The organism is Novosphingobium meiothermophilum, from assembly GCF_003171715.1.
Lineage (GTDB): Bacteria > Pseudomonadota > Alphaproteobacteria > Sphingomonadales > Sphingomonadaceae > Novosphingobium > Novosphingobium meiothermophilum.
Map to the genome: position 1 here is coordinate 1 of NZ_QGHL01000012.1, position 57,671 is coordinate 57,671.

Genomic DNA, 57,671 nt, shown 5'->3' on the forward strand with positions numbered 1-57,671 from the left:
GCAGTTTCAACAGGCTGGGACTCTGGACCCTCTATATGAAGGAGGTCAGACGCTTCTTCAAGGTCCAGACACAAACCATCTGGGCCCCTGCCGTCTCATGAAGGCGGCAAACAGTTGAGGCCATTGCCCCGCTGGTGCGTTTGAAGGCCCGATGCCAAAGCCGTGGCCTCCTTCCTCGAAGAGGTGAAGCTCCACCGGTCGCTCGGCCTGTCGCATGGCATCGAGAAACAGCAGGGAGTTCTGATAAGGCACCGGTTCATCGTCGAGCGCATGCACCAGGAATGCAGGGGGTGTTTCCGGCCCGACATGCCGCGCGGGTGAGCGCTTTGCGATTGCTTTCGCTGAAGGGGACGGGCCGAGCAGCATGGTGGCCGACTGCTGGTGTGTGAACGGCGGCTGTGCGCTGATGACCGGATAGATCAGCGCCGAACAGAAAGGCATTGGATCGATCCGGTCCGCTTCATCGCGGGGCTTGTAGGTCTGCTCGCGGCCTCCGGTGATCAGCGATGCAGCAAGATGTCCGCCAGCGGAAAAGCCGATCACGGCAACATTGGCGGGGTTGATGCCGAATTCACTGGCACGGCTCTTGATGAGGCGCATTGCGCGCTGGGCATCCTGAAGGGGCACATCCGCGCGATTTTCCCAGCCCTCGCCGGGCAGGCGATAGACCAGAACGAACACGGTATAGCCCAGATCGGTAAAGACGCGCGCAACATCGGTGCCTTCGTTGCGTATCGACACAAAGGTATAGGCCCCGCCCGGAATGGCGAGGATGGCCTGCCCGTTCCCCTTTACCGGACGGAAGACGCGGATTTCGGGATGGATGACGCCGGTGATGAAGGTGGGGTCGAGAGCGGCAGATGGCTTGGGCACAATGCCGGTCGCGCCCGGTGGCGGGTCATTCCATAGCGCGATAGCCGGGGCATTCGTCCATTCGGCGGGCAACGGTCCGTTGCCCTGCGGAATCTTCAGCGCTTCGCGCGCGGCATTGACGGACGAACCCATGAACAGCAATCCACTCCCTTGAAGCATCTGCCTGCGATTGATCGGCATTCGCATCACCTTACCTCGCAACCTGCGCACGATCCGGCATGTCGCGCCATGCCAAGCCGGCATTCCTCAAACTTCGGCTTTCCCGCCAACCCGGTTGCCTCTGTGCTTCTCTTAGAGGAACGAGTGTCAAACTTCATCACAAAAGACATGATTGCGTAATCGATTGCACTGGGCTACCAACCCTCAACGGAGATCACCTGCACGCTTGGGACTGGCTGTCATAATCACCGATTTTATTGGAGAACCTGAGTCTGACCTTCTGCTCCGGGATGGTCTTGTGCACCGTCCCAGACCGCAAGCAGGTGCTTCTTTAGTGAACGATTGCACGCATAGGCGGAGCGCCGTGCAACAAGAGGATGACCAAGGATGGTGACGATCGCTTCCGGCAACGAAGAATGCGCAGATGATCGTCATCGCTCCGTGCCAACGCAGTGGTCCGCCCCGGATCTTGAAGCACTGGTTCTGTCGGAAGATAATACGATCCCGGCGTTTTCTCTCGATCGTCGGCTACGGCTCGGCACGTTTGATCTGTGGGACATGTGGCCCGTGGAGCGGGCTGATGGAACCTTGCCGCGCTTTGACGGGGCTGCACTCTGGATGGTGCTGACAGCGCCTGCGTCCGATGATCCCGATGACCGCCATGCCCTGGCACGTATCCGTCTGCTGAGCGAGAGGAATGGCAGCTGGAGCCTGCACCAGCCGGTCTTTCCCGATGGCTTTACGCCAGGCAGCCGGGAATGGTCGGGTTCTGCCGTGCTGGATGAGAGCGCAGAGACACTGACTGTTTATTTCACGGCGGCCGGAAGACGCCAATCTGCGGCCGTGACGCTGGAGCAGCGGCTGTTTCAGGCACAGTGCCGCTTCTCGGCAAGGCAGGAGGAGATCACGCTCTCGGAATGGTCGGCACCGGTCGAATCCGTCATCGCCGATGGCATCGATTATGCAGTGGCCAACCAGACTGCCGGGACGGGCGGCGAGATCCTCGGATTTCGCGATCCGGGCTTCTTCTGCGATCCGGCAACCGGGCATTCCTTCCTGTTCTTTACCGGATCCTGCGCACGATCCCCGGCGCGCTGGAGCGGAGTTATCGGCGTTGCCGAAGCCGACAAGAGCGCGCCATCAGGCTGGAGGCTCCTGCCTCCGATCCTGACCGCTGCGGGCTTCAACAACGAGCTTGAACGCCCGCACATGCGCATGGTTGACGGGCGCTATTACCTGTTCTGGTCAACCCAGCGAAAGGTCTTTGCCGCTGGCGGTCCTTCCGGTCCGACCGGCCTTTATGGTGCGGTGGGCGACAGCCCGCTTGGCCCGTTTGCCTTGCTCAACGAGAGCGGCCTTGTTGCCGCGAATCCTGCCCAAGCCCCGGCTCAGGAATACAGCTGGTGGGTATTGGATGACCTTCAGGTCATTGGTTTTGCCGACTTCCCCGGTGTTGAACACCCCGCCGCGATCGGAACCGCTGGCCAGCGGCGTAGCGCATTTGCCGGATACCCTGCGCCCTTCTTCCGCATCGCGCTCGATGGCCGATGCTCCCGCGTGATCAGGTAGATCCGCGAACGATGACATGCGGTTCGATCTGGCGCGATGGCGTTGCCTCGCCGCCAATCCGGCGAAGGAGCGTTTCGGTCAGCAACTGCGCGCCGTGGCGAAGCTGCTGGTCGATGGTGCTGAGCGGCGGGCTCATGTGTTCGCCGATCGGCAATCCGTCGTAACCGATCACGCGAACGTCATCCGGCACGCGCTTGCCCATGTCGCGCAGTGCACGGATGACGCTGATCGCGGTAACGTCCGAACCGGCAACTATGCCATCGGGCATGTCGGGCAGACTCTGCAGCTTCTCGCGCACATCGGCATAGGCGGCATCGGGTTCGAAATGCGTGGGCAGCTCTAGCAGGGGCGCTCCTCCTGCTTCGAGCACGGCCAGTCGCGCCCCGTCGACACGTTCGCCAAACTCGGAACCTTCGAGCGGTCCGGCATAGGCAATCCTGCGGCAGCCCCGCTCGATCAGATGCTTTGCAGCCAGCCTTCCGCCCAGGCGGTTGTCCGATCCGATCGAGCAATGGTGCTGACCGGGTGAATGGCCGCCCCAAACCACCATCGGTTCATAGCGGCGCGATACCGTCTCTATGACATGGAACTGGTCCGACTGGCCAACCACGACGATGCCATCCACCCGGCCACTGCCGATGAAACGGTCCATCCAGCGATCGTTGCGCGGCAGGATGCGCGACAGCAGCATGTCGTATCCGTTCTCGGCAAAGGCATCGGCAAGGAAGCCGGTCATTGTGTTGAAGAACGGGTCCGAAAGGTGTTGCAGCGCTTCGTGACCAAGCGGCACGAGAACGCCGATCGTCATCGTGCGCTGGGTGCGCAGATTGCGGGCAGCGATATTGGGTTGGTATCCAAGCTTTTCGGCAAGGGCCGCAATGCGCTTGCGGGTATCGTCGCTCACACGGCCTGAACCGGTCAATGCGCGCGATGCGGTTGCGGTGGAAACACCCGCCAGTTCCGCAAACTCCTTGAGATTCCTGACACTGACCATGGACGATGAAACTGCTGCTGCCTTCGTTCAGAGGTTGCTTCAATCCTGACCTGCGCCATCCCCACACCACGATGCGCGCGACGCAAACCCGTTCCGCCAGATCACGCCAGTGTGGCGCGCTCGGCTGCATCGGTTTCGCCGATCATCACAGCTTCCCGGCCGAGTTGCAACGATGCCATATCGTCCTTGGAGACCGCGCGCCAGACCGGCAAGCCGCTGGCCATGGGAACGCCGCTGGCGGCGAAGGCCAGAAGCGCCTTGCTCATCCTTGCGGAAAGCGCCGTTGCCTCCGGGCCGCCTCCGGTCATCGATGCGCATTGCGCCGCATTGCCGAACCAGAATGGAATATCGAGGCAGTGGAAGGCTTTCGGCCGTCCATCAAGCACTGGTGTCTGCCAGGTGAACCAGAACAGGTAAGTGGGCGCGGCGCCGCTTTCCAGCCTTCGCCTTGCCTGATCGATCACCGACTGGCGTATCGGCGCCGTGGCAATGCGTGACCACAGGTCGAACGGGCGCGCATGAGGAGCGGCTGTCCGGAATCCACCAAGCACGGCGGCGGCCCTTTCCGGAGCGAAGCGCCCGACCGCATCAAGCAGTTCTGCCTCGGTCATGGCGTCCGCATCGGGCTTGTTGATACCGGTTACGAACTCGTTGAGCGTCGAGCCTATGATAAGCGGCACTTGCGGATCGCAGCGCGGATGATCGGGGTGCTGCGGGTCGGCAAGAATTACCCGCCCGTCGAGCGAAGGGGCAAAGTTCGTCATCGCGGGAATGCGTCGGACATCGACGAAGCCGTCGAATGCGGGGTTGATCCGCGCCAGAACCTTTTCGGCTGCGGCCTGCATTGTCGCGTAGGGCAGGGCCTGCAAGGCCGCGATATCACCCCGTGCAACGCCAAGTTCTTCCAGCAGCAGGGCCGACAGGCGTCGCGACCGGTCCGGCCGGTTGAACATTGCGAACGATCCGCTCAGGACCATTGCGCGGTGGTAGAGGCCCTTCGCGGCCGGCATGGCCATCAGTGCCGTCACCTTGGCGCCGCCACCCGATTGGCCGAAGATGGTCACGCGCGAAGGATCGCCGCCGAACCGGACGATATTTTCCGCAACCCAGCGAAGCGCGGCCACGATATCGAGCATGCCATGGCTGGCGGACGCGGCAAAGTCTGCACCCCAGTCGGAAAGATCGAGAAAGCCGAGCAGATTCAGACGGTGATTGAGCGTGACCACCACCGCATCGCCGGTCGCGGCAAGGTTGGTCCCGTCGAATGCGGGAATATCATGGCCGGACCCTGCTGCGAAGCCGCCACCGTGGAGCCACACGAGAACGGGACGGCGCTTGTCATCGAGCGCAGGAGTCCAGATATTGAGTCTCAGGCAATCCTCGTTCTCGACCGCATCGTTCCAGCGGAAGATGAAGGCTTCCTCGTCATTGAGGCGGCCGGTTCCCTTGTCTTGCGGCGCAATCGGGCCGTAGTGTAGGCACGAGCGGACACCCCGCCAGGGCTGGACCGGTTGGGGTGGGCGAAAGCGGTTTGTCCCGCCGGTCGGCGCTCCATAGGGAACGCCCTTGAACATGAGGACCGGACCCTGCCGATAGCCGCGCACCAGCCCGGCCGTCGTTTCTGCCATGGTGCGCTGCGGATCGGTCTCGATCGCGGCGTCGCAGGGCGCGTGATGCATGGTCTTCTCCGGCGCAGCGAGGGCCGATGATGATACTGCCACGCCAGCACCCGAAACGAGCACAGCCTTGATCATGCTGCGGCGATCGGTCTGGCTGGTGGATCGACAGGTCGCCGACCGGCATTTCTCGGCTTCCGGCATTGGCCGTGCTCCCTTCGGTCTGGCTGGCGATGCCCCTGGTGTGCGGGGCATCGCCGTCAGGAGCCTAGTTGGTGTTGAGGCGGAAGGTTATGCCGACGGTGCGCGGGCGCGGACCTGCCAGCAGGGTTGGCCCATTGGCCGCCGTTGGACCGCGCAGATCGGAAAGGTTGTCGCCGAACAGGCGCACCTCGTAGCGATCGAACCGCACGCCGATGCTCGCCTGATAGAGCTCGTAGGGGTTGATCTCGTTGACCGTGGCATCGCCTAGGCGGGAGCGGCCCACGAAGGTTGCCGAACTGGTGGCGAACAGCGTGGCGTTGCCGATCGGCCGTTCGTAGCTGGCATCGAAGCGGAAATTGTGCGTCGGGGTGTTCAGCAGACGCAGACCATTCGATACGCGCGGATCCGCGCCTGAGAAGGCGGGACGGACCTTGGTGAACTTTGAATCGTTCACGTTCCCGATGGCATTGAGCGTCAGGCCCTTGAGCGGTGTGCGCCATGTCATCTCAAGGTCGATACCCTGCGCCTTGCCATCGCCAAGGTTCGCGAATGCGGCAAGTCCGATCGATGTGTTGAAGGCGCTCTGGATGTTCGTGTACTTGATGTCGTAAAGGCTCATCGCCACGCGCAGGTCGCCGTTGAACAGCGAACCCTTCATCCCGATTTCGAGGTTGCGCAGCTTGTCGGGCGTAAGCGAAATATCGCTGGGCACCCCATCCGCAATCACGGCGTCGGCCTGCGCTTGCGATTGCAGGATGCCGCTGCGGAAGCCGGTGCCGGCATTGAAGAACAGCATCCAGTTGGGCGAGGGATTGATCGCAAGGTTGGCGCGCCAGGTCAGCGCTTCGGGTGTTGCCTTGCTTTGCACCGCGACGCCGTTCGAGATCGAGTCCGAATTGCGGCTGTCCTTGAAATAGCGCAGCCCCACCAGTGGCACGACCTTGCCATCGAACAGTTCATAGCTGGCTTCCGAGAAGATCGCCGCGTTCTCGGTCTTGGTGATGGTCTGGCCGCTGAGCGCGAAGGCAGGGAAGGTCAGGTTGAAGGTGTAGAGGCTGCGCGCATTCTGGTAGAACACGCCCGCAACGCCCTTGAACGGTCCGGCGTCGTTTGTCGCAAGGCGAAACTCGTTGACGAAGTTGCGCGCATCGCCGCCGTTGATCAGGACGCCTGTGCCAAGCGGCGCGCCGAGGTTGAGGCCGACCTGAAAGCCGCCCGGCAACGACTTCTGGTAGGAGGTCGCATTGGTGAGCGTCACCCCGCCGAACTCGCGCTCGATCGTATTGGACGCATACCAGGCGCGGCGCCGGTCAAAGCCCACCACATCGCCCTGAAACGCCGCAAACGGCGGATCTAGCGAGTTGATGACATTGAGATACTTCTGGTCCATGCTGAAATACCAGAAGCGGGTGCGAACCGAGGTCAGGTCATCCGGCTTCCACAGCAACACGGCCTGAATGTCCTTGGAGGTGACGTGGTTGGCGTCCTTCTCGCGCGGGGTGCCGGTGGGTGCGTCAGAATAGATGTCTGCAACGCCCGCTCGCCGGTCGTATCCGCCGCTCACGCGCAGGGCGAGCTTTCCGGGCACGAGCGGCAGAGAGATCGCGGCCGCCCCCCTGTAGTTCGGATCGCTTGCCTCGACGGTCTTCGAAAGTTCAAGCTCGCCAGCAGAGGTCACGCGCTCAAGGTCGGGGTTCTTCGTGTGATAGATGATCGTTCCCGCCGATGAACCAAGCCCGTAGAGCGTGCCTTGCGGGCCGCGCAAGACTTCGACCCGCTCGATGTCGAAGTATTGAACCGGCGGTGCAGCCTGATTGTTGGGAACACCGAATGGTGTGTCGTCGAGATAGTATCCGATCAGCCCATCGCCGATAGGGCCGCCTGCGCCCGACCCGCGGAACGAGAAGATGCGATAGCCCGCCCCGATTTCCTGCGCCTGCGAAGCACCGGGGATGAGCTGGATCAGGTCCGCACCATCGCGGACATTGCGCTGCTTGAGCAGATCGCCGTTGAACGCCTGAATCGCCAGCGGAACCTTGTCGAGCCGCACCGAGCCGGACTTCAGCGCGGTAACGACGATTTCGCCCGCATTGGCAGGTTCATTCGCGGTTTCGTCAGCCACGTCCTGCGCAAAGGCCGGCGCTGCCAGAGCAGTTCCGAGCAGCGCGGATGCGCACAAGTTACGCCGCAGCGCGCGAATCTTGTTATGAGCCTTCATGCTTGTCCTCCCATGTTCTGCAGGATGAGTAAACGATTACGCAAATTGTGGTCAAGACGGTTCCGGAGTTCTGTTCCACGCTTCCTTGCTCTCAGGCGGCGGTCTTCGAGAATGCGGCGCGCAGCCTGCGCTTCCAGGCGGCAACGAATGCCTGCGAGACAGTTGCTTCCGGCACCACGAAATCAAAGCCGTGGAAGGCACCGGGCGTGACCAGCAGTTCTGTCGACACGCCTGCCTGAATCAGTCGCTGCGCATAGGCGATGTTCTCTTCGACGAAGAGGTCTATCGAGCCGACACCAATGAAGGTGGGGGGCAGTCCGGCAAGATCTGCCACGCGTGCGGGCACGGCTCCTGCCGGAACTGTCCGCCGTCCCGCAGGCTGTCCCAGAAGGCTGCTCCAGCCAACCACGTTCCCGGCCTCGTTCCAGCCGATCGTGCCAATGAACGATGGCACCCGCCGGGTGCTGCCGGTGCGGTCGTCAAGCATTGGATAGATGAGAATCTGGCAGCACAATGGCACGCTGCGCCGGTCGCGTGCGGCGATGGCCAGCATTGCCGCCAGCCCGCCTCCGGCGCTTTCCCCCATGATCGCGATGCGAGATCGATCAACGCCCAGCGCATCGGCATTGGCATGGAGCCAGACCAGCGCGGCATGGCAATCTTCCAGCGGTCCCGGAAAGCGCGTCTCAGGCGAGAGGCGGTAATCGACCTCGACCACGACGCAGTCCATTTCTTCTGACAGGCGCTGTGATGCCGGGATCGTGTCATCCATTCGGCCAACAATGAAGCCGCCGCCATGAATGTGCAGCACGGCCGGGCGCAAGGTCGCCTTGCGGCCCGCTCCGATGACGGCAATACCAACCGGCGGTTGGCCTGAAGCACCGGCAACCGTTCGCAACTCGACCGCTGGCGCGGGCGACGGCAGCACGGGCGGTGGCGGTGGTGCCGACTTTCGCATGCCAAGGATTGCGGCGTGGTTAAGCGGTTCGGGCAGGGGGCGCGAGAGAATCACCTTGGCGCCATCGCGCAATTCAGGATCGAGCAGCGTCATGGGGTCGATTGGCTGCCCGGCTTTTGCGGCCGGACCGGCCAGTGCAGGTGTCTGCACAATTGCTGGCGCCGCTGCGGCGGCCAGTGCCACCTTGCCGAATGTCCTGCGCGTGAAGCTCACGTCCTGTCTCTCCCTGTGCCCTCTCATATGGGGCTTGGTGCTTGCGTAATCGTTTTCTTACACCTTGCAAGGAATAATGCAATCGATTACGCAATCGCGTGGCTGAAAACGCGTGGCCGAACAAGAGCCGGAAAATGCAGATAGCACGAGGATGGGGTTATGGCGGGGATGTGGAGAATGGCTGCTTCATGTGTGGCGCTGGTCGCCGTGGCTGGCTTTGGCGCGAGCGCCGGGGCGCAATCCGCACCGCCGACGGTCATCAAGGTTGAGGACGATGGCACAGTGCATGTGCCTGCCATGGCGGTGCCGGTTTCCTCGATGCTGAGCCCGCAAGCCAAAGCCTATGTCGCCGAGCATCTCAAGGCGATGCAGGATCCCCAGCAGGTGAGGCAAGTGGCGGGCGTTCCCGTGTTCATGCAGGGCTATCTTGCAAGGGCCAGGGACACATTCGCCTACGACCTGACCGATCACCAGATCGGCGGGGTGCACGTCTATGACTACAGGCCCCGCGAAGGCATTGCCCGCAAGAACGCAAGGCGCGTGCTGATCAATCTTCACGGCGGCGGTTTCATGGGGTGTTTTCCCGGTTGCGCCGAACTGGAATCGATCCCCGTGGCGGGCTTGGGCAAGGTTCGCGTGGTGTCGGTGGATTACCGTCAGGGGCCTGACCACGTCTTTCCTGCGGCGAGCGAGGATGTGGCCTCGGTCTATCGCGAACTTCTCAAATCCTACCCGGCGCGCAATATCGGCATCTATGGCTGTTCTGCCGGAGGAATGCTGACCGGCATGGCTACTGCGTGGTTCCAGAAGCATGGCCTGCCGCGGCCCGGCGCGATCGGCGTATTCTGTGCCGGCCTGACAACATCCGCTTTCGGCTTCGGGGGCGACGCCGACTACATGACTGCCGCCATCGGTGACGCCCGGCCTGCGCCGGAATGGCCCGCCCCGGCCGGCTTGCCATGGACGCAACTGCCCTATTTCAAGGGCAGTGACCCCGCCGACCCCACGGTTGCCCCCGGTTCCTCGGACGAAACCCTCCGACGGTTTCCGCCAACACTGATCATTACCGGCACAAGAGGGTTCGAGCTTAGCTCCGCCGTCAAAACGCATTCACGCCTCGTTGCGCTTGGCGTCGAAGCCGATCTCCACGTCTGGGAAGGGCTGTTCCACGGCTTCTTCTATAACGTCGACGTGCCGGAATCGCGCGAAGCCTATGACGTAATGCTTCGCTTTTTCGACCGGCACCTTGGCCGCTGATGAGGCCATGCACGGTGCGGCGTCAGCGGGCATCCTCGCTTGGTTCCAGCAGACCCAGCAGGGCGGCGGCGTGGCTGTCAGCCGTGTCCTTGAGGGCGTTTTCCAGCGCGCGATAGGCAGCCAGCACGGCATGTCCGCGCTCGGTCAGGCGTGATCCGCCGCCGCTGCTTCCGCCCTTTTCCGTCTCTACCACCGGCGCGCCCCAGCACTGGTTCAGGGTGTCGATCATGTCGCGCGTGCGGCGATAGCTGATACCAAGCGTGCGTCCGGCTGCGGCAATCGATCCGGTCTGCTCCACCGCGTCAAGCAGGTCGGCCTTGCCCGGACCAATCGCGATCCGCTGCCCTACAAGGATCTGGGCCTTGATCTTGAGCCGGGCTGCGCCGTCCTGTGTCATGGCCTCGTTCCTAGCATTACCCCGAACCTTTCGCCAAACCCGGCTTGACCGCTCCTATTGCAGCCGCGATGTATGTGCAGATGCACATCGAGTTGAGCAAGCACCTGTCCGGGCAAACCATCTTCGGGAAACTCTGGCTGATCGTCGTGGGCTGCATCTTGCTTGCGGCCTGCGGCCGGGCAGATCACGCACCACCGCGGATCGCGGCGGCGGCGGACCTGCGTCTGGCCCTTACCGAGGTTGCGGCCGCGTTCGAGCGGGAAACCGGCAGGAAGGTTGAACTGGTGTTCGGTTCTTCCGGGAACTTTCACCGGCAGTTGCAGCAAGGTGCGCCGTTCGAGATGTTTCTTTCCGCAGACGAGCACTATGCGCTCGATCTGGCTTCGGCCGGGAAGGCGGCGGATGAAGGGCGGCTTTATGCCGTGGGACGCATCGCCCTGATTGCGCCAAGGGGCTCGCCGCTTCGGGTTGACGGCACTCTTGCAGGGCTGCGCGATGCCCTCTCGCGCGGCCAGATCAGGCGCTTTGCCATCGCAAATCCCGATCATGCCCCCTACGGCAAGCGGGCGCAGGAGGCGCTGGAGCATGCCGGGCTGTGGCAGGGTCTGAAGGGCAGGCTGGTCATGGGCGAGAACGTGGCGCAGGCGCTTCAGTTTGCCACCGAGGGCGGCGCGCAGGGCGGGATCGTCGCGTGGTCTCTGGTGCAGGATCCGGCTCTGGCCAACAAGGCGGATCACGCGCTCATCCCGGCAGATTGGCACGAACCCTTGCGTCAGCGCATGGTCCTGATGAAAGGGGCAGGTGAGACCGCACGTCGCTTTTACGCCTTCATGGGCGAGCCTGCGGCGCGGGCCGTCTTTGTGCGCTACGGTTTTGCCCTGCCTGACGAATTGCACTGACCACCCGTGGACTGGCAGGCTCTTAACCTATCGCTGGCGCTGGGCGGGATGACCGTGCTGATCCTGCTGCCGCTGGCCTTGCTGCTGGGGCGCTGGCTGGCGTTCACCCGCTTTCGCGCACGCGCGCTGGTCGAGGCGCTGGTGACACTGCCGCTCGTCCTGCCGCCCACGGTCATCGGTTTCTACCTGCTTTCGGGCATGGGGCCGAACTCGCTGATGGGCAGGGTCTGGACCGCCCTGTTCGGAGATGGACTGGTGTTTACCTTCGAGGCGGTTGTGATCGCCTCTGTCATCGTCAACCTGCCCTTCGCGGTTCAGCCGGCGCAGCGGGCCTTCGAGGCTATCGGGCAGGATCTGCGCGATGCGGCGGCAACCTGCGGCCATTCGGGCTGGGCCAGTCTGTTGCGGATCGAACTGCCTTTGGCCTGGCCGGGGCTGGTTACGGGGGCGGTGCTGACCTTCGCGCATACCCTTGGCGAGTTCGGCGTGGTGCTGATGGTTGGCGGATCGATTCCCGGCGAAACCCGCACACTGGCCCTTTCGATCTATGACCGGGTGCAGGCCTTCGACATGGCATCAGCCGATCGCATGGCCCTGCTTCTCATGGCCATCTCGCTCGTGACCATGACAGCCACTTTCCTCCTTGCCCGGCGGACGCGTCACCATGGCTGACGGGCTGGAGGTTTGCCTGCGACAGCACGCGCCCATGCCGCTCGACTTCAGGTTGAGCGTTGCGCGCGGCGAGACGATTGCCCTGGTTGGCCCGTCTGGTGCGGGAAAGACGACGGTGCTGCGCTCCATTGCCGGGCTGCACGCCCCGGAGACAGGCACTGTAGCCTGCAACGGGCGGGTCTGGCTGGATAGTGCAGGGGGCATCAATCTTCCGGCCAGAGACCGGCGCGTGGGCTTCGTGTTCCAGTCCTATGCCCTGTTCCCGCACATGTCGGCACTTCAGAATGTGATGGAGGCCATGCTGGAACTGCCGCTGCCCAGACGGCGGGCCGAAGCCCTGCGTCTGCTTGATCAGATGCAGCTCCGGGGCCTCGAACACCGGGGTCCCGCGCAATTGTCTGGCGGGCAGCAGCAGCGTGTGGCCTTGGCCCGCGCGCTTGCCCGAAAGCCGGATGTCCTGTTGCTGGATGAGCCGTTCTCGGCGGTCGATCATCCCACGCGGCGCCAGTTGCACCGGTCGCTCCAGACCGTGCGGGACGCCAGTGACATTCCGATCCTGCTGGTGACGCACGACATCGATGATGCCGCTCGCGTGGCTGACCGGCTGTGCCTTGTCATCGCAGGCCGCAATGCCGAGACCGGTGCGGCCGCCACCATGCTTGGCAAAGCCACATCCCGGTTGGCCCAGTGGATGACGGGCAGCGATCCGGCCGCACCGTGATCGCTGCCCCTCCTTCGCCTCAGTGCGGCACGGCCCCCAGTTCGAACCCGGTCTTGTCGTGCATGGCAAAGCGGTCGACAATGTCGGCGCTGGCTTCGTTGTAGCCGATAACGTCCACGACTGATCCGTCACGGCGCAAGCGGGCAATGATCTTGTCGAGCGCACCCACGCCAGAGATGTCCCAGAAATGCGCGCGCGACACATCGATGGTGACAGGCCGCCCGCCTTCGGCCTGAAATGCCTGCGTGAAGCGGTCGACCGAGGCGAAGAAGATTTCGCCCCGGACCTTGTAGAGCACCATGCCCTCGCTCCCGTCCTCGATGCGTTCCACTGCGAACATGCGGCGCACCTTGCCCGCAAAGAAGATGCCTGAAAGCAGCACACCCGTCAGCACGCCCAGCGAGAGGTCGTCTGTCGCAACGACCACGATCACGGTCGCCACCATGACAATCGATGAGGTAGGCGGATGGCGCCGCAGGTTCGGGATCGAGTTCCAGCTGAACGTGCCGATCGAAACCATGATCATCACCGCAACCAGTGCGGGCATCGGGATGCGCCCGACCCATGGGCCAAGCACCGCGAGCAGGAACAGCAGGAACGCCCCGGCCACGAAGGTGGACAGGCGGCCTCGGCCACCGGAGGTCACGTTGATGACCGACTGGCCGATCATCGCGCAGCCGCCCATGCCGCCAAACAGCCCGGCCAAGATGTTGGCGCTGCCTTGCCCGGCGCACTCGCGCCGCTTGTCGCTATCGGTGCCGGTCATGTCGTCGACGATCTGCGCGGTCAGCAGTGATTCAAGCAGGCCGACCGCCGCCATCGTCAGCGAATAGGGGGCAATGATCTTCAGGGTTTCCAGCGTGAGTGGCACCTGCGGCAGGGCGAAGAATGGCAGACCGTCAGGCAGCTTGCCCATATCGCCAACGGTATTGACCGGAAGGTTCAGCCAGATGCTCAAGCCACTGAGCACGAGGATCGCCACCAGCGGAGAAGGCACGGCCGTGGTCAAGCGTGGAAAAAGGTAGATGATGGCAAGGCCGCCTGCGACCATGGCATAAGTTTCCCAGCTCACGTTCGTCAGCTGCGGCAACTGCGCCATGAAGATCAGGATGGCGAGCGCGTTGACGAAGCCGGTGATGACTGAGCGCGAGACGAACTGCATCAGCAGGTCCAGACGGATCAGGCCCGCGATGATCTGGATCACGCCCATCAGGATGGTGGCGGCAAAAAGATATTCCACTCCGTGCGCGCGCACCAGAGGGCCTACCAGCACGGCAACGGCCGCAGTTGCCGCAGAGATCATGGCTGACCGGCCGCCGGTAAAGGCAATGACCATGGCAATGGCCACCGAGGCATAAAGGCCGACGCGGGGATCGACCCCGGCAATGATCGAAAAGCCGATCGCTTCGGGGATCAGGGCAAGCGAAACCACGATGCCGGCAAGCACATCACGGCGTATCTGAAGGGGATCACCAAGCCACTGGCGAGGAGAAAACAAACGGGAATTGGTCATTATTGGTCCACAACAAGGCACGCGGTGCCAGCCGGCACCGGAAATAACAGGCGTGCATGATGTTTCCCCGGCGGATTGGCGGCCGGGATAGCCACCCGGAATCTCACCGGGTCCTTGCGATTGGGGGCCGCTTAGACGGCAAGGGCGGTTGTGCGCAAGAGGTTTGACCTGCCGGATGATTGGAAACCGCCAGCTCACCACCACGAGATCGGGCAAGGGGGCGGCACAATTATCGCGACACGAACGGCCTTGTCTATCGATGGACAACGCGGCAGGATCGTCGCGAATCCCCTGCGACAGCCGGAGAGTTTATCGTGCCGATTGATCGTCGCTATTTCATTGCAGGAGCAGGCGGCGCGCTGTTGGGCGCAGGCAGGCTTGTCCGTGCTGCCGAGATGACCGACCTGCCATTTGCCAACGGCGCAAGGCCGCTGGTGCAGATGCCGCAAAAACGTCCGCTAATCTTGCAGACTTCGCGCCCACCCCAGCTTGAAACCCCGTTTTCCGTGTTCAACGAAGGGTTGTTGACGCCCAACGATGCCTTCTTCGTGCGCTATCACCTGTCGGGACTGCCGCCTGAGGTCGATCCGCGCACGTTCCGTGTGACAGTCGGCGGTCATGTGAAACGGCCTCTCAAGCTTTCCCTCGCGGCCTTGAAGCGCGATTTTCCTGCGACCGAGCTTGTGGCGGTGAACCAGTGTTCGGGCAATGGACGCGGTTTTATGGAGCCGCGCGTTGGCGGCGGGCAGCTTGGCAATGGCGCCATGGGCAATGCACGCTGGCGCGGTGTGGCTCTGCGCCATGTTCTGGAAAAGGCAGGCGTTCGTGCGGGGGCACGGCAGGTGACGTTCAACGGGCTGGACAATCCCCCGCTCGACGGCATCCCCGATTTCGTCAAGGCGCTCGATATCGATCATGCCGCCAATGGCGAGGTTATGCTGGCATGGTCGATGAACGGCGAGGATCTGCCCTATCTCAACGGTTATCCGCTTCGCCTTGTCGTGCCCGGATATTACGGCACCTACTGGGTCAAGCACCTTCATGAAATCAACGTGGTCGATGAAAACTTCGATGGCTACTGGATGAAGACCGCCTATCGCGTCCCCGACAATGATTGCCACTGTCTGGAGCCAGGGCAGAAAGCGGATCGCACTGTGCCGATCAGCCGCTTCAACGTCCGCTCGTTCCTGACCAGCCATGCCGAAGGCGATCGTGTGCGGGCAGGTGCTCTTAGCGAACTGCGCGGTATTGCCTTTGCAGGGGGCGATCCGGTGCGGCGGGTGCTCGTATCGGCCGATGGGGAGCGGACCTGGCAGGAAGCGCGGCTGGGCGAGGACATGGGGCGCTATGCATTCCGCGAATGGCGGATGGGGCATACCTTCATGCCGGGACGCCATGCGGTGAAAGTGCGGGCAGAAACGGCCAGTGGCGAGATTCAGCCGCTGGCGCAGCGCTGGCAACCGGCCGGATACATGCGCAACATGGTCGAGACGGTTACGGTGGAGGCGGTGTGATGCGTGTTCTGCTGGCTTGTGTCGGGTTGGCTCTCCTGTCGGCGGCTTCGGCGGCATCGGGGCAGAAACCTTTCACGATTGAACTGCCCGATGAAGTGGTGCCCGCCGCACTTGCCGACGAAGAGGCCGAGCCTGTGGTGGCGGCCTGTTCAACCTGCCACTCGCTGGACTACATCACCACGCAGCCGCGCGGCAAAGGCGCTCAGTTCTGGCGCGATACCGTTGCCAAGATGATCAATGTCTACCAGGCACCGGTCGAGCCGGACGAGGCCGGGAAAGTAGCGGAATTGCTGGGCAGGCGTTTCGGCTGAAGCGTCGCCTTCAGGCGAGCATCAGCGCAAACAGCAACGAGGCAACGAAGCTGACAAGCGTGGCCATGGCCACGGGAATGGCCGGCTTAAGCCCCGTCTCCAGCAGAAGGTCGAGCCTGCTTCGCATGGCAGTGGCAATGACCGCAAGCAGCAGCAGCCCTTTTGAGCCGTCAAGAGCCGCGTCGCGGGCAGGCTCCGGAATGGTGATCATCGAGTTGACGAGAACGACGGCAAAGAAGGCAAGGATGAACCATGGCAGGGCCAGCCGCTTCCACAGCGGAGCATCGCCTTTGCCCTGCGCGCTGCCGATCGCAATGCCGGTCACGATGACAACCGGCGCGAGCAACGCCACGCGCGAGAGCTTCACGATCGTGGCATAGCTGCCTGCACTTTCCGAGAAGGCGTAGCCTCCGCCGATGGCCTGTGCCACATCATGGATGGACGCGCCTATGAGGAAACCGGCCTGACTGTCGGTCAGCGCAAGGTTCTCAGCGATGACCGGATAGAGCGACATGGCCAGCGCACTGGCGACCGAGACGACCACGAGCGTTATGGCAAACTGCGACTGGCTGAGCCGTTCGCGGCCGATGATGCCGTAAAGCGCCATCGCGGCACTGGCCCCGCAAATTGCCGTGGCGCCGCCTGCCAGAATCCCGGTGTAGCGCGATTGACCCGCCAGCCTTGCGCCGACAATGCCGGCAAGAAAGGTTGCGGTCATGATCGCGATCAGCGCCGCAAACGGCTTTGGCCCCAAAGAGCCGATCTGGTCGAATGTGACCTGAAGCCCCAGCAGGACCACGCCGAGGCGCAGACAGGTGCGCGATGCGAAGTCAAGGCCCCGGTGGCTGCGCGGATCCTTGGCCACGAAACTCAGCGAAAGGCCGATCAGCAGGCCCAGAAGAATGATCGGGAAATGGTAGTGTTCGGAAAGCCACGCCGCTGCGGCCGCCGCAATGGCGCAGATCGCCAGACCGTGAAACACCGTCTCGCGCACTGGTGCTGGTGGCGGGGTCAGCTCCGCAAGATGGATTTCGCCAAACAGGTCCGCCGCCGATGGCAGCGAATCCCAGTCGATCGTCTGGCCAGTGTTCTGGCGTTCCAAGCGCTGCTCTCCCGGTTTGCCCCTTGTCGGACGCTCGACAGCTGGGCGCCCTTATGTCCTACGGTGTCACATTCTGCTTTCCTTACGCGCCGCAGCGGCTATCTTGCAAGCGATAAGCGCGAATGGCGCAGGCTATTCTGGGAGAGCGGGCAATGAATGACGTGATGCAGCATGGGGGCACGGTCGATGCCAATCGGGGCCAGTTGATGGCACGCGGTGCGGGCATCGCGCTGGTCATGCTGCTTTTTCTCGGAAATGCGCTGAACTATGTCGATCGGCAGGTTCTTGCCCTGCTGAAGCCCACTCTTGAGGCAGAGTTCGGCTGGACCGACAGCGATTATGCGCACCTTGGCTCCTCGTTTCAGATCGCGGCGGCGGGAACGCTGCTGTTCGTCGGCTGGTTCGTTGATCGTCTGGGGGTGCGGGTGGCCTATGCCGTTGCTGTCACGGTGTGGAGTGCGGCCGGCATGGCCCATGCTCTGGCGCAGACGGTGCAGCAATTCGTGGCGGCGCGCATCGTTCTGGCAGCGGGCGAATCCGTCTCGACACCGGCCGGGCTGAAAGCGGCGGCCACTTATCTTCCCGTTGGTCAACGCAATTTTGCCATCGGGCTGGTCAATACCGCCCCCAATATCGGCGCGATTCTCACGCCCCTGATAATCCCGCCCTTTGCACTGGCGTTTGGCTGGAAGGCGGCCTTTGTCGTCACCGGGGCACTGGGTTTCCTGTGGCTTGCGGGCTGGTGGTGGGGCACGCGCAACCTGCGGCCCATCGGCAATGCCCCCGAACGCGCCCGTGTGCCGTGGCGCGCACTTCTTTCTGACCGCCGGACATGGACCGTCATCGGCGCCAAGTTCTGCACCGATGCCGTCTGGTGGTTCGTGCTTTTCTGGATGCCCGATTTCTTCAACCGGCAGTTCGGCCTGGGGCAGGGCGCGCTGGGCTGGCCGATTGCCATCATCTTCACGCTGGCAGCACTGGGCGCCCTGACTTCTGGCGGGCTTTACCCGATCCTGCTTGGCCGAGGCTACAGCGTGAACCGGGCGCGCAAGACATCCATGCTGTTCTACGCGCTCGTCGTTCTGGCGATGCCGCTTTCCTTGCAGACGGGCAATCCCTGGCTCGCCGCCGTGCTGATAGGGCTTGGTCTGTTTGCCCATCAGGGCTTTTCCACGAACGTCTTCGGCATGACCGCCGACGTGATCCCTGCCACCCGCGTTGCCAGTGTAATCGCGCTTGGCGCCGTGGCCGGAAATCTTTCCGGCACGGCCATCATCGAGTTTGCCGGATGGTCTCTGGGCAACGGGCTTGGCTACATTCCGCTTTTTGCCCTGTGCGGCAGTGCCTATCTCGTCGCTCTGGGATTCATTCACCTGATGTTGCCCCGGCTGGAACTCGCCGCCGGGCAATAGGACAAGCCTTCACAGAGGCGGGAGCAGGCACTGGTGGCGTAGCGTCGGTGCCTGTTCTGCTGCGTCGATGGGCATGTCTCCGCAAAGAGCTCCGCGCCCTGACAAAGGCTGCGTAACGTAGGCGCAGTGCGACAAGGCTCTGCGCCCGTTGCTTATTTCCCGCGTATCAGCAAGATCGTCGAGCCAGCCTTGCATGGCACGGAGCTGAGAGCGGGGAAGGGTAGCCACGTAAGTCCCGGCGGCGAAAAAAAGAGACCCCGGACTGCTGTCCGGGGTCTCGTCCCGTCAGGAATGAGGGGTCGACGGGCGACGCTTACCTGATCTTCGCGCGCAGGCTCACGCCAAAGTAGCGGTCGGCATCGCGGGGGATTTGCAGGCGCTGGCCCGCGCTCACGTTGAGCAGGGCATAAGCCTTGTCCGTGATGTTCCGCGCATGAAGCGTCAGGCGATAGAGGTCATCCGGATCGGAGAAGCCGATGCTGGCATTCCAGATGCCATAGGCATCGATCGGTCCGGATTCACCCAGATCGGAGAACTGCTTGCTGACATGGCGGAAGTCGGTGTCGAGATAGACTTTCACCCCGCCCAGATCACGCTCGTAGCTGCCACCCAGCGTGTAGGTGAACTTCGGCGCCAGCGGCAGACGCGTGCCATTGCGCGCGTCCGGCGCGTTGGTCAGCGGGTTGGGGTTGAACTTCTTGACCTTGGCATCGGCATAGGCCCCGCTCGCGCGCAGGGTCAGGCCGTCAACCGGAACTGTCAGCAGGTCGACTTCGAAACCTTCGCTCTTCACCGAGCCGGCATTGGTCAGGTTGGAAACGACCGCCCCGTTGAGCAGCACGAAGTTGTTGGCCTGGAAACCGTTGTAGGTGACGGTGAAGGCCGCGGCGTTGAACTGCACGCGGTTGTTCAGGAACTGCGACTTCAGACCCACTTCGAAAGCGTCTGAGGTTTCCTCGTCGATCGGCACCGCGTTGGTGGGGGCGGTGTGGTTGAAGAACACGTTGAACGCAGGCCCCTTGTAGCCGCGGGTGTAGCTTCCGTAGAGCATCACGTCGCGCGAGGGCGTGTATTGCAGGACGGCGCGGCCCGAAAGGTTGCCGTTGCTGCTGCTGCCGCGCGAGGTGTTGGTGCCGTTGCCGCCCGATGCAATCGTGCCGCCTGCCGGGCTTCCCGAAACGCCGGGGCCGGTGGCAGGTGCGCCATTGGTTGCGTTCACGCCCGGTGCGCGGGTGTGGGTGAACTCAAGATCATCCCAGGTATAGCGCAGGCCGCCGATCAGCGAGAGCTGCTCGGTAAGGCGATAGGTGGCCTGTCCGAAGACGGCATAGTTGCGCACCTTCACGTCGCTGAACGAGGTGGCGGTGGGGAAGATCGTGTTGACCGTATCGGCAAGGTTGCAGGGCCGCGCGCCCGAAGCCGCCACCGGCAAGGTTGAAGTGGCGCAGGTGATGGTGCGGCGCGTGAAGTCCTGCTGGTTGTCCGATCCCCAGGCGAATGCGCCTACCTGATAGAAGAACGGCTTTGTCTGATCGGAAGCAAGGCGCACTTCAAGGCTGAGCTGCTGCGTGCGCACCACGCCGTTGTCATGCAGTTCGCCGGTTCCCACGATCGGGCGCGGCAGGAAATCGCCTTCGCGGATTTCCTCGTTGCGCCAGTTGCGATAGCCCGCAATCACGCTCAGCACGTGGCTTTCGAATACGTCGAAATCGCCCGTCGCGGTAAGGCTCCACTGGCGGTCGCGCGTGCGGGTGACAAGGTTGTGGTTGACGAAGCGCTGGCCAAGCCCCTGTGCCACGCCGCCCGGAAGGCCAAGCTCGGCGTCAAGCACCGCGCCCCGGCTGACCGTGGTCACGTCGGCGCAGCAATCGTCATCGGCCTCGAAATAGTCGGCGATCAGGCGCAGGCGCGCGCCGCCCTTGTCATAATCGAGGATGCCGCGTGCACCATAGTGTTCGTAGCCGTTGATCTTCTCGTTGCGGCCACCAAAGACATTGGTGATGTTGCCATCGAACGAGCCGTAGAAGCCGGTGATGCGCCCGGACAGCCCTTCTGCGAGCGGGCCGGAAACCGCGGCGCGAAGCCGGTATTCCTTGCCTTCGAACCATTCGGCGCGGGCTTCGGCCTCAAGCGTGTCGGTGCCGCCCTTGGAAACCATGTTGACGAGGCCCGCCGATGCGTTCTTCCCGAACAGCGTGCCCTGCGGACCGCGCAGCACCTCGATCCGTTCAAGATCGACCAGATCCATGAAAGCCTGGCCCGACCGGCTGAGGACGACGCCATCGACAACGGTCGACACGCTCGGTTCTGCGGCCACCGAGAAGGTGATCGTGCCCACGCCGCGCATCACGATGGCGCTGTTGGCGCTCGTCGTGCCCTTGCGGAACGTTACCGAGGGGACGAGGCGGGTGATGCCTTCAAGGCTCGTGGTGCCGGTGGACTCAAGGCGGTCGGCCGTGACCGCGCTGATCGCGATCGGCACGGTCTGGATGTTTTCCTTCACCTTCTGTGCGGTGACGACGATTTCACCGATGCCGCCGCTGGTTTCCTCGGATGCCTCCTGGGCATGGCCCTGTGCGGCAACCGCCAGCGACAGGGCGCTTGCCGATGCGGCAAGCACGCGTGCAACGGGTAATCTGGTAAAGCTCATGATGTCTCTCCCTGCTTGAATGCGGTCTTTCAAGGGTGGCAATCTCCCTTGCGGTCGGCCGCGATTGACGCTTGATCTGCTATGGCCGTCTCGATATGTCAAGCGGTGTCAGAAGAACGGACACGGCCTGCGGTCATTTCGCCACAGTCGCGCCGCCGGGATGAGGAAAATCACGTTGGAACTGCGGTTCGAGACGGGAAATGAAGGGTTCGAGCTCCGATTCGGGGATCGTCTCGTTCTGCGTCATGCGCTCGATTGTCCTGCGGTGGTCATTGCGCGTGGCAACCCCGACGTGCTGATGTATCGCGGCAACTTCCGCATTTCCGACGCACCGCATGATGTGCTTGCCCCTACCGCATGGCGTTCGTGCGAGAGCGGCGTGGAACTGCTCCACGACGACGAGGCGGTTGTCCGGCTGACTGCTGCGGGCAACGTGATCGATGTGCGCGCGCTGCGACCGGGCCATGATCGCCTGCGCCTGCACTTTCATGCCGAGCCGGACGAATGCGTGTGGGGCGGCGGCGAGCAGATGAGCTATCTTGCGCTCAACGGCCGCAGCTTTCCCGTCTGGACCAGCGAACCGGGCGTGGGCCGCGACAAGTCCACCGAACTGACCCGCATCATGGACGCCGAAGGCATGGCCGGCGGCGATTACTGGAACACCAATTACCCCCAACCCACCTTCCTCACCTCGCGCTGGCTGGCGATCCATCTTGATGCAAGCTGCTACAGCGTGCTCGATTTCACCGACCCTTCGCGCCACGCGGTCGATGTCTGGAGCGGGGCGGCCCGGTTCGAGCTTTTTGCCGATGATGGCCCGCGCGGGCTTGTCGGTCAGCTTTCGTCCCGGTTCGGGCGCCAGCCGGAACTGCCCGAATGGGCCATCGGCGGGGCGATTGTCGGGCTGAAATCAGGCGCATCCAGCTTTGACAGGCTTGAGCGTTTCATCGCTGCGGGGGCCGCCGTTTCGGGCTTGTGGTGCGAGGACTGGGCCGGCATCCGCGAAACCAGTTTCGGCCGCCGCCTGTTCTGGGACTGGCATAGCGGCGCGCGCAGTGCCGAGCGCTATCCTGATCTGCGCGGGCATATTGCCGCGCTGGCCGAACGCGGCATCCGTTTCCTTGCCTATGCCAATCCCTATATCGCGGTCGACGGCGATCTTTACGATGAAGCGCGGGCGGGCGGGCATTTCTGCCTTCGTCAGGATAGCGACGAGGTCCATCTCGTCGATTTCGGCGAGTTTGATTGCGGCGTTGTTGACTTTACCCGCGCCGAAACGCGCGCGTGGTTTGCCGAACGCATTCTGGGGCGCGAGATGCTGGATATCGGCATTTCCGGCTGGATGGCCGATTTCGGCGAATATCTGCCCACCGATCTGCGCCTGGCCGATGGTTCGGACCCGATGGAGGCGCACAACCGCTGGCCCGTGCTCTGGGCCGAGGTCAACGCCATGGCGCTGGCATCGCGCGGCAGGACCGGCGATGCCCTGTTCTTCATGCGAGCGGGGTTTTCGGGCGTTCAGGCATTCTGCCCCCTGCTCTGGGCCGGGGACCAGTCGGTCGATTTCACCCGCCATGACGGCATTGGCACGGTCATCACGGGCGCGCTTTCGGCTGGTCTGGTCGGCAATGCCTACAGCCATTCGGACTGTGGCGGCTACACTTCGCTGCATGGCAATGTGCGCACGGCCGAACTGATGCAGCGCTGGTGCGAGCTGGCCGCCTTCGCACCGGTCATGCGCAGCCACGAAGGCAACCGTCCGGACGAAAACCTTCAGTATGACAGCAACGACGAGCTGCTGGCCTGCTTTGCCCGCTGGAGCCGCGTGCATGCCCATCTTGCGCCTTATGTCCGCCATCTGACCCATGAGGCGCGCAGCCACGGCCTGCCAGCGCAGCGCCCCCTGTTCCTGCACCATCCGCAGGAAACCGCGCTCTTTACCGTGCAGGACCAGTTCCTCTACGGTGCCGACCTGCTGGTGGCGCCGGTCATCGAGGAAGGTGCTGTGTCGCGCCGGGTGATCCTTCCGGGAACACATGTCTGGCGGCATTGCTGGACGGGCGAGGACTTCGCTCCGGGCGCGCATGACATTTCTGCTCCGATCGGGCAGCCACCCGTGTTCTACCGGCCGGACAGCGCCTTTGCGCCGCTGTTCGCAGGGCTGAAAGGGGTGCTGGAAGGATGAGCGAGCGGGCCAACATCAGGGACGTGGCAGCGAAGGCGGGCGTTGCGGTGAAGACCGTGAGCCGCGTGCTGAACGGCCATCCCTATGTCAGTGCCGATACCAAGGCGCGCGTCGAGGAAGCGATGCGCGCGCTCGACTTCCGGCCAAGCGTTGCCGCGCGCATCCTTTCGGGCGCCAAATCGAACCAGATCGCGCTGATCTACGACAATCACAGCCCCTACTACATGTTCCAGATCCAGACCGGCTGCTGGGACTTCTGCCGCGCCAACGGCATCCGTCTGCTGGCCCAGCCGGTCGATGTGGCCGATCCGCAAGTGGGTGAGCAGGTGCGCGGACTGGTAACGGAAACGCATGTCGACGGGATCATCCTGTCATCGCCCGTGACCGATTGCGACCCCGTGCTGCGCGCGCTGGAATCGCTCGACATTCCCTTTGTTCGCATTTCGCCGGGCACCAACCACGCGCTGACCAGTTCGGTGTTCATGGACGATGCGCAGGCCGCCGACGACATGACCACGCATCTCATCAACGCGGGGCATCGGCGCATCGGGTTCATCAAGGGGCACCCCAATCACATGGCCTCCGATGATCGCCTGTTCGGTTATCGCCGCGCGCTCGACAGGGCGGGGCTGCCCTATGACCCCGTGCTGGTTTGCGATGGCGCGTTCGATTTCGATTCAGGCGTTCGCGGCGGGCGCATGCTGCTGGACCTTGCCAACCGGCCAACCGCAATTTTTGCCTCGAACGATGACATGGCCGCCGGTGTGCTGGCGGTGGCGCATGACCGGGGCATAGCTGTGCCGGCCCAGCTTTCGGTTGCCGGTTTCGACGATACCACGCTGGCGCGCACGGTCTGGCCGCCACTGACCACGATCCATCAGCCGATGGCCGAACTGGCGCGCACGGCAACGGAAATCCTCATTGCTGGTGGCGACATCACCCACCGCCGCCTGCCCCACACCCTAGTAGAGCGCGGATCGGTCGCGCCGCCAGACAGGACTGTTTCATGAGCGAACTGCCCCTACCATCTGCCACGCGCCTCCTTGGAAAGAGCGGCATTGCCGTCTCGACCATTGCCTGGGGCATGTGGCGTCTTGCCGAGGATGGCCGCACCGCGGCCGATGCCGCGCGGCTGGTTCACGCCGCGCTCGATGCAGGGATCACCTTCCTCGATACAGCCGACATCTATGGCTTTGACGGCACCGGCGGCTTTGGCGATGCAGAAGCGCTTCTGGGCGAGGTGCTGGCTGTCGAACCTTCGCTGCGCCAGCGCATGGTGCTGGCCACCAAGGGCGGTATCCTGCCCCCGCTGCCCTATGATCAGAGCGCGGACTACCTGCGCAAGGCGATCGAGGATTCGCTGCGCCGCCTGAAGGTTGACGTGATCGACCTGTGGCAGATCCACCGGCCTGACATTCTCGCCCATCCGCAGGAAGTGGCGCGTGTGCTGGATGATGCGGTGGCATCGGGCAAGGTGCGCGCGCTCGGCGTGTCGAACTTCACCATGGCGCAGATTGCTGCGCTCGATCATTTCCTCGGTTCCGGTCTGGCAACGACCCAGCCCGAAATCAGCCCGCTGCGCATTACCTGCTTCGAGAATGGCGAACTGGATCAGGCGATGATGCTGGGCCTGACGCCGATGGCATGGTCGCCGCTTGGCGGAGGGCGTCTCGCCTCGCCCGAAACCGCGCGCGACAAAGCCGTGGCCGCAGCGCTGGATGCGGTGGCCGAAGCGCAGGGCGTTTCCCGCACGGTGGCGGCCTATGCGTGGCTCATGGCGCATCCTGCGGGCATCGTGCCGATCATCGGATCGCAGAAGGCTGAACGCATTGCCGAAGGAGCTGAGGCGCTGAACGTGCGCTGGACGCGCCAGGAGTGGTATGCCGTGCTTGTCGCGGCAAGGGGAGAGCGGCTGCCGTAAAGGCCCGCACAGGATTGAAACGCAAGGGCGCACGGCACCGTTTCGCGGTTCTGCCGGCAAGGAGACGCGCCCGCTGCATGAAGGAGAGGCAAAGATGGCCGAACAGAATTGCGAAATCGCCTGGTTCTCGGCGCTGTGCGACGACGATTACGAGTTCCTCGGCGTGCCCGACAAGTATCTCCAGTCAAGCTGGGAGCATTGCCGCAACATCGTCCTGCGCGCCGAAGAGGGCGGCTTCGACAACATCCTGCTGCCATCCGGCTATCAGCTGGGGCTTGATACCACTGCGTTTGCAGCCGCCGTGGCCACGCAGGTGCGCCGCATCAAGCTGCTGTGGGCCACGCGTATGGGCGAGGACTGGCCGCCGCAGCTCGCCCGCCGCATCGCCACGCTGGACCGTATCCTTGGCCCCAATGCAGCGGGCACCGGCGGACGGCTGAATGTCAACATCATCTCGTCCGACATGCCGGGCGAAACCATCGCCAGCGGTCCGCGCTACGCCCGTGCGACCGAGATCATGAAGATCGTGCGCACGCTGCTCAACGGCGAGCATCTCGACTTTCAGGGCGAGTTCTACAAGCTCAAGCTCGATCCGCCGCGCATCGGCACCATTTCGGGCAAGTGCCCCGCGTTCTACTTCGGCGGTCTTTCGCACGATGCGCGCGAATGCGCTGCCGAGGCCAGCGACGTTTACCTGATGTGGCCCGATACGATGGACAAGGTGCGCGAGACCATTGCCGACATGAAGGCGCGCGCCGCCCGCTTTGGCCGCACGCTGAAGTTCGGCTACCGCGTCCATGTGATCGTGCGCGAGACCGAGGATGAAGCGCGCGCCTATGCCGACCGGCTCCTGTCCAAGCTGGACGACGAGGCGGGCAAGGCGATCCGCGAAAAGTCGCTCGATGCCAGGAACTACGGCGTGCAGCGCCAGCAGGAACTGCGCGGGGCGGCCGATGGCGACGGGTTTGTCGAAGAGAACCTGTGGACCGGGATCGGGCGCGCAAGATCGGGCTGCGGCGCGGCGATTGTCGGCACGCCCGATCAGGTGCTGGCCAAGCTGCGCGCCTATCAGGCCGAGGGGATCGAGGCGTTCATCCTTTCAGGCTATCCGCATGTGCAGGAAGCCGACATGTTTGCCCGCTATGTGCTTCCGCACATCAAGCACGGGCCGCTGAACATCTGATAGGGTGGCTGGCGTGGACACGCAGGACACGATCTTCGATGTCGCCGTCATCGGCGGCGGCGTCAACGGCACCGGCATCGCGCGCGATGCGGCGGGGCGCGGTGCCTCGGTGCTGCTGCTGGAGGCGGACGATCTGGCCAGCGGCACGTCGTCCAATTCCAGCAAGCTGATTCACGGCGGTCTGCGCTATCTGGAGCATTACGAGTTCGGCCTTGTGCGCGAGGCGCTGGGCGAGCGCGAGAAGCTGTGGCAAATCGCGCCGCACATCATCTGGCCGATGCGTTTCGTGCTGCCCTGGGTTGAGGGGCTGCGTCCGCGCTGGCTGCTGCGGCTGGGGCTGTTTCTTTACGATCACCTCGGAAAGCGCAGGCTTCTTCCTGCAACGGAATCGATCCGGCTTGACCGTCACCCGGCCGGTGCGCCGCTCAAGCCGGAGTTCGTCCACGGTTTCGTCTATTCCGATGGCTGGGTGGACGATGCGCGGCTGGTCGTGCTGAACGCGCGCGATGCCGCCGACCGGGGGGCAGAGGTGCGCACGCGCTGCCGGGTCGAGCAACTGGAGCGCGAGGGCGATCTCTGGCGGATAGGGACGGTGCTGGGCGCCTTTCGTGCGCGTTCGATCATCAATGCGGCAGGGCCTTCGGTTCTTTCGATCCTTGATCGCAGCGGCGAGCAGCACACCCAGTCGATCCGGCTGGTGCGCGGCTCGCATATCGTTGTGCCGAAGCTGTTCGACCATCCCCATCCCTATATTTTCCAGCTACCTGACGGGCGCATCTTCTTTGCGATACCTTATGAGCACGACTTCACCCTGATCGGCACGACTGACCGCGATCACGTGGCTGGCCAGCCGATTGTCGCCAGCGAAGAGGAAATCGCCTATCTGTGCGAAGGCGCGAGCCGGTTCTTCCGCAAGCCCGTCAGGCCCGCCGATGTGGTCTGGACCTATTCCGGGGTCAGGCCGCTGGTCGATGACGGTTCGGGCAAGCCAGAGGCGGCAACACGCGGCTATCGCTTCGAGGTGAGCGATCCCGAAGCGGGCGCGCCGATCCTTTCGGTCTTCGGTGGCAAGATCACCACGTTCCGCACACTTTCGCAGGAAGCAGTGGACCGCATGGCGCAGCGCATCCCGGCGCTGGCAGGCGCCCACTGGACCGACCGCGCGCCGCTGCCCGGCGGGGATTTCGGCGTTGGCGAAGTGGAAGCGATGGTTGCGGCATTGCAGCGGCACTATCCGTTTCTCGAATCCGGCTGGGCGGAGCGTCTCATCCGGTGCTATGGCACGCTGGCCGATGAAGTTCTGGCCGGGGCGCAAGGCTTGCAGGACTGTGGCGAACACTTCGGCCACGGTCTGACGGCCAACGAGGTGCGCTATCTGGTTGCGCGCGAATGGGCGCGCGAGGCAGACGATGTGCTGTGGCGCCGCACCAAGCTGGGCCTGCGGCTGTCAGCGCAGCAGCAGGAACGCCTGCGCCGCTTCATGGGAGAGATCACCGCGTGATGACCGACACCTTGGCAACAGACCAGCGCTGCATCCTCGTGCTCGATGAAGGCACAACGTCGACCCGCGCCATGCTCTATTCGGCTGGCGGCGAGGTTCTTGCCTCGGCGCAGGAGGAACTGACCCAGCATTATCCCGCACCCGGCCTTGTGGAGCACGACGCGGCCGAAATCTGGGAGCGCACCTTGCGCTGCGCCCGCGCGATGGTTGAGCGCGCAGGTGGCCCCTCGCGCATTGCGGGGATCGGCGTGACCAACCAGCGAGAAACGGTGGTGGCATGGGACCGGTCAACCGGGCGGCCCGTCACGCGCGCGCTTGTCTGGCAGGACCGCCGGACCGAGGATCGCTGCCGCGCCCTGCGCGAGGCCGGGCACGAAGCCATGGTGCAGGAAACCACCGGCCTGCTGCTCGATCCCTATTTCTCTGCCAGCAAGATGGCATGGATCCTTGAAAACGTGCCCGAAGCGGCAGCCCTTGGTGATCGGCTTGCATTTGGCACGGTGGAATCATGGCTCGTGTGGAACCTCACGGGCGGGCTGCACATCACCGATGTGACCAATGCGAGCCGCACCATGCTGATGGCGCTGACCGGCAAGGACTGGGAGCCGGCCCTGTGTGACCTGTTCGGCATCCCCCGCTCGGCCCTTGCGCAGATCGTGCCGAGCGCGGGCAGCTTCGGTGAAACCCGCGCCGACCTGTTTGGCGCGCCCATTGCCATAACCGGTCTTGCCGGTGACCAGCAGGCCGCCACGATCGGGCAGGGCTGCTTTGCCATGGGCGAGGCCAAGGCCACCCTGGGCACCGGGGCCTTCATCCTGTCCAACATGGGCACGCGTCCGCCGCGCTCCACCCACCGGCTGCTCGGAACAGTGCTGAGCGAAGTGAACGGCGAACGCATGTTTGCGCTCGAAGGATCAGTTTTCGTTGCCGGAAGCCTTGTCAAATGGCTGCGTGACAGCATCGGCCTGCTTGACAACGCGGCCGAGAGCGAGGCCATGGCACGTTCCGTCAAGGACAGCGCCGGTGTGGTGGTGGTGCCCGCGCTTTCGGGCCTTGGCGCGCCCTACTGGCTGGCCGATGCGCGCGGCAGCATCACCGGTCTCAGCTTTGCCGCAACCCGCGCCCATATCGTGCGTGCCGCGCTTGAATCGATCGGCCACGTTTTTCACGATCTGGCCGAAGCCTTCGCTGCCGATGGCGCGCCGTGGAAGCTGCTGCGGCTTGATGGCGGGATGAGCGCGAACGACTGGCTTGCGCAGGACATCGCCAACATCCTGAACCGGCGCTGCGAACGGCCTCAGGACGTGGAAACCACCGCGCGCGGCGCGGCTATCCTTGCCGCTATCGGCGCAGGTCTCTTCCCCAATCTTGCCAGCGCGGTCGCCATGGTCAGCCCGCGCACCGTGTTCGATCCGCAGATGAACGCACACGAGCGCGCCGCGCGGCTAAGTGCATGGCAATCCGCAATCGGTCGCCACGCAGCACCATAGGATCTTGGCTGCACAAGGCCCGCGTGGCGGCGGTCAGGGCCGGGGGTGGCCCCGGCCTTTCCTGTTGCGTCAGAAGTTTACCCCCAGCGTCACGCCATAGGTGCGCGGCGGAGCGACAGAGCCGACGCGGACACTGTTGAACAGGGGGGCGGTGATGATGTTGTTGGTGATGACCAGCTTGTTGGCAAGGTTGCGCCCCCACACATCGACCGACCACTTGTCGTCAGCCGAAGTGAAGCGCAGTCCGGCATTGATAAGCGCATAGGGGCCTTGCGTGGCATCGGCGTTGTTGAACTCGGTGAAGAACACCCGGTCCTGCCAGTTCACCTCCGCGCGCGCGTTGAGCTTTCCGGCCGAACCAAGGGCAAAGTCGTAGTCCGCACCCGCACGGAACGAGAACTCCGGCGCATTCGACAGCCGGTTCCCTGCAAGATTCACCTGCGCAAAGCCCTGTCGGTAGTCACCCGTGGTGAAATTGCGATACTTGGCGTTGAGATAGGTGCCAAACAGTTCAAGCGTCAGCCCCTGAACGGGTCTCGCGCGCAGTTCCGCTTCCACGCCATAGTTGCGCGCGGATGCGGCGTTGACAGTCGTCACCACGCTGCTGGCATCGACGAAGCCGACCTGGAGATCGGAATAGTCCATGTAGAAGGCGGCAAGATTGGCTTGCAGCTTGCGGTCGGCCGTTGCCGTCTTGAGGCCGACCTCATAGCTCCACGCATATTCCGGGTTGATCACGTCGTTGCGCGAACCCACGTTGATGACGCCCGATTTGAACCCGCGCGTGACCGAAGCATACGCGAGGGTCGTGTCGCTTGCCTGATAGTTCAGGGTAAGGGTCGGGGTGAATGCGTTCCAGCTCTTCTGCTTGTCGGTGTTGACGCTGCCAAGGAAATCGAACGTGCCGACGCCCTTGCGCTTTTCATGGCTGAACCGCCCGCCCGCCGTCAGTTTCAGCTTGTCGGTAAGCGCATAGGAGCCTTGCGCGTAAAAGCCCAGAGCATCGATGGTGACAGTGCCGAATTGCAGGTAGTTGGCGCCATCCAGTGCGTTGTCAGGGACTGTGGGCGGAAGCTGGCCTGCCAGCTTGAGCAATACCGCTAGATTGGTAAGCGGCACGCGCACGCTGCCGAACAGGTTCTCGTGGAAATACATGGCGCCGATCAGCGCGTCGAACTTCTCGCTCTTGTAGGTGCCGACGAACTCCTGACTGAAAGACTTGCTGCGTTCGTCATAGTTGTTTTGGCCGAACATGTTCGCGCTTGAACCATCGAGGTCGTTGCGGTTGAAGCGCGTGAACTTGCGATAGGATGTTATCGACTTTACGTCCCAGTCGCCTGGTGTCCACGTGATCGTGCCGGTGAAGCTGTACCCATCGCGCTTGTTGAGCGGTTCCTGATCGGAATAGATGTTGCGCAGGTTGGGCTGCCTGCCAGCCGCCGCAGCCACCGTGAACAGCGACTGTCCGCCAAGAAGCGCGCCGAGAAAGTTTTCCGGCGCCACGGTCGGGCCGAAATAGTGGAAGGCATAGTTGCTGTCGTTCTCCTTGAAGTATTCGCCGGAAAGGAGAACTTCCAGATCGTCGGCGGGCTTGGCAAGGATGCTGCCACGAAAGGCGTAGGCATCGCGATCATCGATGTCCTTGCCAGTGAACTCGTTGATGCCGAAGCCGTCCCGCTTGTCGTATTTTCCGGCAACGCGCACCATCAGCCGGTCGCCACTCAATGGCCCGCTCATCGCGCCTTCCAGAGCGATGGCATTATAGTTGCCGTAGCTGGCGCGGAGATAGCCATCGAGCGTTTCGGTTGGCCGCTTGGTAATGAGGTTGATGGCACCGGCGGTGGCGCCGCGACCGTAAAGCGTGCCCTGCGGTCCGCGCAGCACTTCGACGCGCTCCAGATCGTAGAAGCCCGAAAGCTGGGCGGCAGGCCGCGCAATCTGCGCGCCATCCTGAAGGAAGGCGACGCCGCCGTCCGCGCCAAGATCGATGCTTGTCATGCCTATGCCGCGGATGAAGATGCGGTTCACGCCGAACTGGTCGCCAACCGAAAGGTTGGGGATCGCAGTGGCGAGCGAAGCCACGTCCTTGACCCCGCCCACGCCTAGATCGGCAGCCGAAATGGCAGATACGGATGCCGGAACCTTGGAAAGCGCTTCCGAACTGCGTGTGGCCGTCACCACGATATCGGCAAGCCCTTCTGCGGGCGGTGCGGCTTCCTGTGCCAGAGCGGGCACGGCAAGCAGCGCTCCCCCGGCCAGCAGAACGCCGCGCGAGGCTTTGCGCAAGTTCGAACCAACACACGCGGAAATCCGGTCGCAAACCATGATCTATCCCCTCATCCCTCGCAGCTTCTAAACTGCGCGCTTATTTATCTACTGATGCGTAGATACAGGTTATATCGGGTAGATGGCAAGCGATATTGCAGCATCCCCTTCCGATCACGGGAAAGCGCAGAACAGTCTGCCTGTGGATCAGGTCTTCCAAGCTCCCGAAAATTGATGTAAGCGCATACTTACATATTGGGAGATTGCGGATATGGTTTCGACTCTGGCGGCAACGCGAAACACCTTCAGACCTCTGGCTGATGAGGCCGCGCTCGCCCACGCTCTCGACGAGGCAAACGTGCCAACCTTGCTGGCCGCCTATGTGCATCTCTCGCACGATCGCGAAATGCTGGAAGCCTTCGCGCCGCATATCCGCCCCGCCTATTCCGATCCGCCCACGTCCATTCCCGATGCACTGGCGGATGAACTGCGACTCAAGCTGCGCGATCTGCTGACCACTGGCCGGGGCATTGCCGACCGTGCGCCCTCGGACGACCTGATCCAGCAGATCATGTCGGTGACAGTCGGCGAGCCGGTCGAAGACGAGTTCATCGAGCTTGTTCACGATCAGTGCGGTTTCCGGCCATGGATCGATCGCAGCAGGCAGCCCGGCCGCACTGCGCCCCAGGCCGGTTTCAAGGTGCTGGTCATCGGGGCCGGCATGACGGGCATGGCCGCTGCCACCAAGCTGCGCGAGGCCGGTTACGGATTCGTGGTGATCGAGAAGAATCCCGAAGTTGGCGGCACCTGGTATGAGAACCGCTATCCGGGGGTTGGCGTCGATACGCCAAGCCACTTCTACAGCTTCAGTTGGGAGATATGGCCCGATTGGCAGCACTATCACCCGCTTGGCGCCGACATGCAGCGCTACATGACGAGTGTTGCGGACAAGTATGATCTGCGACGCGATATCCGTTTCAACACGACCGTGGAAGCGCTGGTGTGGTGCGGGAAATCATGCACGTGGACTGTGACTGTCCGCAACGCCGACAGCTCGCGTGAAGATCTCATCGTCAACGCCGTCATCAACGGACATGGACCCGTAAACCGATTGAAAATGCCTGATATTCCTGGTCTTTCGGACTTTGCGGGGCCGGTCGTTCACACCGCGGCCTATCCGGCCGATCTTGATCTGACGGGCAAGCGCGTTGCCGTCATCGGCACGGGCGCCAGCTCCGCCCAGCTTTGCGGCGCCATTGCAGCCGAAGTTGCCGAACTGACGGTTTATCAGCGCACCAGACACTGGGTGCTCTACAACCCTGAAATTGCCCACGAAGTGAGCGATGGCATGAAATGGGCGCTCGCCAATATCCCCACGTTCAAGGAATGGTTCCGCTTCCGGGTCTATTGGGCGGCTGCCGATGGCCTGTTCTCCAACGTGCTGAAAGACCCGGCATGGGCCGACAACATGCTGGCCGTGTCCGAAGGCAACGAGATGACGCGCCAGTATGCGCTTGCCTATATGCAGCAGCGCTTTGCCGACCGGCCCGACCTGATCGAGAAGCTGACCCCCGATTTCCCGATCTTCTCGAAGCGGATCATTCTCGACAATGGCTGGTTCGATGCCCTTGCCCGGCCCAATGTTCATCTGGAGGATCAGGGCATTGCCCGCATCCTTCCCAATGGGATCGAGGCGAAGGACGGCTCCGTCTTCGAATGCGACGTCATCATCTGCGCCACGGGCTTCAACGTTGCAAAGATGGTCGGCAATCTTGTGATCAAGGGCGAGGGCGGTCGAGATCTGGGGGAAGAGTGGGGAGCGGAAGACCCGCGCAGCTATCTTGGCATGTGCGTGCCCGGCTACCCGAACTACTTCCACACCGTCGGACCCAACAGCGCGCCCAATCACGCCGCAGGGCAGAACCTGATCTCGGAGGCGCAGGTGAACTGGATCATCGAGGCGCTTGACCGGATAAACGAGAGCGGTGCGCGCGCCTTCGAGGTGACACAGGAGGCATTCGATGCGTGGAACCGCAAGGTGAATGAGCGAATGCCGGAGATGATCTGGACGCACCCCCGCGCCAATTCCTATTACAACAACTCCAAGGGCCGGGTTTTCCTCTCATGGCCCTGGCGTCTGGTCGATTTCTTCAATGCCACGCGGCGGCCGGAACCGGGAAGCTACCGCCTGATCCCATAGCGACGATGGCTCAGGGCGAGCCTGTCCGAACCGCGACTTTCTGTGCGTCTGTCGCGGTTCGTGCCTGCCGCGCAGCTACGCCTTGCCGATGCCCAGATGGCGTTCAAAGAAACGCGCCATGATGCTGATCGCCTCGCGCGATTCGGGCAGAGCAACGCTGAACCAGAAGCCGTGCGGCATGGCTTCGAATACGCAGAGTTCTGCCTCGCGTCCGGCCTTGCGCAAGGCGAGGTGGAACATCGCGGCCGAACTCAGCACGGCATCGCGCGTGCCGCTGATCAGCAGTGTTGGCGGGAAGTCGGAAAGATCGCCCTTGATCGGAGCAAGGAGCGGATCATCCCGGTCGGCCTTGCCGATGAACACGCCGCGTTCGCATTGCGGATCATCCAGCTTGGCTCCGATATGGCCGTAGAAGCCCGACAGCGTCAGGTAGTTGAACGTATCGCCAAGCTGCGTCACATCGCCGCCAGCGGTGAACACACCGCATGCTGCGGGAAGCGGCAGACCCTCCTTCCTGAACCGCATGATCGCCATGGCCGTGAGGAAGCCGCCTGCCGACGTGCCGAAAAGGATGACGTCGCTGGCGGCATGGGTCTTGAGCGCATTGCGATAGACCGCGACGATATCATCCACGGCAGCGGGGAAGGGGTGCTCTGGCGCGAGGCGATAGTCCACGGCGATGACCTCGCAGCCCGTTTCCGCCGCGATCGGGATGGCTTCGACCAGCGAGCCGGACCCCATGACGAAGCCGCCGCCATGCAGGTTTATCAGAACCTTGCCCGTATGGCGCACACCCTCCGCAGGTGTGATGCGATGACAGCGCACACCAGCGATAACAGTGTTCTCGACTGTGCAGGGATAGGCTTCCAGCGCTTGCTGGTTCAGCCATTCGAACATCGGTGCAAGCGGTTCGCGCATGTGCCACATCGGCACCGGCGGGGCGTCTTCGGGCATCTGCTGGTTGGGGTCGAAACGCAGGTAAGCCTTGGCCTCCTCGCTGATCGTGTCGGGTACGTCGAGCTTGACCCTGCCGAGATCGACCACGCCATTCTCGACATTGTAGCTGCGCATGGAGTTTGTTCCTCTCTCGTCACTGGCTTCGCTCAATCGGTCAACAGGGGCGCGTGCCGCTGATGCTGGGCAGGTCCGGGACCGGTATCAACCGGTTCCGGCATCCGCGCCGCTGGCCTGCCTTTCGGCTTGTCATTGCGCAGCATATGCGCGAAGAGGCTACGATAATCAATGATAGTGAGTGCTGATTCACTTTCTTTGCAGAATATGTTCCGGCAAAGATCGGGCCTTGGCATCACGTTGCATGCGAAGACGGGAGACCGATACGATGAACGCACCCGCGGGCTTCACCAAGCTCATCTGCCGCGATGAAGAGGCCATGGCCGCCTATTACGGCAAGGTCTATGGCTATGGGGCAGTGCAGCGCGTTTCAGGCACCAGCGATGGCGAACCGTTTCGCGAGGTCATCCTTGCGCCCGGTGGTGACTGGACGAAGGGCTCGCTCGTCATGTTCAACTTTATCGAACGCGATGCACCGCGCGATCAACAGGTGATCCTGGGCTTCATTGTCGATGACATCGACGCGCTGGCAGAGCGCATCACCGCCAATGGCGGCAAGCTTGTCGGCCCGATCCGCGACGAAGGCGAACACGGCGTGCGTGTGGTCTTTTCCACCGATCCCGAAGGGGCGCTGTGCGAGAACGTGCAGATGATTGCGCATTGATAGAACAAGGAGAGGCAGGTCTGATGGCACGCGACAAGGACGTATTCGCAGGCGGGGTGGCCGTCGTAACCGGTGCAGGTTCGGGCATCGGCGCCGGTCTGGCTCGCCGGGCGGGCGCACTCGGCATGACGGTTGTCGTGACCGACATCAACGAGGCGGCAGCGGCCGCGACCGTGGATGCTATCCTTGCCCAAGGGGGCAGGGCAGAGGCCGAGAAGGTCGACGTTTCCATTCCTGAAGAGCTTGATCGCCTTGCCGAACTGGTATTCGACCGGCACGGTGAAGTGCGCCTGCTGATCAACAATGCGGGGATCGAGACTGTCGGTTATTCGTGGGAAGTGCCCACGGCGCGCTGGGAAGCCACGCTCAATATCAATATCCACGGCGTGATTCACGGCGTGCGCGCTTTTGTCCCGCGGATCATTGCAACCGGCAAGGAAGCGTGGATCGGCAATCTTTCATCCGTCGGCGCGTTTGGCCAGATGCCGGGGCAAACCGCCTATACCGTGACCAAGCACGCGGTGCAGGCATTCAGCGAATGCCTCTTTCTGGAAATGGAACTGAAGAACCTGCCCATCCACGTTTCGGCAATCGTGCCGGGGATGCTGCGCACCAACATCTTCAACGCCGAGGCGGGTGAGGGCGAGCCGGGCAATGCCGCAAGGCACCGCCGCGCCATGTTCGAGATGATGCGCGATCACGGCATGGACCTTGATGAAGGCTGCCGGCTGTTCCTTGAACAGATGGCCGAAAACAGGTTCTGGGTGCACAGCCAGCCTGAAATGAGCGAGCAGATCATTGGTGGCCGGATCCGCTTTCTAAAGGAGCAGATCCCGCCAATCATGCCCGACCTCGCGCGCCAGATCGCGGTTGATTGAAGGCAGGCTGCGCCGGGTGAATGCGGCATTGAAGCAGGTATTGAACCAGTAGCGGTCCGTGCCGACGAGCGCTGCCGCTGCTTGCCCGGTTTGCCCGCTGTCGCTTAGCCCTGCACGTGCGCGGGCGCCGAAGACTTTGCCTGGCTTGAGCGCACAACCCGGCCTGGGCGTTCACCGGTTGGCTGATCGTTGCGGCGGATGATCCGGCCGCTGACCAGCGTTGCGACGTATCCGGTCGCTTTCTGATCGAGCCGCCGCCCGCCGCCCGGCAGATCATGGCGCACCACAGGAGCGTGGAGTTGCAACCGGTCCATGGCGATGACATTGACATCGGCCTTCATGCCTTCGCGCAGAACCCCGCGGTCGGCAAGACCGATGACACTGGCGGGCCGGGCGGCGAGCATGTTCACGGCTTCGGCCAGCGAGAGGCGTTGGCCGATGCGATCGCGCACCCAGTAGGTCAGCATGAAGGTGGGATAGCTGGCATCGCAGATCGCGGCATAATGCGCTCCGCCGTCTCCAAGGCCGATCACGGTGTCTTCGCGCCGGACCAGATCGAGCAGGGCATCGAGCCGACCTTCATGGAAATTGCCAAGCGTGTTGAGGATCATGCCGCTGCCTTCGCGCTCCATCAGCACGTCATAGGCGACCTCTTCGGGGCGCATTCCCCTTGCTGCGGCAAGCGCGGCAATGCTCGTTTCAGGGGCCGGTTCGTAATCGGGAGGATCCCCGAAAGGAAACATCCATTTCCAGTTGCGGGTGAGCATTGCGAGGGGGTGACCCTCTTGCGGGCTTTCCGCCAGAAGACGCGCGCGCATGGCAGGCTCGCGCAAACGGGCGAACTGGTCTTCGAGCGGAAGGTTGGCGAGCGGCTGATACGAGGGGCAGAGGCAGAATGGATGCGTTGAAAGCGCCCAGCCCGATATCATGCCGATCGGACGTGGCAGCACCTGCGGCCAGATCTCCAGTCCTTCGGCCCGCGCGCTGTCCGTCATCTTCAGGGCATCTTCCCATGTGCGCGGCCCGCTGTTCATCAGACCAAGCGTGAAAGTGGCCGGACGCCTGCTCTTTCGCGCCACTTCGATGAGGTTGGCCATTTCGGTTTGCCATGTCGCAAACGGCGCATCGAGCACTGCCTGAAACACGCCGGTTCGGGCATCGGTCATCGCGCTGGTAATGGCGACCAGTTCTTTCAGGTCCGCCCCAAAGGTGGGGATCATGTCGCCGGACTTGGTCCGATGGATGTTGAGCCGTGATGTGGCAAAGCCGATGGCGCCCGCGTCCAGGGCCTCGCGCGCAAGGCTGCGCATCTGTTCAAGGTCATTTTCCGTTGCGGCCTCGCGGGCAATGGCGCGCGCCCCCATGACCCAGACGCGCAGTGGGCTGTGCGGCAGGAAGCACGCCACGTCGATATCGCGCGGGCGCGCGGCCAGCGCATCGAGGTATTGCGGGAAGGTCTCCCAGTCCCATGGCAGGCCCTCCGCCATTACCACACCGGGAATGTCCTCCACGCCCTCCATCAGCCTTATCAAGGCCTCGTGGTCTGTCGTGCGGCAGGGTGCAAACCCGACACCGCAATTGCCGAGAATGGCTGTCGTCACGCCATGCGAACTGCTGGGTGATAGCGTGTCCGACCAGATCGCCTGCCCATCGTAATGGGTGTGAATATCCACGAAGCCGGGCGTGACGATGCAGCCCGTGGCATCGATGATTTCGGCCGCACTTCCGGCGAACCGGCCGCCGGCGTGGATGATGCGGTCGCCTGCGATGGCCAGATCGCCGCGGAAAGGCTCTGCGCCGGTGCCATCAACGACAAGGCCGCCCTGAATCAGAACATCAGCCCGGATTTGCGGTTCCGTCATCGTGTATGCTCCCGCTTGAAATCTCCGAACGGTATCAGACCGTTCGGTTTGTGCAAGAGGCTATCGTCCCGGACCGGCGATGGCCTGCACCCTGGCGCCACCTGCGGATTGACGGAAGGCGCGGGGCGTCTGCCCGGTTGACCGGCGGAAGGCGCGGGTAAAGCTGTTGGGGTGGGAAAAGCCGCAAGCCTGCGCCACCGCCTTCACCGGCAGGTCGCCTTGTTCGAGCAGTGCCTTGGCCTTCTCGATCCGGGTCGTTTCCATGTAATCAGCCACTGTCTTCCCGGTCAGTGCAAGGAACTGTCGCTGAAGATGGCGCGGGCTGATACCGCATAGGGCGGCAAGCTCTGCCACGGACGGCAGAAGACCCGGCCGGGCAAGCCTTTCACGGATCCGCCGAAACTGCCATGGCGCCAGCCGCCCTGAAACCGATGGACGAACCTGCTGGCCAATCACGCGTTCGAGTTCGATTGCCGCCAGACCGATCAGCGCAGCCACAGCGTCCTCGCGGCGGTCGGTTGTGTTCTCCAGCTCGCGCTGCATCAGCCCCAGCAACAGGCGCAAGGTTTCGCTGCCAATCGCGAGCAACCCTTGAAGGAAAGCAAGGTTGGGCTTGGGGCGCAGGGCCATCAAGTGCGCCGTCTGCTCCGGTCCGAACACGCAGCGCACCACACGGATACGCCCGCCTTCCGATCGGCCCGCAACCAGCACACCCGGCCAGCGCACGAACAGGGTGCCCATGAAGCAGCGCCGCTGCTCGTCGATTTCCGGAAAACAGGCCGATGCGTTGGCCGAGGTGGGCGGGACCGACATTTCGATCATCAGATCGCTTTCCCGCCGCGTGAAGTCGAGCATGTCCGGCCAGTGCCACTCGACCGTTTCGGCCCGGCCGAGGGGCGTTTTCACGCATGTCAGGATGCGGGGCGCATAGTCGATCATGGTTCGCCGTCCCGGTGCCATGTCCGCAGCTCGCCTTGCGCATTCTCTGCGGCCGGCATAACAGGTCCGGGCTGCGACGGAATGCGCATTGACCTTCAGAAGGCCACGACTGTGCGCAGCGATTCCCCGCGCCGCATCAGGTCGAAGCCTTCGTTGACCTCGCTCATCGGGAGGCGATGAGTGACCAGATCGGCAAGGTTCAGGCGTCCTTGGGCAAAGTGATCGAGAAGTCCCGGCAACGCGCTGCGCCCCTTGACGTTGCCCATGAACGAGCCTTGCACCCGCCGCCCAAGCTGGAGCTGGAAGGGGATCAACTGCATCGACTGGCCATCGGGCGGAACACCGAGGACGACCGTGCAGCCCCAGCCGATCCGTGTGGATTCAAAGGCTTGGTTCATGAGCTTGACGTTCCCGGCGCACTCGAAGGCGTAATCGACCCCACTACCGGTCAGTGTCTGAATGGCGACCACGGGATCGTTGCTGCGGGCGTCGATGAAGTCGGTCAGGCCGAAGCGTTGGCCCTGCTCGCGCCGCAGCGGGTTGATGTCGACGCCAATGATCCGCGAGGCCCCGGCAAGACGGGCACCCTGCACGACATTGAGGCCGATGCCGCCAAGGCCGAAGACGGCAACGGTCGCGCCGCTCTCGACATGGGCGGTGTGCATCACCGCGCCGACGCCCGTCGCAACGCAGCAACCGGCGGTGCAGGCAAGGTGGAACGGAACGTCCTTGCGGACCACGGCCACGTTGCGCTCTGGCGTGACGATGAACTGGGCAAGGCTGCCAACGCCTGAGTAGGAGGACACCGGGTTGCCGTTCAGCGAGAAGGGGCTGGGCTGGACGGCCATGTCGCCAAGGAACATCTCGCACAGGTTGGTCTTGCCCGACCGGCAATTTCCGCAGGTGCCGCACTCGCCGATGCCCACCGGGATCACATGATCGCCGACCTTGACCGAGGTCACTTCCGCGCCAACCTCGCGCACGATGCCTGCACCTTCGTGGCCGACGACGACCGGAAAGGGATAGGGCGCGGCCTTGCCCTCGATCTGGCTGAGGTCGGTGTGGCAAAGCCCGCTCGCCATGATCTCGATCAGCACGTCGCCGGGGCCGGGCGGGGCGAGATCGAGCAGTTCCTCGACCAGCGCTGCGCCGGGGGCGTGACAGACCATTGCCCTTGTTTTCAATGATGCTATGCTTTTCATGACCTCGGCCCCTTCGCGAGAATAAGGTCGGCGGCCTTCTCGGCAATCATCGCGACCGGGATGGCGGTGTTGCCTCCCGGCAGGTGCGGCATGATCGACGCATCGACCACGCGGAGCGATTTGAGGCCGTGCACGCGCAGGGCATTGTCCACCACGGCCATCGGATCGGAACCCATGCGGGCGGTGCTGGTCGAATGGTAGTCGGCCTCGGCGTGGGCGCGGATATAGGCGTCTATTTCATCGTCCGACTGGACATGCGTACCGGGGGCGAGTTCTTCCCCGCGCATTTCGTCGAAGGCGCTCTGGGCGAAAATGCGGCGGGCGATGCGCACGCCTTCGCGCATCACGCGCCGGTCATTATCGGTGGCATTGTAGTTCTGGTCGATTACCGGGGGGGCATCGGGATCAGCGCTCGCAAGCGTCACGCTGCCGCGCGATTGTGGGCGCGCCACGTTGATGTGGGCATAGAAGCCATGCATCGGCGCCATCTTGCGCCCGTTCTGGCCGAACAGGGCCGAGACCAGAAGCATCTTGATGTCCGGTTCGTCGAGCGCCGGATCGGAGCGGACCATGCAGGCGACCGACATGCCGGGATCGGCCAGCGGGCCGGAGCGGAAGACGAGATATTGCGCCATCGCCAGCGCGCCGCGCAAGGGGTTGAGGAAGCGCAGCATCGACCATGGCTTGGTCGAGCGAAACTTCACGTGGGCGGCAAGATGGTCTTGCAGACCCTGCCCGACGCCGGGGAGGTCATGGACCAGCGCGATACCGTGTTCGGCGAGGTGGGCGGCGGGGCCGACGCCCGAAAGCATCAGCAATTGCGGCGTGTTGATCGTCCCTGCCGAGAGGATCACCTCGCGGGCGGCCTTGGCAAGCATTTCTGCCCCGGCCTGGCGGAATACAATGCCGGTGGCGCGGGTGCCATCGAACATCACCTGGCGGCTGTGTGCCCTGGTCAGCACGGTGAGATTGGGACGCTTCCGCACCGGGCGCAGGTAGGCCGAGGACGCGCTTGCACGACGCCCATTGCCAACGGTGAGATCGACCGCGCCGAACCCGTCGCGGGTTTCACCATTGAGGTCGTCGGTCAGAGGGTAGCCAGCTTGCGCTCCGGCCTTGAGGAATGCCTGGGCGAAAGGATGTTCCTGCGCTGCGCGGGTGACCCGGATCGGGCCGTTGTTGCCGTGCCATTCGTTCTGGGCCGCGCTGAAGCTTTCGAGCTTGCGGAAATAGGGCAGCACCTCTGCGAAGGACCATCCGCGATTGCCTGCCTGCGCCCAGCGATCGTAATCGGAATGAAAGCCGCGGTCATAGACCATGCCGTTGATCGATGATCCGCCGCCAAGAACCTTGCCACGGGGCAGGTAGAGCACACGGTCATCGAGATGGCGCTGGGGCGCGGAAACATAGGGCCAGGCAAACGCGCCGGACATCATGATGGGCAGCAGTCCGCCCGGCGCAGCAATCAGCGCGCTGGTATCCTTGCCACCCGCTTCCAGCAGCAGGACGCGGCACTGCGGATCGGCAGAAAGGCGATTGGCGAGGATGCATCCCGCCACCCCGCCGCCGACGATCACAAAGTCGAAATCAAGGCTTTCCATGCTCTCCCGATCACCTGAATGCTTGTTTAGCGGTATCGTGCCGGTGACGCAGGCGGCCCGCAACATGCGCAGTCTGGCTCTGGGCCAATGATGGCGCAAAGCGTTGCTTTTGGCGCCTTGAGTTTGATCGAAGCGCTTGGGTTCCGCTGCCCATGCGGTTTAGCCAGAAGGGGAGAGGAGGCCGCATGATGCGAGTCATTGTCAACCATTCCCTGTGCCAAGGCCATGCCCGGTGCGAAGATCTTTGCCCGGAAGTGTTCGCAACCGATGCCGTCGAAGGCAAGGTGGTGATCGTGCAGGACGAGGTGCCTGCCGCGCTGGAGGATAAGGTTCGCCTTGCCGTGCGCAACTGCCCTGAAGGCGCGTTGCGTGTTGCAAGGTCAGGCCCGGCGGAAGGTGCAGAATGACGCTGATGTTCCAGCCTTCGCCGCCCGATCATGTTCCGGCAGACCGCATGGTCGATTTCGACATGTTCCACATCCCCGATGGCGTGTCGGACCCTGCGGAGATATGGCACGATCTGGTGCGCCGGGGCGTGCCTGACATCTTCTACACGCCGCATAACGGCGGGCACTGGGTGTTCCTGCGCTACGAGGACATTGTCGACGCCTACCGCGATCATACGGTGTTTTCGACCTACCAGACGCCAGTGCCGCCGATAGAACCGTTTCCGGTGGTCCAGCCGCAGGGCGTGGATCCGCCCGCGCACAACGTCTTCCGCCGTCTGCTCGCTCCGATGTTCACGCCCACGGCGGTGCGCGGGATGATGGACGAGCTGGAGCGGCGCGCAGCGGAACTCATCGAGGGCTTTGCTGCGCGGGGCGAGTGCGACTTCATCACCGAGTTCGCCGAGCGCTATCCGACCGGAACTTTCCTCTATCTGTTCGGCCTGCCTGAGGAGCGGCTCGACGAGTTTCTTGCGCTGGCAAACACTTTCTTTCGCAGCACCGATCCCGCAGCGCGAGCGCGGAACATCGGCGAGATCTATGCCGTGCTCGACCAGCTTTTCCGCGAGAAGGAACGTAATCCGAGCAACGACATTGCCACGCAGATCGTCATGGCACGCGATGAGAATGGTGCGCAGCATTCCTGGGAGGACATTCTCAACTGCGGGTTCCTGCTGTTCGTGGCGGGGCTGGATACGGTGACCAATACGATGGCCTATATCTGGCGCTATCTTGCCACCACGCCTGCTGCGCAGAAACACTTCCGGGACCGGCTTGACGATCCAGACGGTTTTTTGCGAGGCATCGAGGAGCTGATGCGGATCAACGCCGTATCCAACCTGTTTCGCCGGGTGACGCACGATTGCGAATATCGCGGCGTGCAGTTTCGCCGCAACGATCGCGTGGTCCTGCCCAACACGGTTGCCAACCGCGATCCGCGAGTGTTCAAGGCGCCGCAGGTGATCGACCTCGACCGCAAGGTGAATGTGCACCTCACCTTCGGCGTTGGCCCGCACCGCTGCATCGGCTCGGTTCTGGCCAAGCGCGAGGTGATGGTTTCATTGCAGCAGTGGCTCCGGCGGATTCCGGAGTTCAGCCTGGCTGACGAGCAACCCGCGGGATCGGTGTTCGGCGGATCGGTGATGGGTTTCACCGCGCTGCGTCTGCGCTGGGAGGTGGCGGCCAGGCAAGCCGCCGCCTGACGTCCATGCTTGCGCGATCAGATTTCCACCACCGAAAGGATGTGGCTGTCCTTGTCCGGGAAGACATAGTCGAACTCGAGATACATGTTTTCGCCAAGCTGGCCTGCACGGATCAGGTCGGTCTCCACGAAGACCTGCACACCTGCGCTGCCATAGGCATAGCGGGTGGCCTTTCCGAATACCGGCGAGGCATCGAGCCGGGCATCAATTGCCTCGTCCCCCCGGCGCGCACGGTTCATGCCGATGGTGAGGCGGCCCTTGAAGGCGGTGTCGTTCTCGGCAAGATCCCACAGGGTCAGGACCATGCTTTCCAGTTCTTCCAGCGAATTGACGAGGAAGCCGAAGTGAAAGCTGGCCTCGAAATCCTGCGCCATCATTGCGCGGTAGTCCCTGACCGCCTGATGCTCGTCAGGCGTGCCGACCTGCAAGGCTTCATGAATGGCGGCAATGAGTTTGCGCTGGGGTTCGGGCAGGCAGGAAAGGTAGATGATGCCATCGCCGCGCCCGAAGTGTCTGGATGAAACCACGAAGCGGTAGAAGCTGCCGCCGGGCAGGGGGAGCACCTGCGTCTGCGCAAGCCCGGCGATCTCCAAGAGCCGCGCGGCGGCAGGCCCATCTTCGGGCGATCCGTAGTGCAGCGCAAGGTGGCCCATCGAAAGCGACCCGTCGCTGATCGGTGAATGCGCGATTTCGGGTGCGGCGGTTGCCATTGCCAGCCACTCCTCTCTCATGTGCCGAACGGGTATCAGCGTATCATGGGCACGCGGTGGCTGCAACTTTTGTAAGTGAACGCTAATAGCAATTTGCGTAAATTATGACTTTCATGGTGTGCCTGTATCGCACATAATGCGCAATGTGTCCTTGATTTGCGTATCAGAAATCGGTGGATTGCCGCCTGCACAAGGGTTAGGCTTCTACGCATGAAGCGGCTTGCCCTCGATCATATGACCGTTGTTGACACGACGCCGATCCAGCTTGCGCAGGCGGCCCACGGGGCTGGATGCGATGCGATGTGTCTCTTCATGGAGCCGATGGACGTGCTGCCGCTGATGCCGAAGTTCGACCTCTATGGCGACAGGGCGGCGCGGGCCGAGGTGCGGCGGGTAATGGACGATCTGGGGGTGACGCTCGACCTTGCCTATCCTTTCACGCTTTCCGGGCGCACTGATGTCGCGGCGTTTGCCACCGCGATGGACTGTGCGGCGCAGCTGGGAGCAGGTCTTCTAAATGCGCTGGTGTACGACCGCGAACCGGCACGGCGCATCGAGACTTTCGGCCGCTTTTGCGACATGGCTCAGCAGTTTGGCCTCAGAGTGGCTGTGGAGTTCTATCCGCCAAGCCGGATAGGATCTCTGGCGGCAGCGCTCGATCTGGTCAGCGCGATCGACCGTCCGGGCAGGGTCGGGGTGAATGTCGATCTCCTGCACCTTATGCGTTCTGGCGGGTCCATTTCGGGGCTTGCAGCGGCGCCTTGCGAATATGTGCTCTATGGTCAGGTTGCCGATGGTCCGGCACTTTCACCGGCCAATGCCGAGGCAGAGGCGTCGAGCGAACGAATGCTGTGCGGGCAGGGCGCGTTCGATGTTGCGGGCTTTGTGCGCGCGTTGCCCGTAGGTTGCCCGCTGAGCGTCGAGATCCCGCGCAACCATGCGGTTGAGGCCGAGTCTGTTGCAGTGCGCGCGCAGCACGCCGTGGACAGCGCGCGCGCGGCAATGGGCTAGGGTCCGAACTCAGTCAGGGCACGCTTAATGCGTTACGCAAGGCGGCCAGTTCCTTTGGGGTGAGGGTCAGGGCATCAGCCTTCGCGCTGTCCGCCACTTGTTCGGGCGAGGAACCTCCGAAGATGGCGATGGTCTGGTGCGGCTGGCTAAGCAGGTAGGACAGTGCGATTTCATTGATCGAAACGCCATGCTTCGCCGCCAGCGACTGCGCCACGGCGAGGCGACGTTGGTTCGCCGGGTTGGCATAACGCGCCGCAAGCTGTTCGCCGATGGTCCCTGCGGCGAGCTTGGTGAAATAGCCGCCCGATTGCGCGGCATAGGCGATGATCGGCAGGCCAGCGGCATGCAGGTCCTCGTATTCGCCCTCATAGTAGTGCTGGTAGCCCTGCTGCGCGGCAGCGGCCGCATCAGGCACGGCGAGGCCCCAGAACGTTTCCGAGGCGACAAAGCCTTTCTTCCCGATAGAGGCGGCATAGGCATTGGCGGCACTGATGCGCTCGGCTGCCCAGTTAGAGGCAGCGAAATGGCGGATGCGGCCAGCTTCGCGATGATCGATGAGCGCATCAATGATCGGTTCGACCGGACTTTCCGGGTTGTCGACATGCAGGAAGTATAGGTCGATCATGTCGATGCCCAGATGATCGAGGCTCTGCGCCAGATCGGCTGCGATGTCATCCGGGGTCACTCGGTTGCGGAAATCGCCCACGCGCAGATCGAAGAACCCGCCCTTGGTGGCGATCACGAAATCCTCGCGCTTGCGTGTCTTGAGCCATGCGCCCACGGCGCGCTCGCTGGCGCCAATCGGGGCATCAGGCATCCAGTCGCCATAGGAGCGTGCGCTGTCGATGAAATTGCCGCCCAGACCGGCGAAGGTGTCGAGAATGGCGTTTGACCTGCCCTGATCGAGCATCCAGCCCAGCATGTTGGTGCCATAGCACAGGCGGCTGACCGCAAGACCGGTATCGTTGAGCGTGACCTTCCTTAGCATCCCATGATTCCTTCTGCGTGTAAGTGCTGACTTATCATAAGGGGCGGCGGCTCACAAATGGCGACTGCGCGCGGCATTCATGTGGCAATGTGCCCCTTGGATTCAGCCAGAATGGGCGAAGTAATCTTCGATGATCTTTTCCGGCATGCCGATGCCGCGCAGGCAGAACCATGTTGCCTGACGGACCAGATCGTCCCCTTCAAGGCCGTAAGGGCGCGCCGCAGGGGGCAAGGCCATGATGGCGGTAATCATTGTGCCGACATGCTCGATGAACATGGCTGCGGCGGGAACATCCAGTGCCATTCCGACCAGACCGCCCTCCGCGCGCGCGGATGCATAGGCAGCATTCATGGCCGTTGCATTGCGCCTCTGGGAGCGGCGGTAGATCAGGCTTGCGTAGGAGCCGTCGCCGGCAAGGCTGGCGAGGGTCATGCGGTGGATGTCGCAGCGCTCGGCATCGGCCGCATCGGCAACACAGGCATGGATGAAGCCGTGGATCGCCTCGGCAAGGCCGCGCGCGCCTTCTGCGTGGATGCCCTGCTCGCGCCAGCGTTCGTCCTGTTCAAGGAACACCTGCCGCAGCACCGCGCGATAAAGCGCCAGCTTGCTGGGGAAATGACGATAGACAAGCGCTTCGGACACGCCCGCTTCGCGGGCGATCTGCAAGGTCTTGGCGCCATCATAGCCATGCCGCGAAAACACCCGCCTTGCAGCCATCACAATCTGCGTGCGCCGTTCGGTTCCGGGGATGCGCTTGCGTGTCATGAACACTCACTTATGTCTGCACCCGTATCTGTCAACCGCGGTCTGGCGGCGCCGGGGCAAATGCGGTGGACAAGCGCGCCACTTACCAGCGGTCAGCGGGACCAGCCCTTGCGGGGGGGGGGCGGTGGATCAGCAGGGCATGGCCTTTGCACACAAGGCGGAAGCGGGCGCTTTGCCTGCCCAGAACGCGCCTTCGATATCGGTGTCAACGTCCACCGCTCCGCGCACCCCCAGCGCGGCGCGGGCTTCGGCCAGCGGCAAGTGAAAGAAGGGCTCCAGCTTCTTCATGAACAGTGCGTCGCTTGCCTTGCCCACGGTGATCCCGCGCTGAATCGCATCGGTGCAGGTATCCCACACCTGAGGGTAATGGAGCAGCGTTCGCACGGTATATCGCAATGATCCGAAAATCTGGATCAGGCTGAGTTCCGCGGCCAGTTCAGGATCGTGGATGAACTTGAACACATTGGTCAGCCGATACCAGTAGGGCACCAGTTCACCCATGAAGTTGAACCCGCCGCCGCACAGGATATGCTCGAAATCATGCGTCTGCCCTGAACGCAGATTATAGAACTCAAGCTGGCTTTTCGGCTCCCGCCAGGGTGTTATCTGGATCTCGTAATTTCCTTCGGTGATCCACTGATAGAAGATTCCGCCAAGGGTGCCCGGTTCATAGTCGGCAAAATCCTCTATCGTGTAGGTCGAGTAGAAGCCTTCCGACAGCCAGGCGTCGAGTTCCGGATTGATCTTGCGCTCGGCCATGAACATGGCCTCGATCGCGTCATGATCGCGCAGTTCATCAAGGATCGGCAGGAATGCATACATTTCCGCCGGGGGCGGCAGATCGGGCCCATTGCGGCGCAACAGGATCATTGCCAGCCAGTCGCGAAGGCGCGGGTTGTTGAGATACTTGGATGAGGAAACCAGCACGCTTGATGGGGTTTCCACAGGCATGATGCCCCGCGCGAGATAGGGAATGTCAGTCACGGCGAGTCCTTTGAGGCTATCCTTGCACCAATCCGAACGGTATCGAACCGTTCGGATTGGTGCAAGCGTTTCGCGTCAGGCTTTGCAAGGTGGCGTGGAACGTGCTGTCTGGCGCGTCGGCGCGCAGAAGCGAAGCATACGGAAGGGGTGCGACAATCCGGCGCGGTGTTATAGGGATCGCATGGACCAGACAGGAAATGGCGCTGCGACTGGCAGGCTAACACCTTCGCGCATCTCGCACCTGCTTGGCGTGGCGCGGGACGTGTTCATGGCCAGCGGCTTTGATGCGGCGAGCATCGATGGCATTGCCCGACAATCCGGCGTGAGCAAGGAGACCATCTACCGGCACTTTTCGGACAAGCAGGCCCTGTTTCGCGCCGCGCTCGACGATATGGGCGGGCGCTTCGTCAGTCATGTGGAAAGCCTGCCTCGCGCGGGAATGGCGCGGGAAGATGTGCTTGCCGGTCTGGCGCGGGCCATACTCGATGCGGCGTGCGATGGCGGGCTGCTTGCGCCCCTGTGGCTGGCCGCAGGAATTGGTGAGCGAATGCCCGCCTTCGCAGCAGAACTGCACCATCGTCAGACCCGAAGCATGGAGCCGGTGCGCAACGCGCTCGGCGCGCTGGCTGAAGGCAGCAATCGGGAACTCGTCCCCACTATTGAGGATGCGCTTGATCTGGGGTCCCTTGCGGTTGGCGGTTCGGCGCTGCTGATGGGCTTCTCCCCTCCGGCGGAAGAATTGCGCCAGCGGCAATCGAGGCGTGTCGCAGCGCTTTTTGCCGGAGGCATTCTGGGCATGAAGGGCGAGCCGATGCCGTGTGTGACCGCAAGGGATGTCAGCCTTTGCGTCGAAGCTGAAATACCCCCCCGTCCTGCGCATCTGCGCCGGCTGATCGATGTGGCAGCCGACCATTTCCTTCGCGAAGGTTACGAAGCGGCCAGTCTCGGCGCCATCGGCAGCGAGGCGCGGGTAGGGCGTGGCACGCTTTATCGGCATTTCCAGAGCAAGACGGGGCTGTTTGACGCAGTGGTCCGCGATCTTGCGCGTTCGCTCGCAATGATGGCAGCGCCGCCCCGGCTGCACGATGACGAAAGCCTCGGTCCGTTCATGGCTGATGCCGCCGCGCATCTTGCATCTCCCGCCTCGGTCCGCCTGCACCGCATGATCATTGCAGCATCGCGGTGTCATCCGGCCCTTGCGCGACATGTGCATGACATTGTGCGCGAACCGTGGATCGGTCCGCTGGCGCAGTGGATCGCCCACCGCACCAGCCATGCCGATGCACGCTGGCTGGCGCGGCAGGGGATCATTCTTGCCATGCAGGGCAACCGCGCGATTGCCGCAGGCCAAGATCTGCCGACGGCCGTATTGCACGCACACGGGCGGCGCGCGGCAAATCGCCTCTTGCGAGGTCTGTTCCTCGACTGACAACGTGGAGAGAGGGGGTGGCGACGCCCTCTCTCAGTCAATTCTCTCAGGCAGCCTCGCGCTCAACCGGTTCCGGGGGGAAGATCGTCGGCTGTCCGGCGTCATAGACGCGTGTGAGCAGGCCGATGAAGGCCGTATCCGTCAGCGGATCGGCGGGCGTTGCGAAAGACTCGCCGCGCTTGCGCAGGTCAGAGAGGATGATGTCGAAGATCATCTCGTGGGTCAGGTCATCCGTATGGTCATGGGCGCGCTTGAACTCGGCCATGTCCATGAAGATGTCGGCCCCCCAGTGCACGAGAAAGCGGAACTCCTCCTCAGGAATCTTCTGGATGACCTTGCTGTCGGTGGTGATCCGCCATCCGCCAGCGTTTTCGGGGTCTGCTTCCATCATGGAATGAATGGCCAGTCCTTCCGGGCGACGCATTGCCGCCGGTCCGTTCGTTTCGGCAGTGTGGAACATCTTCTCGTTCTCGACCACGACCGCGCGGCCCCACATCGGCGCATTGATCTGCTTGGGCTCCTCGAACGGCCCGTCCGGCCAGTAGGTAAAGCCGCCGCCGATCCGGCCCTTGTAATACCAGGTGATGACTTGTGCCTTCTTGGCGCGCCAGCGTTCGAAAAGATTGGACTTCACCATGATGTTCATAAGCCAGATGGGCGTGGTCTGCATGGATACCCCCCGGAACCGGGTGGCATCGACATGGGGACTGCCCCCGCCGGAGCACGGGCCCTGAATGTTGAACAGCATGTTCTCCGGCGTTGCATATTTCGCGCCCCAGTAGTCCCGCACCAGGGCGAGAAACCGGCTGTTGAAGAAGCAATCCTCGATTTCGGGATAGAACGGGGTGGATGCCGTGCCGAAGTATCCGCGGAAAACCGGAGACAGGAACATGTCCCACGTGGGCTTGAAGCCTTCGGGAACCGAGCCTGAGGTCGTCGCGACGACTTCCTCAGGTGATTTGAAGTGCTGGGCGAGGATAAGCGACCATGGGCCATTGCGGCGCACGATGTCGAGCATCCGGGCGTGCTGATCGGGCGTGAAGGCATCCTCGATGATGCGCGGCGGAGCGACAGGACGGAAAATGGATGCGTTGGCCATGGCTCTCTCCGTGACTTGCGTGGCGCATTTCGCGACGCCGATCTTAAAGTGTGTATTCGCTTACTAATCTTGAGCAACCTCGTCAATCCCGTGTGGGGGGCTTGCCAATCGCATGGATGTTCGAGCCGGGTCAGGCGCGTCATGCCGTCAGGCTCGCTCCGGGTTGGATCGTTGCAACGTGAGGGTGAGGCGATCGGTCTGCAACTATCGCATGATAGACATATCAAAATTACGCAACCTTCACCAAAAAATCGATGTTGCATGTATTTTGCGTAGTTGTTAGTGTGCGCTCAACAAGAGAGCAGAATCCGGGGCGTCCGGGAAGAGGGTGATGACGGGAACGAGTCGCGGCTTGGGGCTGCGAAAGCCTTTGCGTCAGCAAGATCGCCCTCTCCTCCTCCAGGCAATCTGCGCGGGTCACGCCAAACACGTATCGGAGGGAGATACCAATGCCTGAAGGAAAAGCTTGCGATAGCGCTGCGCCATCCCGTTGGACGCGCCTGAGGAATGGCGTGCTGATGGCGGGGGCCGCAGCTGGCGCGTTCGGTCTGGCCCATGCGGCGCATGCAGCAGAAGATGCCGGGCAGGGCCCGGCATCCGACCAGGCCGCGGAAAGCCCGCAGCCGAGCAACATGGAAATCATCGTGACCGCCAACCGCCGCGAGGAACGCGCGCAGGACGTGCCGATCTCGATCACGGCAATCTCTGCGCAGGCAATCCGCGAGCGCGGGCTGACCCAGTTGCAGGATTTGCAGGCATCTGTTCCGTCGCTGGTCGTCGGCCCGAACGGGCAGGCTTCGCGCGATGTCATGTCGCCATCGATCCGCGGGCAGAGCGCTTCTTTCCAGGGATCCCCGGCGGTCGTGGTCTACATGAACGAGGTTCCGCTGGTTTCGGCCATCACGCTTTCGGGGCAGGGCGGTCCGGGCAACTTCGTCGACCTTCAGAACGTGCAGGTGCTCGCCGGGGCGCAGGGCACGCTGTTCGGACGCAACACGACGGGCGGCGCAATCCTGCTGACGCCTGCCAAGCCGACTGACAGGCTTGAAGGCCATGTTCAGGCGGGCTTCGGCAATTACAGCATGGTCGAGGTGGAAGCCGTTCTCAATGTGCCGATTTCGGACAAGGTGCGGTTGCGCCTTGTCGGCGCATCGCGCGATCGCGATGGCTTCACCTATGATACGAACTGGAACAAGGACCGTGATGACCAGCACTGGCGCATGGGCCGGGCCGGTCTGTGGATCGAGCCGTTCGAAGGTGTGACGAACTATACCCTTGTCACCTATGGCAAATCGCACAGCAACGGCACGGGTTCCATCGCCAAGAACTTCAACACCGCTTATTTCACCGCAATCGCCACCCGGCCGATCCCGGTTGCGCCCGGCGTTTCCTTCCCGCTGGGTGCCATCGCACCCACGTTCAACTTCTGCGGCGCCGGCACCGGGCCTGCCAATTGCAGCTACTATACCAACCTGCTTGCCGACCAGAATGCGCGTGGCATCCGCAAGACCGCGCACGGCATGGACAGCTTTGCCAAGCTGGAATCGTGGAGTGTCAGCAACACGACCGATATTGAGCTGACCGGCACGCTCAAGCTGCGCAACATTTTCAGCTATTCGGAACTGAAGTCCTTCTACGCCAACGATCAGGACGGGACCATCGCGCCGATCTACGATACCGGCAATACCACGCTCAGCCGCACGGCCCCGCGCGACTGGTACAAGCAGGTGACGGAAGAACTCCAGCTTCAGGGCAACGCACTGGACGACAAGCTGGTCTATACGGTTGGCGGCTTCTACTACAAGCAAAGCCCGCGCGGCACGATGGTATCCTATTCGACCAACGTCTGCGCGTTGCAGAGCGTCAACGGCTGTCCCATCGGGCAGAGCGAAATCGGCGTGACCAACGAATCGAAGGCGCTCTATGCCCAAGGCTCTCTCGATTTCGGCGCGTTCTCGCCCTCGCTTGAACGGCTGCGCCTGACCGCAGGCTACCGCTATACCTGGGATACGGTCGACGGGACGACGGCATCGTGGAACTACACGCCTTTGCCGGGCGGGGGGCAGTTCGTTTCGGCATGTTCGTGGAAGGCGAATCCCAATCCCACCCAGTCGATCGCCGATCCGCGCACTACCTGCCGGTTTGGCGCAAAGCTTGAAAGCTCGTCGCCCAACTGGACCATCGGCCTTGATTATCGCCCCAACGACAACCTCATGCTCTATGGCAAGGTGACACGAGGCTACAAGGCTGGCGGCTTCAACTCCTATGCAGTGTTTGAAACCACGCGCACGTTCGGCCCGGAATCGGTGACAGACTACGAAGCCGGTTTCAAGAGCGACTTCACCATGGGCGGAATGCGCGGACGCTTGAACGTCAACGGGTTCTGGCTCGATTACCAGAACATCCAGCGCGCTGCGGGTGACTTCAACAACGCCACCGGCGGCAACGGGGCGATCACGCTCAACAACGCTTCGGCGGAAATCAAGGGCGTAGAGATCGAGGCGATGATCCAGCCCACGCGCAACATCGAACTTGGCGGCAACTACAGCCACCTGAGCGCGAAATACAAATCCTTCACGTTCGATTCAACGTCGGGTGTCTGGGATTGCACGGCGCAATCGATCACCTCGCCGCGCGTGTTTGCCGGGGCCGACATGAGCTGCCGTCCGCTTCAGTATCTCTCGCCGAACATTGTCTCGGTCTATGGCCGTTTCAACGTGCCGGTATCGGATGATGTGGGCAACTTCAGCCTCTTCGTCAGCTACAACTGGACCGACGCTCAGGAAACCGCGCCGTTCTCGACCGAGCGTTTTCCTGATGGCACGATCAATGAACCCGGCGTGCGTCTGCCAAGCTTCGGCCTGCTCAATGCCACGCTTGACTGGCGCGGCGTGATGGGGGCGCCCGTTGATCTCAGCCTGTTTGCAACCAACCTCACCAACAAGAACTATCTGATCTCGAACACGGGCATCTTCCAGACGATCGGCGCGCAAAGCGTGATCTACGGGGAGCCGCGCATGTTCGGTGTGCGCATGCGCTACAGCTTCGGCGGCTGAGCCGCGCGGCACGGCCAGACAAGGCTCCAGCGAAGCCGGACATGATGGTAGTGCGTCATGTCCGGCTTCATTGCATGCCGTTCGAAGGGCGATTGCACGATCACTGGCAGGTGGGCGCAAAGCGCACGCAGATGCAGTCAGGCTTGCCCCGCATGACGGGACACGCTGTTCATCAAGATGACCAGCCTGTGCAAGGCCCGGCTCAACCCGATATCGTATAGCCTCCGTCCACCGCCAGCGTCTGGCCGGTGATCCAGCCCGCCGCAGGGCTGGCAAGGAATGCGATCGCCTGTGCGATGTCGTCCGGATTGCCCAGCCGCCCCAGCGGCGTGCGGGCCAGCGTGGGGGCGGTCCATGCTTCCTGGGCGAAAGTGCCGGCGGTCATTCTGCTGCGTGTAAGGCCCGCCGCAACGGCATTGGCACGCACACCGCGCGGCCCCCAGTGGGCGGCCATCGTGCGCGTCAGGCCCACCAGCCCGGTCTTGGCAGCGCCATAACCCGGCACCACCGGAATGCCGAAGAAGCTGCTCATCGAGGCGACGCCGATGACCGAACCGCCTCCGGGAATGACGCTCTGCGCGAGCAGATCGACCGTGCGGCGGGCCATGCGGAAAGCGCCGCTGAGCAGCATGGCCACCGCGCGGTCGAACACGTCCGGATCCCATTCATCCAGCCCGATCGATGGCAGGGCGAACCCGGCATTGTTCACAAGCACGTCGAGCCGGGCAAGCGCGGCGGCAACGGCGTCGATCTGCGCCTTGTCCTCCACATCAAGCTGGAGATAGCGCATCCCCGCAAGATCGGTGTCATAATCTGCCGTGCTGCCGCGTGTGCCGGTTATCGTCACCTCGGCGCCGGAATCGCGGAACAGCACCGCGCAGGCATGGCCGATGCCGCTGGTGCCGCCGGTTACAAGGACGTGTGCCCCTGAAAAATCATGCTTCGGCCCCATCATCCCTGCTCCACTTCGATCCAGCGCCGTTCTGCCCACGAGCGGCGTGCCGCGTCCAGCACAGCCTGCCCTGCGGCGGCATCGCTGAAATCGCCATATGGATCGGGAAGGGGCGGCTCGCGCCCCTCGATCCTTGCCTTCACTTGCGCGAACAGCTTGGCATAGGGTGCAACGTCGAAGCCCTGACTGTGCCAGCGGTCCATCTCGGTCTGCACCAGTTCGCTGATGGGGAAGGGGCCAACATGGGGGTTGACGAGTTCCGCAGGCATTTCGACCTGCCGCGCGCCCGCCGCATCCTGCACCCAGACCTGTTCGGGATCGCCAAAGGCTGCGCCCGACTGGATCCACGCGGCGCCCTTTGTCCCCGCCACCTTGGTGGACATGACAAACGGACCGGGAAAGCACAGCGCTGCCTCGATCAGGCCCATGCAGCCCGATGCCGTCTCGAACTGAATGGTATAGTAATCGTCAGAGGTCATGGCGGGGCGCCCGATCGACAGCTTGCGCAGCACCGCGCTTACGCGCGCGATCGGGCCGACCGTGGTCAGTGCCTGATCGATCATGTGCGTGCCGAACGCGCCAAGAAAGCCGCCGCCCTGCGCCGAATCGCTCCACCAGTCGGCGAGCGGTTCGCTCTGGTCGCCGCCCGGCTGCTGGTAGATGCGATGGAACATCAAGGGATCGCCGATCTCTCCTGACAGAACCACGCGGCGCAGCAGAGCCTGTGCGCTGTCGAAGCGGAACTCCGCACCAAGAGCGTGGATGACGCCGGCCTTGCGCGCAGCTTCCAGCATCTCGCGCGCCTGTGCCAGATCCTTCGCAAAGGGCTTCTCGCATACGACATGACGACCGGCGGCAAGCGCCTGCATGACGGGGGCATGATGCGCATGGGGCGGGGTTGCCACGGTAACGAGGCGGATTTGCGGATCATCGGCCAGAAGCCGGTCAAGATTGTTGCTGGCGATCGGGATACCCAGCGGCGCAGCGCGGGCGCGGGTCTTTTCCAGATCGCGGCCAACGATGGCGCGCACTTCAAAGCCTGCCTCGCGAAGGGCACGGGTGTGTGTGAACAGTCCGAAGCCCGTGCCGACGACCGCTGCACCAATCGGGCCTGCATCAATTGGGCATGCATCAACTGAGGCTGCATTGCGGCTTGTCATCATGCCTGTCCTCTTGCCTGTGCGATCACGGCGCGGCCCGTGCTGGCGAAGTCTCTTGCGACCTCGCCCAATGGCCGGTCCGCGTATCTCGTGTTGAAAACCTCGATCCCCATGGGCGCGGTGCTGCCGATTGAATCCAGCGTCCGGATCAGCCCGCCGATGTCCAGCGCGCCTTCCCCCGGCAGGAGCCGCTTGGTCATCAGTTCGGTCCACAGGTCGTCCGAAAGCTCGCGCGGGGCATCGCTGAGCTGCACGGTATGGATGCGCTCTGCGGGAACGGCGGCCAACTGGTCGAGGGTCGATCCGCTGCGGAAGAAGTGCAGCGCGTCGATGGTCACACCGCCGTTGGGCCGGCCTGCGGCATCGACAATCGCCCAGGCTTCGGTCAGCGAGCGGATGGCGCTGCTGGGCAGGAACTCGATATGCGCCCGAAGACCGTGTTCGGCGGCCATATCGCACAATGCGGCAAAGCCCTGTGCCGCCTCGTCAAGCGCAGGCGGGGAGGATGACAGGTCGATCGCCGCAACCGACCGCGCTTCCATGCGGGCTGCGGTGGCAACAACCCTTTCGGCCGTCAGCGTTCGCAACAGCCGCGAAAGGTCATCATTGCCGCTGGTGGTGCGCTGGCGCTGCGTCCAGCAGGCTGTGCAGTCCATCTCGGCGACGGCCAGCCCCGCATCGATGATACGCGCGCGGATCTCGGACGCGGGCATCCCTTGCTCCTCCAGCGTCCAGACATCGGCGGGCATTAGCGACAGGGCAGAAAATCCCGCATCCGCCACCGGGGCAAGCCGGTCAAGCAGCGGAACGTGTGCGAAGGGTGCCGAACAGAAGACGAGGCTTTCCATGCTTCCGCTCAATCCACGAACTGGCCGGTTTGGATGGCCTGTGCCGGGTGAAGCGCGCCCAATCCTTCGCCTTCCAGCGCGGCCAGTGGCAACCGCCACAATTTGACGGGGGCGGTTGCCGTGGTCTGCACGAAGCGCAGGCCCCAGATGCCGCGTTCATGGCCGTAGCTGTTGATCCAGTTGCCGCCGATGCCCGGATCGCGCTCGGCAATTACGACGCGCACCGTGCCATCGCTTTCGGCCACATGACGGGTATTGTTGATCCAGCCGTTGCCATCCTCGAACGTATCGAGGTTTTCCTGCCAGATGTTGCAAAGCTGGAAGTTCCAGTATTCGCATTGTGGCGGGGTGAAGGCGAGCACGATGGCTTCGTCAGGCCGCTTCTCCCAACCGCCAAAGGCAACGTGCCGGTCGGGAACCCCGCCGTTCGAGAGATATTGCGCACGGCTGTAGTCCAGCCGGTTGAGCCGCGCGGCAAAGTTGCCCTGGCTCCCCTGCCACCAGTTGCGCACCAGTTCGGCGTAACCGAGCACGGCCTGCGCGGTCCAGGCAAGGTTGTCGGCAATCAGCGCAGGAGTGACAGGTTCGGGGGCGGCGCGGTCGATCCGCTCGATGCTCATGGCCGGGGCCATTTCGCTCGCGCGGTCACTCCATACAAGGCGGATCATGATGCAGTTGGTTTCCGGCGTCAGTTGCAGCCAGTTGTGCCCTTCACCCGGATCATTCTGCGAGAGGATGACCTCGAAAGTGCCATCAGCCTCGACTTTGAGCTGCTGGCTGGCCAGAAAGCCGGTGGTCTTCAGGTTG

46 protein-coding genes, 1 pseudogene and 1 other annotated feature (1 of these 48 running past the window's edge) are annotated in these 57,671 nt (G+C 63.0%); of the genes and pseudogenes, 23 read left to right on the forward strand and 24 right to left on the reverse strand.

Translation table 11 applies throughout. From position 1 onward, the window contains the following. Positions 1-14: 14 nt before the first annotated feature. Positions 15-98 (forward strand): annotated as a pseudogene (locus DKM43_RS16710) (ABC transporter permease); the annotation flags it as partial. Here DKM43_RS16710 and DKM43_RS11745 read toward each other — a convergent pair. Then, positions 58-1,005: an alpha/beta hydrolase gene (locus DKM43_RS11745; protein WP_236632540.1), complete on the reverse strand. Its 948-nt coding sequence runs from the start codon at positions 1,003-1,005 to the stop codon at positions 58-60. The pseudogene DKM43_RS16710 and the gene DKM43_RS11745 sit on opposite strands and share 41 nt — an antisense overlap. Before the next feature lie 414 nt (positions 1,006-1,419). Between DKM43_RS11745 and DKM43_RS11750 the strand changes: the two genes are divergently transcribed. Beyond that, a complete protein-coding gene (locus tag DKM43_RS11750) occupies positions 1,420-2,601 on the forward strand; it encodes a glycoside hydrolase family 68 protein (RefSeq protein ID WP_109798713.1) in 1,182 nt (393 codons plus the stop codon). Here DKM43_RS11750 and DKM43_RS11755 read toward each other — a convergent pair. From DKM43_RS11755 to DKM43_RS11770, 4 genes are all read right to left on the reverse strand, one after another. Beyond that, positions 2,594-3,595: a LacI family DNA-binding transcriptional regulator gene (locus tag DKM43_RS11755; protein ID WP_109798714.1), complete on the reverse strand. Its 1,002-nt coding sequence runs from the start codon at positions 3,593-3,595 to the stop codon at positions 2,594-2,596. The two genes, DKM43_RS11750 and DKM43_RS11755, sit on opposite strands and share 8 nt — an antisense overlap. Positions 3,596-3,696: 101 nt before the next feature. Further along, complete coding sequence (locus tag DKM43_RS11760; protein WP_109798715.1) at positions 3,697-5,415, reverse strand: carboxylesterase/lipase family protein; 1,719 nt, start codon at positions 5,413-5,415, stop codon at positions 3,697-3,699. A 64-nt stretch (positions 5,416-5,479) separates the two neighbouring features. Continuing rightward, complete coding sequence (locus DKM43_RS11765) at positions 5,480-7,537, reverse strand: TonB-dependent receptor (RefSeq protein WP_236632541.1); 2,058 nt, start codon at positions 7,535-7,537, stop codon at positions 5,480-5,482. 187 nt (positions 7,538-7,724) lie between these two features. Continuing rightward, entirely contained in the window at positions 7,725-8,804 is a 1,080-nt protein-coding gene (locus DKM43_RS11770; RefSeq protein ID WP_236632542.1) for an alpha/beta hydrolase, read from the reverse strand. A gap of 177 nt (positions 8,805-8,981) precedes the next feature. Between DKM43_RS11770 and DKM43_RS11775 the strand changes: the two genes are divergently transcribed. Next, positions 8,982-10,061, forward strand: a complete 1,080-nt coding sequence (locus tag DKM43_RS11775) for an alpha/beta hydrolase fold domain-containing protein (protein WP_201739859.1) — start codon at positions 8,982-8,984, stop codon at positions 10,059-10,061. 22 nt (positions 10,062-10,083) lie between these two features. Here the strand turns inward: DKM43_RS11775 and DKM43_RS11780 are convergent, their stop codons facing one another. Next, positions 10,084-10,458 carry a winged helix-turn-helix domain-containing protein gene (locus DKM43_RS11780; protein WP_109798718.1) on the reverse strand — a complete coding sequence of 125 codons (375 nt, stop codon included), beginning with the start codon at positions 10,456-10,458 and terminating at the stop codon, positions 10,084-10,086. 80 nt (positions 10,459-10,538) lie between these two features. Between DKM43_RS11780 and modA the strand changes: the two genes are divergently transcribed. The 3 genes from modA to DKM43_RS11795 are packed head-to-tail and all read left to right on the forward strand — an operon-like array spanning position 10,539 to position 12,750. Continuing rightward, entirely contained in the window at positions 10,539-11,357 is an 819-nt protein-coding gene (gene modA, locus DKM43_RS11785) for a molybdate ABC transporter substrate-binding protein (protein ID WP_109798800.1), read from the forward strand. A gap of 6 nt (positions 11,358-11,363) precedes the next feature. After that, a complete protein-coding gene (gene modB / locus DKM43_RS11790) occupies positions 11,364-12,029 on the forward strand; it encodes a molybdate ABC transporter permease subunit (RefSeq protein WP_109798719.1) in 666 nt (221 codons plus the stop codon). Then, positions 12,022-12,750 carry a sulfate/molybdate ABC transporter ATP-binding protein gene (locus DKM43_RS11795; RefSeq protein WP_109798720.1) on the forward strand — a complete coding sequence of 243 codons (729 nt, stop codon included), beginning with the start codon at positions 12,022-12,024 and terminating at the stop codon, positions 12,748-12,750. Before modB ends, DKM43_RS11795 begins: the two co-directional genes overlap by 8 nt. A gap of 19 nt (positions 12,751-12,769) precedes the next feature. On the opposite strand, the gene DKM43_RS11800 is transcribed toward DKM43_RS11795, so the two are convergent. Beyond that, complete coding sequence (locus DKM43_RS11800) at positions 12,770-14,263, reverse strand: SulP family inorganic anion transporter (RefSeq protein ID WP_109798721.1); 1,494 nt, start codon at positions 14,261-14,263, stop codon at positions 12,770-12,772. Positions 14,264-14,324: 61 nt separating this feature from the next. Continuing rightward, positions 14,325-14,380 (reverse strand) — a sequence feature (sul1 is cis-regulatory element that is thought to sense ions involved in sulfur or methionine metabolism; They are found in Alphaproteobacteria). A 197-nt stretch (positions 14,381-14,577) separates the two neighbouring features. Here DKM43_RS11800 and sorA point away from each other — a divergent pair. Together sorA and sorB are read left to right on the forward strand one after the other, a co-directional pair. Then, on the forward strand, positions 14,578-15,777 hold the full coding sequence (gene sorA, locus DKM43_RS11805) for a SorA family sulfite dehydrogenase catalytic subunit (protein ID WP_269089618.1): 1,200 nt from the start codon (positions 14,578-14,580) through the stop codon (positions 15,775-15,777). After that, positions 15,777-16,088: a SorB family sulfite dehydrogenase c-type cytochrome subunit gene (sorB, locus tag DKM43_RS11810; protein WP_236632543.1), complete on the forward strand. Its 312-nt coding sequence runs from the start codon at positions 15,777-15,779 to the stop codon at positions 16,086-16,088. The genes sorA and sorB overlap by 1 nt, the downstream gene beginning before the upstream one ends. Positions 16,089-16,098: 10 nt before the next feature. Here sorB and DKM43_RS11815 read toward each other — a convergent pair whose 3' ends face one another. Next, entirely contained in the window at positions 16,099-17,190 is a 1,092-nt protein-coding gene (locus DKM43_RS11815; protein ID WP_109798722.1) for a YeiH family protein, read from the reverse strand. A 206-nt stretch (positions 17,191-17,396) separates the two neighbouring features. Between DKM43_RS11815 and DKM43_RS11820 the strand changes: the two genes are divergently transcribed. Next, entirely contained in the window at positions 17,397-18,602 is a 1,206-nt protein-coding gene (locus DKM43_RS11820) for an MFS transporter (protein WP_109798803.1), read from the forward strand. 313 nt (positions 18,603-18,915) lie between these two features. Here the strand turns inward: DKM43_RS11820 and DKM43_RS11825 are convergent, their stop codons facing one another. Next, positions 18,916-21,252, reverse strand: coding sequence for a TonB-dependent receptor (locus tag DKM43_RS11825; protein ID WP_109798723.1), 2,337 nt, complete (start codon positions 21,250-21,252; stop codon positions 18,916-18,918). A gap of 175 nt (positions 21,253-21,427) precedes the next feature. Between DKM43_RS11825 and DKM43_RS11830 the strand changes: the two genes are divergently transcribed. The 6 genes from DKM43_RS11830 (at position 21,428) to DKM43_RS11855 (ending at position 29,532) form a co-directional block, all read left to right on the forward strand. Beyond that, positions 21,428-23,437, forward strand: coding sequence for an alpha-glucosidase (locus DKM43_RS11830; protein ID WP_236632544.1), 2,010 nt, complete (start codon positions 21,428-21,430; stop codon positions 23,435-23,437). Continuing rightward, complete coding sequence (locus tag DKM43_RS11835; RefSeq protein WP_109798724.1) at positions 23,434-24,447, forward strand: LacI family DNA-binding transcriptional regulator; 1,014 nt, start codon at positions 23,434-23,436, stop codon at positions 24,445-24,447. Before DKM43_RS11830 ends, DKM43_RS11835 begins: the two co-directional genes overlap by 4 nt. Then, on the forward strand, positions 24,444-25,358 hold the full coding sequence (locus DKM43_RS11840; RefSeq protein WP_109798725.1) for an aldo/keto reductase: 915 nt from the start codon (positions 24,444-24,446) through the stop codon (positions 25,356-25,358). Before DKM43_RS11835 ends, DKM43_RS11840 begins: the two co-directional genes overlap by 4 nt. Before the next feature lie 94 nt (positions 25,359-25,452). Further along, a complete protein-coding gene (locus tag DKM43_RS11845) occupies positions 25,453-26,541 on the forward strand; it encodes an LLM class flavin-dependent oxidoreductase (RefSeq protein ID WP_109798726.1) in 1,089 nt (362 codons plus the stop codon). A gap of 13 nt (positions 26,542-26,554) precedes the next feature. Continuing rightward, entirely contained in the window at positions 26,555-28,042 is a 1,488-nt protein-coding gene (gene glpD / locus DKM43_RS11850; protein WP_236632545.1) for a glycerol-3-phosphate dehydrogenase, read from the forward strand. Further along, positions 28,042-29,532 carry a glycerol kinase gene (locus tag DKM43_RS11855; RefSeq protein ID WP_109798727.1) on the forward strand — a complete coding sequence of 497 codons (1,491 nt, stop codon included), beginning with the start codon at positions 28,042-28,044 and terminating at the stop codon, positions 29,530-29,532. The genes glpD and DKM43_RS11855 overlap by 1 nt, the downstream gene beginning before the upstream one ends. A 69-nt stretch (positions 29,533-29,601) precedes the next feature. Here the strand turns inward: DKM43_RS11855 and DKM43_RS11860 are convergent, their stop codons facing one another. Then, entirely contained in the window at positions 29,602-31,818 is a 2,217-nt protein-coding gene (locus DKM43_RS11860; RefSeq protein ID WP_236632546.1) for a TonB-dependent receptor, read from the reverse strand. Positions 31,819-32,068: 250 nt separating this feature from the next. Between DKM43_RS11860 and DKM43_RS11865 the strand changes: the two genes are divergently transcribed. Beyond that, positions 32,069-33,997, forward strand: a complete 1,929-nt coding sequence (locus DKM43_RS11865; RefSeq protein WP_109798729.1) for a flavin-containing monooxygenase — start codon at positions 32,069-32,071, stop codon at positions 33,995-33,997. Positions 33,998-34,072: 75 nt separating this feature from the next. Here DKM43_RS11865 and DKM43_RS11870 read toward each other — a convergent pair whose 3' ends face one another. After that, positions 34,073-35,068: an alpha/beta hydrolase gene (locus DKM43_RS11870; RefSeq protein WP_109798730.1), complete on the reverse strand. Its 996-nt coding sequence runs from the start codon at positions 35,066-35,068 to the stop codon at positions 34,073-34,075. A gap of 268 nt (positions 35,069-35,336) precedes the next feature. On the opposite strand from DKM43_RS11870, the gene DKM43_RS11875 reads away from it, so the two are divergent. Continuing rightward, entirely contained in the window at positions 35,337-35,732 is a 396-nt protein-coding gene (locus DKM43_RS11875; RefSeq protein WP_109798731.1) for a VOC family protein, read from the forward strand. 23 nt (positions 35,733-35,755) lie between these two features. Further along, positions 35,756-36,610: an SDR family NAD(P)-dependent oxidoreductase gene (locus DKM43_RS11880; protein ID WP_109798732.1), complete on the forward strand. Its 855-nt coding sequence runs from the start codon at positions 35,756-35,758 to the stop codon at positions 36,608-36,610. Positions 36,611-36,714: 104 nt separating this feature from the next. Here DKM43_RS11880 and DKM43_RS11885 read toward each other — a convergent pair whose 3' ends face one another. From DKM43_RS11885 to DKM43_RS11900, 4 genes are all read right to left on the reverse strand, one after another. Beyond that, positions 36,715-38,472, reverse strand: a complete 1,758-nt coding sequence (locus tag DKM43_RS11885) for an N-acyl-D-amino-acid deacylase family protein (protein WP_201739861.1) — start codon at positions 38,470-38,472, stop codon at positions 36,715-36,717. Between the two features lie 60 nt (positions 38,473-38,532). Then, a complete protein-coding gene (locus tag DKM43_RS11890) occupies positions 38,533-39,411 on the reverse strand; it encodes an AraC family transcriptional regulator (RefSeq protein ID WP_109798733.1) in 879 nt (292 codons plus the stop codon). A gap of 95 nt (positions 39,412-39,506) precedes the next feature. Then, entirely contained in the window at positions 39,507-40,595 is a 1,089-nt protein-coding gene (locus DKM43_RS11895) for a zinc-binding dehydrogenase (RefSeq protein WP_407938497.1), read from the reverse strand. Between the two features lie 14 nt (positions 40,596-40,609). Beyond that, on the reverse strand, positions 40,610-42,214 hold the full coding sequence (locus DKM43_RS11900; RefSeq protein ID WP_109798735.1) for a GMC family oxidoreductase: 1,605 nt from the start codon (positions 42,212-42,214) through the stop codon (positions 40,610-40,612). A gap of 185 nt (positions 42,215-42,399) precedes the next feature. Here DKM43_RS11900 and DKM43_RS11905 point away from each other — a divergent pair, with 185 nt between their 5' ends. Continuing rightward, positions 42,400-42,621, forward strand: coding sequence for a ferredoxin (locus DKM43_RS11905; RefSeq protein WP_236632547.1), 222 nt, complete (start codon positions 42,400-42,402; stop codon positions 42,619-42,621). Then, the gene (locus tag DKM43_RS11910) at positions 42,618-43,862 is read left to right on the forward strand and encodes a cytochrome P450 (RefSeq protein WP_109798736.1); all 1,245 of its coding nucleotides are present in this window, start codon (positions 42,618-42,620) and stop codon (positions 43,860-43,862) included. The genes DKM43_RS11905 and DKM43_RS11910 overlap by 4 nt, the downstream gene beginning before the upstream one ends. Positions 43,863-43,879: 17 nt before the next feature. Here the strand turns inward: DKM43_RS11910 and DKM43_RS11915 are convergent, their stop codons facing one another. Beyond that, complete coding sequence (locus DKM43_RS11915) at positions 43,880-44,572, reverse strand: hypothetical protein (protein WP_109798737.1); 693 nt, start codon at positions 44,570-44,572, stop codon at positions 43,880-43,882. 234 nt (positions 44,573-44,806) lie between these two features. On the opposite strand from DKM43_RS11915, the gene DKM43_RS11920 reads away from it, so the two are divergent. Further along, entirely contained in the window at positions 44,807-45,583 is a 777-nt protein-coding gene (locus tag DKM43_RS11920; protein WP_236632548.1) for a sugar phosphate isomerase/epimerase family protein, read from the forward strand. A gap of 13 nt (positions 45,584-45,596) precedes the next feature. On the opposite strand, the gene DKM43_RS11925 is transcribed toward DKM43_RS11920, so the two are convergent. The 3 genes from DKM43_RS11925 to DKM43_RS11935 all read right to left on the reverse strand — a co-directional run bounded on the left by DKM43_RS11925 (position 45,597) and on the right by DKM43_RS11935 (position 48,320). Then, positions 45,597-46,571, reverse strand: coding sequence for an aldo/keto reductase (locus tag DKM43_RS11925; protein ID WP_109798739.1), 975 nt, complete (start codon positions 46,569-46,571; stop codon positions 45,597-45,599). Between the two features lie 102 nt (positions 46,572-46,673). Then, positions 46,674-47,336, reverse strand: coding sequence for a TetR/AcrR family transcriptional regulator (locus DKM43_RS11930; RefSeq protein ID WP_109798740.1), 663 nt, complete (start codon positions 47,334-47,336; stop codon positions 46,674-46,676). A 129-nt stretch (positions 47,337-47,465) separates the two neighbouring features. Next, positions 47,466-48,320 (reverse strand): hypothetical protein, encoded by an 855-nt coding sequence (locus DKM43_RS11935; protein WP_109798741.1) that lies wholly within the window; start codon positions 48,318-48,320, stop codon positions 47,466-47,468. A 181-nt stretch (positions 48,321-48,501) separates the two neighbouring features. On the opposite strand from DKM43_RS11935, the gene DKM43_RS11940 reads away from it, so the two are divergent. Further along, complete coding sequence (locus tag DKM43_RS11940) at positions 48,502-49,749, forward strand: TetR/AcrR family transcriptional regulator (protein WP_109798742.1); 1,248 nt, start codon at positions 48,502-48,504, stop codon at positions 49,747-49,749. Positions 49,750-49,795: 46 nt separating this feature from the next. On the opposite strand, the gene DKM43_RS11945 is transcribed toward DKM43_RS11940, so the two are convergent. Further along, positions 49,796-50,848 carry a hypothetical protein gene (locus DKM43_RS11945; RefSeq protein ID WP_109798743.1) on the reverse strand — a complete coding sequence of 351 codons (1,053 nt, stop codon included), beginning with the start codon at positions 50,846-50,848 and terminating at the stop codon, positions 49,796-49,798. Positions 50,849-51,366: 518 nt separating this feature from the next. Between DKM43_RS11945 and DKM43_RS11950 the strand changes: the two genes are divergently transcribed. Beyond that, positions 51,367-53,904 (forward strand): TonB-dependent receptor, encoded by a 2,538-nt coding sequence (locus tag DKM43_RS11950; RefSeq protein ID WP_236632549.1) that lies wholly within the window; start codon positions 51,367-51,369, stop codon positions 53,902-53,904. Positions 53,905-54,106: 202 nt separating this feature from the next. On the opposite strand, the gene DKM43_RS11955 is transcribed toward DKM43_RS11950, so the two are convergent. The 4 genes in view from DKM43_RS11955 to DKM43_RS11970 are tightly spaced (at most 8 nt apart) and all read right to left on the reverse strand, a layout consistent with a single transcriptional unit that may run on beyond the window. Next, entirely contained in the window at positions 54,107-54,859 is a 753-nt protein-coding gene (locus DKM43_RS11955; RefSeq protein WP_236632550.1) for an SDR family NAD(P)-dependent oxidoreductase, read from the reverse strand. Further along, positions 54,856-56,019: a Gfo/Idh/MocA family protein gene (locus DKM43_RS11960; protein WP_236632551.1), complete on the reverse strand. Its 1,164-nt coding sequence runs from the start codon at positions 56,017-56,019 to the stop codon at positions 54,856-54,858. Before DKM43_RS11960 ends, DKM43_RS11955 begins: the two co-directional genes overlap by 4 nt. Continuing rightward, the gene (locus tag DKM43_RS11965) at positions 56,016-56,864 is read right to left on the reverse strand and encodes a sugar phosphate isomerase/epimerase family protein (protein ID WP_109798745.1); all 849 of its coding nucleotides are present in this window, start codon (positions 56,862-56,864) and stop codon (positions 56,016-56,018) included. The genes DKM43_RS11960 and DKM43_RS11965 overlap by 4 nt, the downstream gene beginning before the upstream one ends. Before the next feature lie 8 nt (positions 56,865-56,872). Next, positions 56,873-57,671 carry the 3' portion of a DUF1214 domain-containing protein gene (locus tag DKM43_RS11970; RefSeq protein ID WP_109798746.1) on the reverse strand. It continues 443 nt past the right edge of the window, so only the last 799 of its 1,242 coding nucleotides appear in the window; its start codon lies off the right edge, out of view; it ends in the stop codon at positions 56,873-56,875.

Excerpts from the sequence above, each read along its gene's own strand:
- DKM43_RS11745 (WP_236632540.1), bottom strand. The coding sequence starts at position 1,005 with ATGGGTTCGTCCGTCAATGCCGCGCGCGAAGCGCTGAAGATTCCGCAG.
- DKM43_RS11750 (WP_109798713.1), top strand. The coding sequence starts at position 1,420 with ATGGTGACGATCGCTTCCGGCAACGAAGAATGCGCAGATGATCGTCAT.
- DKM43_RS11755 (WP_109798714.1), bottom strand. The coding sequence starts at position 3,595 with ATGGTCAGTGTCAGGAATCTCAAGGAGTTTGCGGAACTGGCGGGTGTT.
- DKM43_RS11760 (WP_109798715.1), bottom strand. The coding sequence starts at position 5,415 with ATGCCGGAAGCCGAGAAATGCCGGTCGGCGACCTGTCGATCCACCAGC.
- DKM43_RS11775 (WP_201739859.1), top strand. The coding sequence starts at position 8,982 with ATGGCTGCTTCATGTGTGGCGCTGGTCGCCGTGGCTGGCTTTGGCGCG.
- DKM43_RS11780 (WP_109798718.1), bottom strand. The coding sequence starts at position 10,458 with ATGACACAGGACGGCGCAGCCCGGCTCAAGATCAAGGCCCAGATCCTT.
- modA (WP_109798800.1), top strand. The coding sequence starts at position 10,539 with ATGCACATCGAGTTGAGCAAGCACCTGTCCGGGCAAACCATCTTCGGG.
- DKM43_RS11795 (WP_109798720.1), top strand. The coding sequence starts at position 12,022 with ATGGCTGACGGGCTGGAGGTTTGCCTGCGACAGCACGCGCCCATGCCG.
- DKM43_RS11800 (WP_109798721.1), bottom strand. The coding sequence starts at position 14,263 with ATGACCAATTCCCGTTTGTTTTCTCCTCGCCAGTGGCTTGGTGATCCC.
- sorB (WP_236632543.1), top strand. The coding sequence starts at position 15,777 with ATGCGTGTTCTGCTGGCTTGTGTCGGGTTGGCTCTCCTGTCGGCGGCT.
- DKM43_RS11820 (WP_109798803.1), top strand. The coding sequence starts at position 17,397 with ATGGCACGCGGTGCGGGCATCGCGCTGGTCATGCTGCTTTTTCTCGGA.
- DKM43_RS11825 (WP_109798723.1), bottom strand. The coding sequence starts at position 21,252 with ATGAGCTTTACCAGATTACCCGTTGCACGCGTGCTTGCCGCATCGGCA.
- DKM43_RS11835 (WP_109798724.1), top strand. The coding sequence starts at position 23,434 with ATGAGCGAGCGGGCCAACATCAGGGACGTGGCAGCGAAGGCGGGCGTT.
- DKM43_RS11840 (WP_109798725.1), top strand. The coding sequence starts at position 24,444 with ATGAGCGAACTGCCCCTACCATCTGCCACGCGCCTCCTTGGAAAGAGC.
- DKM43_RS11845 (WP_109798726.1), top strand. The coding sequence starts at position 25,453 with ATGGCCGAACAGAATTGCGAAATCGCCTGGTTCTCGGCGCTGTGCGAC.
- DKM43_RS11855 (WP_109798727.1), top strand. The coding sequence starts at position 28,042 with ATGACCGACACCTTGGCAACAGACCAGCGCTGCATCCTCGTGCTCGAT.
- DKM43_RS11865 (WP_109798729.1), top strand. The coding sequence starts at position 32,069 with ATGGTTTCGACTCTGGCGGCAACGCGAAACACCTTCAGACCTCTGGCT.
- DKM43_RS11870 (WP_109798730.1), bottom strand. The coding sequence starts at position 35,068 with ATGCGCAGCTACAATGTCGAGAATGGCGTGGTCGATCTCGGCAGGGTC.
- DKM43_RS11875 (WP_109798731.1), top strand. The coding sequence starts at position 35,337 with ATGAACGCACCCGCGGGCTTCACCAAGCTCATCTGCCGCGATGAAGAG.
- DKM43_RS11880 (WP_109798732.1), top strand. The coding sequence starts at position 35,756 with ATGGCACGCGACAAGGACGTATTCGCAGGCGGGGTGGCCGTCGTAACC.
- DKM43_RS11885 (WP_201739861.1), bottom strand. The coding sequence starts at position 38,472 with ATGACGGAACCGCAAATCCGGGCTGATGTTCTGATTCAGGGCGGCCTT.
- DKM43_RS11890 (WP_109798733.1), bottom strand. The coding sequence starts at position 39,411 with ATGATCGACTATGCGCCCCGCATCCTGACATGCGTGAAAACGCCCCTC.
- DKM43_RS11900 (WP_109798735.1), bottom strand. The coding sequence starts at position 42,214 with ATGGAAAGCCTTGATTTCGACTTTGTGATCGTCGGCGGCGGGGTGGCG.
- DKM43_RS11905 (WP_236632547.1), top strand. The coding sequence starts at position 42,400 with ATGATGCGAGTCATTGTCAACCATTCCCTGTGCCAAGGCCATGCCCGG.
- DKM43_RS11910 (WP_109798736.1), top strand. The coding sequence starts at position 42,618 with ATGACGCTGATGTTCCAGCCTTCGCCGCCCGATCATGTTCCGGCAGAC.
- DKM43_RS11915 (WP_109798737.1), bottom strand. The coding sequence starts at position 44,572 with ATGGCAACCGCCGCACCCGAAATCGCGCATTCACCGATCAGCGACGGG.
- DKM43_RS11920 (WP_236632548.1), top strand. The coding sequence starts at position 44,807 with ATGACCGTTGTTGACACGACGCCGATCCAGCTTGCGCAGGCGGCCCAC.
- DKM43_RS11925 (WP_109798739.1), bottom strand. The coding sequence starts at position 46,571 with ATGCTAAGGAAGGTCACGCTCAACGATACCGGTCTTGCGGTCAGCCGC.
- DKM43_RS11930 (WP_109798740.1), bottom strand. The coding sequence starts at position 47,336 with ATGACACGCAAGCGCATCCCCGGAACCGAACGGCGCACGCAGATTGTG.
- DKM43_RS11940 (WP_109798742.1), top strand. The coding sequence starts at position 48,502 with ATGGACCAGACAGGAAATGGCGCTGCGACTGGCAGGCTAACACCTTCG.
- DKM43_RS11945 (WP_109798743.1), bottom strand. The coding sequence starts at position 50,848 with ATGGCCAACGCATCCATTTTCCGTCCTGTCGCTCCGCCGCGCATCATC.
- DKM43_RS11950 (WP_236632549.1), top strand. The coding sequence starts at position 51,367 with ATGGCGGGGGCCGCAGCTGGCGCGTTCGGTCTGGCCCATGCGGCGCAT.
- DKM43_RS11955 (WP_236632550.1), bottom strand. The coding sequence starts at position 54,859 with ATGATGGGGCCGAAGCATGATTTTTCAGGGGCACACGTCCTTGTAACC.
- DKM43_RS11960 (WP_236632551.1), bottom strand. The coding sequence starts at position 56,019 with ATGATGACAAGCCGCAATGCAGCCTCAGTTGATGCATGCCCAATTGAT.
- DKM43_RS11965 (WP_109798745.1), bottom strand. The coding sequence starts at position 56,864 with ATGGAAAGCCTCGTCTTCTGTTCGGCACCCTTCGCACACGTTCCGCTG.